At 61.5% G+C, this 57,453-nt stretch carries 50 protein-coding genes, 1 tRNA gene and 1 pseudogene (1 of these 52 only partly in view); 17 read left to right on the forward strand and 35 right to left on the reverse strand.

The window, feature by feature from the left end; translation table 11 throughout:
- The 4 genes and pseudogenes from ACIQ2A_RS08525 to ACIQ2A_RS08540 all read right to left on the reverse strand — a co-directional run.
- Positions 1-197 (reverse strand): annotated as a pseudogene (locus ACIQ2A_RS08525) (sugar ABC transporter permease); the annotation flags it as partial.
- 21 nt (positions 198-218) lie between these two features.
- Positions 219-632, reverse strand: coding sequence for a RidA family protein (locus tag ACIQ2A_RS08530; protein WP_398477862.1), 414 nt, complete (start codon positions 630-632; stop codon positions 219-221).
- Between the two features lie 98 nt (positions 633-730).
- Positions 731-2,056 (reverse strand): ABC transporter substrate-binding protein, encoded by a 1,326-nt coding sequence (locus ACIQ2A_RS08535; RefSeq protein ID WP_398477864.1) that lies wholly within the window; start codon positions 2,054-2,056, stop codon positions 731-733.
- A 179-nt stretch (positions 2,057-2,235) separates the two neighbouring features.
- A complete protein-coding gene (locus ACIQ2A_RS08540; RefSeq protein WP_398477866.1) occupies positions 2,236-3,303 on the reverse strand; it encodes an ABC transporter ATP-binding protein in 1,068 nt (355 codons plus the stop codon).
- A gap of 231 nt (positions 3,304-3,534) precedes the next feature.
- Between ACIQ2A_RS08540 and ACIQ2A_RS08545 the strand changes: the two genes are divergently transcribed.
- The 3 genes from ACIQ2A_RS08545 to ACIQ2A_RS08555 all read left to right on the forward strand — a co-directional run bounded on the left by ACIQ2A_RS08545 (position 3,535) and on the right by ACIQ2A_RS08555 (position 7,176).
- Positions 3,535-5,361 (forward strand): IlvD/Edd family dehydratase, encoded by a 1,827-nt coding sequence (locus ACIQ2A_RS08545; protein WP_398477868.1) that lies wholly within the window; start codon positions 3,535-3,537, stop codon positions 5,359-5,361.
- Between the two features lie 136 nt (positions 5,362-5,497).
- Positions 5,498-6,232 carry an SDR family oxidoreductase gene (locus ACIQ2A_RS08550; protein WP_398477870.1) on the forward strand — a complete coding sequence of 245 codons (735 nt, stop codon included), beginning with the start codon at positions 5,498-5,500 and terminating at the stop codon, positions 6,230-6,232.
- Between the two features lie 197 nt (positions 6,233-6,429).
- Complete coding sequence (locus ACIQ2A_RS08555) at positions 6,430-7,176, forward strand: SDR family NAD(P)-dependent oxidoreductase (protein WP_398477872.1); 747 nt, start codon at positions 6,430-6,432, stop codon at positions 7,174-7,176.
- Between the two features lie 147 nt (positions 7,177-7,323).
- Here ACIQ2A_RS08555 and ACIQ2A_RS08560 read toward each other — a convergent pair whose 3' ends face one another.
- From ACIQ2A_RS08560 to exbB, 3 genes are read right to left on the reverse strand one after another with little or no spacing between them, the layout of a single operon-like run.
- Positions 7,324-8,109 carry an energy transducer TonB gene (locus ACIQ2A_RS08560; protein ID WP_398477874.1) on the reverse strand — a complete coding sequence of 262 codons (786 nt, stop codon included), beginning with the start codon at positions 8,107-8,109 and terminating at the stop codon, positions 7,324-7,326.
- 13 nt (positions 8,110-8,122) lie between these two features.
- Positions 8,123-8,605 carry a TonB system transport protein ExbD gene (gene exbD / locus ACIQ2A_RS08565; protein WP_398477876.1) on the reverse strand — a complete coding sequence of 161 codons (483 nt, stop codon included), beginning with the start codon at positions 8,603-8,605 and terminating at the stop codon, positions 8,123-8,125.
- A 2-nt stretch (positions 8,606-8,607) separates the two neighbouring features.
- Positions 8,608-9,486 (reverse strand): tonB-system energizer ExbB, encoded by an 879-nt coding sequence (gene exbB / locus ACIQ2A_RS08570; RefSeq protein ID WP_398477878.1) that lies wholly within the window; start codon positions 9,484-9,486, stop codon positions 8,608-8,610.
- An 844-nt stretch (positions 9,487-10,330) separates the two neighbouring features.
- Here exbB and ACIQ2A_RS08575 point away from each other — a divergent pair.
- Together ACIQ2A_RS08575 and ACIQ2A_RS08580 are read left to right on the forward strand one after the other, a co-directional pair.
- Positions 10,331-11,479 carry an efflux RND transporter periplasmic adaptor subunit gene (locus ACIQ2A_RS08575; RefSeq protein ID WP_398477880.1) on the forward strand — a complete coding sequence of 383 codons (1,149 nt, stop codon included), beginning with the start codon at positions 10,331-10,333 and terminating at the stop codon, positions 11,477-11,479.
- Positions 11,480-11,482: 3 nt separating this feature from the next.
- Entirely contained in the window at positions 11,483-14,626 is a 3,144-nt protein-coding gene (locus tag ACIQ2A_RS08580; RefSeq protein WP_398477882.1) for a multidrug efflux RND transporter permease subunit, read from the forward strand.
- Positions 14,627-14,674: 48 nt separating this feature from the next.
- On the opposite strand, the gene ACIQ2A_RS08585 is transcribed toward ACIQ2A_RS08580, so the two are convergent.
- From ACIQ2A_RS08585 to ACIQ2A_RS08605, 5 genes are all read right to left on the reverse strand, one after another.
- Entirely contained in the window at positions 14,675-15,001 is a 327-nt protein-coding gene (locus tag ACIQ2A_RS08585) for a PilZ domain-containing protein (protein WP_398477884.1), read from the reverse strand.
- 180 nt (positions 15,002-15,181) lie between these two features.
- Positions 15,182-16,876 (reverse strand): methyl-accepting chemotaxis protein, encoded by a 1,695-nt coding sequence (locus tag ACIQ2A_RS08590; RefSeq protein ID WP_398477886.1) that lies wholly within the window; start codon positions 16,874-16,876, stop codon positions 15,182-15,184.
- 311 nt (positions 16,877-17,187) lie between these two features.
- Positions 17,188-18,882, reverse strand: coding sequence for a methyl-accepting chemotaxis protein (locus ACIQ2A_RS08595; protein ID WP_398477888.1), 1,695 nt, complete (start codon positions 18,880-18,882; stop codon positions 17,188-17,190).
- 735 nt (positions 18,883-19,617) lie between these two features.
- The gene (locus ACIQ2A_RS08600) at positions 19,618-20,394 is read right to left on the reverse strand and encodes an HpcH/HpaI aldolase/citrate lyase family protein (RefSeq protein ID WP_398477890.1); all 777 of its coding nucleotides are present in this window, start codon (positions 20,392-20,394) and stop codon (positions 19,618-19,620) included.
- Between the two features lie 91 nt (positions 20,395-20,485).
- Positions 20,486-21,838, reverse strand: a complete 1,353-nt coding sequence (locus ACIQ2A_RS08605; protein WP_398477892.1) for an MFS transporter — start codon at positions 21,836-21,838, stop codon at positions 20,486-20,488.
- 261 nt (positions 21,839-22,099) lie between these two features.
- Here ACIQ2A_RS08605 and ACIQ2A_RS08610 point away from each other — a divergent pair, with 261 nt between their 5' ends.
- Complete coding sequence (locus tag ACIQ2A_RS08610) at positions 22,100-22,882, forward strand: IclR family transcriptional regulator (protein ID WP_398477894.1); 783 nt, start codon at positions 22,100-22,102, stop codon at positions 22,880-22,882.
- 28 nt (positions 22,883-22,910) lie between these two features.
- On the opposite strand, the gene ACIQ2A_RS08615 is transcribed toward ACIQ2A_RS08610, so the two are convergent.
- The 6 genes from ACIQ2A_RS08615 to ACIQ2A_RS08640 all read right to left on the reverse strand — a co-directional run bounded on the left by ACIQ2A_RS08615 (position 22,911) and on the right by ACIQ2A_RS08640 (position 29,720).
- Positions 22,911-24,038: an epoxide hydrolase family protein gene (locus ACIQ2A_RS08615; protein ID WP_398477896.1), complete on the reverse strand. Its 1,128-nt coding sequence runs from the start codon at positions 24,036-24,038 to the stop codon at positions 22,911-22,913.
- Between the two features lie 78 nt (positions 24,039-24,116).
- Complete coding sequence (locus ACIQ2A_RS08620; protein ID WP_398477898.1) at positions 24,117-24,875, reverse strand: 3-hydroxyacyl-CoA dehydrogenase; 759 nt, start codon at positions 24,873-24,875, stop codon at positions 24,117-24,119.
- Positions 24,876-24,899: 24 nt separating this feature from the next.
- Positions 24,900-25,781, reverse strand: a complete 882-nt coding sequence (locus ACIQ2A_RS08625; RefSeq protein ID WP_398477900.1) for an amidohydrolase family protein — start codon at positions 25,779-25,781, stop codon at positions 24,900-24,902.
- 57 nt (positions 25,782-25,838) lie between these two features.
- Positions 25,839-26,627, reverse strand: coding sequence for a crotonase/enoyl-CoA hydratase family protein (locus tag ACIQ2A_RS08630; RefSeq protein ID WP_398477902.1), 789 nt, complete (start codon positions 26,625-26,627; stop codon positions 25,839-25,841).
- A gap of 17 nt (positions 26,628-26,644) precedes the next feature.
- Positions 26,645-28,453 carry an AMP-binding protein gene (locus ACIQ2A_RS08635; protein WP_398477904.1) on the reverse strand — a complete coding sequence of 603 codons (1,809 nt, stop codon included), beginning with the start codon at positions 28,451-28,453 and terminating at the stop codon, positions 26,645-26,647.
- Between the two features lie 73 nt (positions 28,454-28,526).
- Complete coding sequence (locus ACIQ2A_RS08640; protein ID WP_398477970.1) at positions 28,527-29,720, reverse strand: ABC transporter substrate-binding protein; 1,194 nt, start codon at positions 29,718-29,720, stop codon at positions 28,527-28,529.
- Positions 29,721-29,830: 110 nt separating this feature from the next.
- Between ACIQ2A_RS08640 and ACIQ2A_RS08645 the strand changes: the two genes are divergently transcribed.
- Positions 29,831-30,364, forward strand: coding sequence for a MarR family winged helix-turn-helix transcriptional regulator (locus tag ACIQ2A_RS08645; RefSeq protein WP_398477906.1), 534 nt, complete (start codon positions 29,831-29,833; stop codon positions 30,362-30,364).
- 3 nt (positions 30,365-30,367) lie between these two features.
- On the opposite strand, the gene ACIQ2A_RS08650 is transcribed toward ACIQ2A_RS08645, so the two are convergent.
- From ACIQ2A_RS08650 to purU, 8 genes are all read right to left on the reverse strand, one after another.
- Positions 30,368-31,099 carry an ABC transporter ATP-binding protein gene (locus tag ACIQ2A_RS08650; protein WP_398477908.1) on the reverse strand — a complete coding sequence of 244 codons (732 nt, stop codon included), beginning with the start codon at positions 31,097-31,099 and terminating at the stop codon, positions 30,368-30,370.
- Positions 31,086-31,844, reverse strand: a complete 759-nt coding sequence (locus tag ACIQ2A_RS08655) for an ABC transporter ATP-binding protein (RefSeq protein WP_398477911.1) — start codon at positions 31,842-31,844, stop codon at positions 31,086-31,088. Before ACIQ2A_RS08655 ends, ACIQ2A_RS08650 begins: the two co-directional genes overlap by 14 nt.
- Entirely contained in the window at positions 31,837-32,811 is a 975-nt protein-coding gene (locus ACIQ2A_RS08660; RefSeq protein ID WP_398477913.1) for a branched-chain amino acid ABC transporter permease, read from the reverse strand. The genes ACIQ2A_RS08655 and ACIQ2A_RS08660 overlap by 8 nt, the downstream gene beginning before the upstream one ends.
- Positions 32,811-33,677 carry a branched-chain amino acid ABC transporter permease gene (locus ACIQ2A_RS08665; protein WP_398477915.1) on the reverse strand — a complete coding sequence of 289 codons (867 nt, stop codon included), beginning with the start codon at positions 33,675-33,677 and terminating at the stop codon, positions 32,811-32,813. Before ACIQ2A_RS08665 ends, ACIQ2A_RS08660 begins: the two co-directional genes overlap by 1 nt.
- Positions 33,678-33,707: 30 nt before the next feature.
- On the reverse strand, positions 33,708-34,886 hold the full coding sequence (locus ACIQ2A_RS08670; RefSeq protein ID WP_398477917.1) for an ABC transporter substrate-binding protein: 1,179 nt from the start codon (positions 34,884-34,886) through the stop codon (positions 33,708-33,710).
- Positions 34,887-35,012: 126 nt separating this feature from the next.
- A complete protein-coding gene (folD, locus tag ACIQ2A_RS08675) occupies positions 35,013-35,900 on the reverse strand; it encodes a bifunctional methylenetetrahydrofolate dehydrogenase/methenyltetrahydrofolate cyclohydrolase FolD (protein WP_398477919.1) in 888 nt (295 codons plus the stop codon).
- 9 nt (positions 35,901-35,909) lie between these two features.
- Positions 35,910-37,187 (reverse strand): aminomethyl transferase family protein, encoded by a 1,278-nt coding sequence (locus ACIQ2A_RS08680; protein ID WP_398477921.1) that lies wholly within the window; start codon positions 37,185-37,187, stop codon positions 35,910-35,912.
- An 18-nt stretch (positions 37,188-37,205) separates the two neighbouring features.
- Positions 37,206-38,078, reverse strand: coding sequence for a formyltetrahydrofolate deformylase (gene purU / locus ACIQ2A_RS08685; protein ID WP_398477923.1), 873 nt, complete (start codon positions 38,076-38,078; stop codon positions 37,206-37,208).
- Between the two features lie 228 nt (positions 38,079-38,306).
- Here purU and ACIQ2A_RS08690 point away from each other — a divergent pair, with 228 nt between their 5' ends.
- The gene (locus ACIQ2A_RS08690) at positions 38,307-39,275 is read left to right on the forward strand and encodes a LysR family transcriptional regulator (RefSeq protein ID WP_398477925.1); all 969 of its coding nucleotides are present in this window, start codon (positions 38,307-38,309) and stop codon (positions 39,273-39,275) included.
- A 346-nt stretch (positions 39,276-39,621) separates the two neighbouring features.
- On the opposite strand, the gene ACIQ2A_RS08695 is transcribed toward ACIQ2A_RS08690, so the two are convergent.
- Positions 39,622-39,695, reverse strand: a tRNA-Gln gene (locus ACIQ2A_RS08695).
- Between the two features lie 397 nt (positions 39,696-40,092).
- Here ACIQ2A_RS08695 and ACIQ2A_RS08700 point away from each other — a divergent pair.
- The 3 genes from ACIQ2A_RS08700 (at position 40,093) to ACIQ2A_RS08710 (ending at position 43,034) form a co-directional block, all read left to right on the forward strand.
- Positions 40,093-41,856 carry an ATP-binding protein gene (locus tag ACIQ2A_RS08700; protein WP_398477928.1) on the forward strand — a complete coding sequence of 588 codons (1,764 nt, stop codon included), beginning with the start codon at positions 40,093-40,095 and terminating at the stop codon, positions 41,854-41,856.
- A 70-nt stretch (positions 41,857-41,926) separates the two neighbouring features.
- The gene (locus tag ACIQ2A_RS08705; RefSeq protein ID WP_398477930.1) at positions 41,927-42,502 is read left to right on the forward strand and encodes a peroxidase-related enzyme; all 576 of its coding nucleotides are present in this window, start codon (positions 41,927-41,929) and stop codon (positions 42,500-42,502) included.
- Between the two features lie 22 nt (positions 42,503-42,524).
- Positions 42,525-43,034 carry an MgtC/SapB family protein gene (locus ACIQ2A_RS08710; RefSeq protein ID WP_398477932.1) on the forward strand — a complete coding sequence of 170 codons (510 nt, stop codon included), beginning with the start codon at positions 42,525-42,527 and terminating at the stop codon, positions 43,032-43,034.
- On the opposite strand, the gene ACIQ2A_RS08715 is transcribed toward ACIQ2A_RS08710, so the two are convergent.
- Complete coding sequence (locus ACIQ2A_RS08715; protein WP_398477934.1) at positions 42,995-43,621, reverse strand: ParB-like protein; 627 nt, start codon at positions 43,619-43,621, stop codon at positions 42,995-42,997. The two genes, ACIQ2A_RS08710 and ACIQ2A_RS08715, sit on opposite strands and share 40 nt — an antisense overlap.
- A gap of 172 nt (positions 43,622-43,793) precedes the next feature.
- On the opposite strand from ACIQ2A_RS08715, the gene ACIQ2A_RS08720 reads away from it, so the two are divergent.
- From ACIQ2A_RS08720 to ACIQ2A_RS08745, 6 genes are all read left to right on the forward strand, one after another.
- The gene (locus ACIQ2A_RS08720) at positions 43,794-44,132 is read left to right on the forward strand and encodes a hypothetical protein (protein ID WP_398477972.1); all 339 of its coding nucleotides are present in this window, start codon (positions 43,794-43,796) and stop codon (positions 44,130-44,132) included.
- Positions 44,133-44,320: 188 nt separating this feature from the next.
- The gene (locus ACIQ2A_RS08725; RefSeq protein WP_002711294.1) at positions 44,321-44,602 is read left to right on the forward strand and encodes an acyl carrier protein; all 282 of its coding nucleotides are present in this window, start codon (positions 44,321-44,323) and stop codon (positions 44,600-44,602) included.
- Between the two features lie 155 nt (positions 44,603-44,757).
- Positions 44,758-45,963: a beta-ketoacyl-ACP synthase gene (locus ACIQ2A_RS08730; protein WP_398477937.1), complete on the forward strand. Its 1,206-nt coding sequence runs from the start codon at positions 44,758-44,760 to the stop codon at positions 45,961-45,963.
- A gap of 24 nt (positions 45,964-45,987) precedes the next feature.
- On the forward strand, positions 45,988-47,268 hold the full coding sequence (locus ACIQ2A_RS08735; protein ID WP_398477939.1) for a beta-ketoacyl-ACP synthase: 1,281 nt from the start codon (positions 45,988-45,990) through the stop codon (positions 47,266-47,268).
- 85 nt (positions 47,269-47,353) lie between these two features.
- Positions 47,354-48,376, forward strand: coding sequence for a zinc-binding dehydrogenase (locus ACIQ2A_RS08740; protein ID WP_398477941.1), 1,023 nt, complete (start codon positions 47,354-47,356; stop codon positions 48,374-48,376).
- The gene (locus ACIQ2A_RS08745; RefSeq protein ID WP_398477943.1) at positions 48,376-49,320 is read left to right on the forward strand and encodes a lipid A biosynthesis lauroyl acyltransferase; all 945 of its coding nucleotides are present in this window, start codon (positions 48,376-48,378) and stop codon (positions 49,318-49,320) included. Before ACIQ2A_RS08740 ends, ACIQ2A_RS08745 begins: the two co-directional genes overlap by 1 nt.
- A gap of 128 nt (positions 49,321-49,448) precedes the next feature.
- On the opposite strand, the gene ACIQ2A_RS08750 is transcribed toward ACIQ2A_RS08745, so the two are convergent.
- From ACIQ2A_RS08750 to ACIQ2A_RS08780, 7 genes are all read right to left on the reverse strand, one after another.
- Positions 49,449-50,543 carry a polyamine ABC transporter substrate-binding protein gene (locus ACIQ2A_RS08750; protein WP_398477945.1) on the reverse strand — a complete coding sequence of 365 codons (1,095 nt, stop codon included), beginning with the start codon at positions 50,541-50,543 and terminating at the stop codon, positions 49,449-49,451.
- Positions 50,544-50,553: 10 nt separating this feature from the next.
- The gene (locus tag ACIQ2A_RS08755) at positions 50,554-51,708 is read right to left on the reverse strand and encodes an aminotransferase (protein WP_398477947.1); all 1,155 of its coding nucleotides are present in this window, start codon (positions 51,706-51,708) and stop codon (positions 50,554-50,556) included.
- Positions 51,709-51,715: 7 nt separating this feature from the next.
- Positions 51,716-52,036: a rhodanese-like domain-containing protein gene (locus ACIQ2A_RS08760; RefSeq protein WP_398477949.1), complete on the reverse strand. Its 321-nt coding sequence runs from the start codon at positions 52,034-52,036 to the stop codon at positions 51,716-51,718.
- 111 nt (positions 52,037-52,147) lie between these two features.
- On the reverse strand, positions 52,148-54,082 hold the full coding sequence (locus tag ACIQ2A_RS08765; RefSeq protein WP_398477951.1) for a potassium transporter Kup: 1,935 nt from the start codon (positions 54,080-54,082) through the stop codon (positions 52,148-52,150).
- Positions 54,083-54,208: 126 nt separating this feature from the next.
- Positions 54,209-56,113 (reverse strand): potassium transporter Kup, encoded by a 1,905-nt coding sequence (locus tag ACIQ2A_RS08770; RefSeq protein WP_398477953.1) that lies wholly within the window; start codon positions 56,111-56,113, stop codon positions 54,209-54,211.
- 153 nt (positions 56,114-56,266) lie between these two features.
- A complete protein-coding gene (locus ACIQ2A_RS08775; RefSeq protein WP_398477955.1) occupies positions 56,267-57,097 on the reverse strand; it encodes a flagellar motor protein MotB in 831 nt (276 codons plus the stop codon).
- 29 nt (positions 57,098-57,126) lie between these two features.
- Positions 57,127-57,453 carry the 3' portion of a motility protein A gene (locus ACIQ2A_RS08780; RefSeq protein WP_398477957.1) on the reverse strand. Its footprint extends 447 nt past the window's final position, so 327 of the gene's 774 nt are visible here — the last part of the coding sequence; its start codon lies off the right edge, out of view — the gene reads right to left on this strand; the stop codon is at positions 57,127-57,129.

Genomic DNA, 57,453 nt, shown 5'->3' on the forward strand with positions numbered 1-57,453 from the left:
CCGCGGCCGATGCGGTCGTCGGTGAAACTCATCCAGACGCCGAGAAACAGCGGATAGGCGAGAAACAGCAGCAGGAAGGCAGCGGCCGGCAGCATGAACCACAGCGCCAGCCAGTTGCGGTTCACCCGCAAGCGGTCCCAGGCCGAGGTTTTGGGGATCACCTTCCCCACCGGCATCGATGTCTGGATCGTCGTCATTCGAAGAGAACTCCAGTCCGGTTACGGCAGGATCGCCTCGCCCTCGATCTCCACCCGCGCCTGCGGATCGATCAAGGCCGAGACCTGCACCAGCGTCATCGCCGGGAAATGTTTGCCAAGCGTCGCGCCCCACGCTTCGCCAATGGCGGCGCCGGCGCTCTTGAATTCCGTGATGTCGGTGACATAGGCGCGCAGCATCACGATCTGCTTCGGCTCGCCGCCCGCCGCCTTCAGCACGGTGACAAGATTCTCCATGGCGTAGCGCCATTGCGCGCCGAAATCCGAAGAAGCGGAGACGTCGCCCTGCCCATCCTTCTTGCCGAGCTGCCCGGAGATGCGGACGCTGCGCGTGCCACCGGACACCACCGCATGCGCGAAACCGCGCGGCCGGCTCCAGCCTTCGGGCAGAATTGTTTTGGTGTCGATCTCTGGCATTCCCATTCCCATCAGTCAGGCGACTTGGTGCCGCTCTGGAAAGTGGCCGGCGCGGGTCGCTCCGCGCCGGCAAGTCTTCCGCTAAAGAACTGCCGTCCCTATGCGCGGAAGATACGCTTCGCCGCCCGCTCGGCGGACGCCATCGCGGTCTTCACGTCTTCACGGCCCGTACAGTAATTGGCGTACATGTCGACGACCACGAAGTCGGCGATTGCCGCCGCCGCGTTCTCGCTCATCTGCGCCTCGCCCGCAGGCGTCGATGCCGTCGAGGCCACGTCGCGATACGGCGTGTTCTTCGGATCGGCGGTCCAGATCGGGTTCTTCTCGAAAGCGAGCAGGAACGGCGACAGATAGCCCTGAGCCGACTCGACCCACGGATTGAACTGCTCCGGCTCCATCATGAAGGCCGCAAACGCCTTACAGGCGTTCGGGAACTTGGTGAAGGTGAATATCAGCACGGGGAAGCCGAGATGCAGCTCGCGACGCTTGCCGTCCATGCCCTTCGGCAGATGGGCGTGGTTCATGTCCTCGGCGATCGCCGGGGCTTCCTTCTTCGCCGTCACATAGACCGAGATGCCGTTGGTGGTCAGATGCAGCTGGCCGGCAAGGAACGCCTTGTTGTTCGACGAGTCGTTCCACGACGCCGTGCCGGGAATGAAGTTGTCATAGAGCGACTTCACATATTCCAGCGACTTCGCGGTTTCCGGCGAATTGATCGTGACCTTGTTGCTCTTGTCGATCAGCTTGCCGCCATGGGCCCAGAGCGCCCAGTGCACCCAGCCATTGGCATCGCCCGAGGCGTGGCCGAGGGCCATGCCGGCCGGGGTGCCGTTCTTGTTGAGCCCCTTCACCAGATCCTGGAAGCCTGCGAGATCTTCCGGGAAGGTCTTGTGGCCGGCCTTTTCCGCGGCGGCGACGCGGTAATTGACCAGACCGCCGGTGGCCGCGACCGGCAGACCAATCCACTTGCCGTTATACATGCCGTATTGCTTGCCGGACTCCGCCCAGCCGCCATTCTTGTTGCCGAGATAGGTGGCGACATCGGTGACGTCGAGGCACTTGGTCGGGAACAGGAAGGGCAGCGAATACAGGCCCCACACCATGTCGAGGCCCTGCCCGGTATTCGCTGCGACGGATGCCTTCGGCTGAATGTCGTCATAGGATTCGTTCGACACGGTGATGGTGACGCCGGTGGCCTTGGAAAAGGCATCGACGATCTTCATGAAGGCCGCGTCTTCGGCCTCGACGAAGCGCTTCCAGCGCAGCAGATTGATCTTGGCGCCGGCTTCCGGCTTCCACTGCGAGGCCTGCGCCCACGCCTTGGCATAGCCGAGCAGCTGATCGGCCGACATGGTCGCTGCCGCCGCGAGCGTCAGCGCGCCGCCTTTGAGCAGAGATCGGCGATCCGGGGTAAATCCAGTCATCTTGCATTCTCTCCCTGTTATATTGGTTCGTTGATCGACCAATGTTTTCACTTGTCGTCCCCGCGAAGGCGGGGACCCATAACCTCAGACATCTCAGCTTGCGCTCGGCCTCTCACAGCTGCGCGTCGCAACAACGACGGCGGCTATGGGTCCCCGCTTTCGCGGGGAAGACACCGACTTCAGTTCACCCGCTTGCCGGTCTCCTTGTCGAACAGATGCGCCGAATTCGCGCGCGGCTTCAGATGGATCTTGTCACCCGGCGCGACAGGACGACGATCGCGGAAGATCGCGATGATGTCCTGGGTGCCGATACGCGCGACAACCTGCGTCTCCGAGCCCATCGGCTCCACGACGATCACCTCGGCCTCGATGCCATCATCAGCGAATTCGAGATGCTCCGGCCGGATGCCATAAGTCACGGACTTGTCATTGCCGGCCGCAGGTGCCGCCGTGATCGGGAGCTTTGCGCCGTTCGCCGTCTCGACCCATGGCTGCCCGCCATTCACCTTCAGCGTCCCTTCGAGGAAATTCATCGCCGGTGATCCGATGAATCCGGCCACGAACTTGTTCTCGGGATGATCATACAGCTCGAGCGGCGCGCCCATCTGCTCGACGATTCCGTCCTGCATCACCACGATCTTGTCGGCCATGGTCATGGCCTCGATCTGGTCATGGGTTACATAGACGGTGGTGGTCTTGAGCCGCTGATGCAGCTCCTTGATCTCGGCGCGCATGGCGACGCGCAGCTTGGCATCGAGATTCGACAGCGGCTCGTCGAACAAAAACACCTGAGGATCGCGCACGATGGCGCGGCCCATGGCGACGCGCTGGCGCTGACCGCCCGACAATTGTCGGGGATAACGCTCGAGCAGCCGTCGCAGATCGAGAATATCGGCAGCGCGATTGACCTTCTCGTCGATCTCGCTCTGCTTGGCCCCGCGCAGCTTGAGCGAAAAGCCCATATTCTGGGCCACCGTCATATGCGGATAGAGCGCATAATTCTGGAACACCATGGCGATGTCGCGCTCTTTCGGCTGCACATCGTTGACGACGCGATCGCCGATGGAAATCGTCCCGGAGGTGATCTTTTCCAGACCTGCGAGCATGCGCAGCAATGTGGATTTACCGCAGCCGCTTGGTCCGACCAGCACCACGAATTCGCCGTCCTCGATGGGGACGGATACGCCGTGAAGAACTTCAAAGCCGCCAAAAGACTTACGCACGTCGTGAATCTGCACGGACGCCATACATTTCCCTCCCAAAAGTCCCGATTTTCGAGACAACGCCCTCCGCTTGTGCGGGGCCGCCTGTTCTTACTTGTCTGACATCCTACCATCTTTCTGGCGGGATGTCGTTGGATCATAGTCGTAGAAAATTCTCGCGGATGCAAACGTTGCGAAGCATTCAATGCCGTGCAAACATTCGCCACCAATCAAAAGAGACGACGCACCATCACAAAAGTGTGCGCTGCGGGAGAAATGATGACCAAGCCGAATAGCCCCTCGCCGACGCCAGGGTCCACCAAGCGTAAACTTCGTTCGAGCGAATGGTTCAACGATCCCCACAATCCCGGAATGACCGCTCTCTATCTTGAGCGCTATCTGAATTACGGCCTGACGCGCCACGAACTACAATCCGGCAAGCCGATCATCGGCATCGCGCAGACCGGCAACGACCTGTCGCCCTGCAATCGCCATCACATCGAGCTGGCAAAGCGCGTGCGTGAAGGCATCACCGCCGCCGGCGGCCTGGTGATGGAGTTTCCGGTGCATCCGATCCAGGAAACCGGCAAGCGACCGACCGCGGCCCTCGATCGCAACCTCGCTTATCTCGGCCTCGTCGAAGTCCTGTTCGGCTATCCCCTCGACGGCGTCGTGCTCACCACGGGCTGCGACAAGACCACGCCGGCCTGCCTGATGGCGGCGGCCACCGTCAACCTGCCCGCCATCGTCCTCTCCGGCGGGCCGATGCTGAATGGCTGGCACGACGGCCAGCGCACCGGCTCCGGCACCGTGGTGTGGAAGTCGCGCGAGCGCCTCGCCGCCGGCGAGATCGACTATGAGGAATTCATGACGCTGGTGGCGTCGTCGGCGCCGTCGGTCGGCCATTGCAACACCATGGGTACCGCATCCACCATGAATTCGCTGGCCGAAGCGCTGGGCATGTCGCTGCCCGGCTGCGCCGCGATTCCCGCGCCCTATCGCGAGCGCGGCCAGATCGCCTATGAAACCGGCATGCGCATCGTCGACATGGTGTGGGAAGATCTCAAGCCATCTGACATTCTCACGCGAAAGGCGTTCGAGAACTGCATCGTGGTCAATTCGGCCATCGGCGGCTCCACCAATGCGCCGATCCACATCAACGCATTGGCCCGCCATATCGGCGTCGAACTCTCCATCGACGATTGGCAGACTGTCGGCCATGACGTGCCGCTGCTGGTGAACATGCAGCCGGCCGGCTTCTATCTCGGCGAGGAATATCACCGCGCCGGCGGCGTGCCGTCGGTGGTGCGCGAGCTGATGCAGCACAAGCGCATCCATGAGGATGTGGTGACCGTCAACGGCAAGACCATGGGCGAGAACTGCGCCGCGGCACCCGCGCCTGACAAGGACGTGATCTGGTCCTATGACAAGCCGCTGGTGGCGGATGCCGGCTTCCTCGTGCTGCGCGGAAATCTGTTTGATTCCGCGATCATGAAGACCTCGGTGATCTCCAAGGAGTTTCGCGATCGCTATCTGATCAATCCGAAGGACCTCAACGCCTTCGAGGGCCGCGCCATCGTGTTCGAGGGGCCGGAGGATTATCACGACCGCATCGACGACGCCTCGCTGAACATCGACGAGCACTGTATCCTGTTCGTGCGCGGCACCGGCCCGATCGGCTATCCCGGCGGCGCCGAAGTGGTGAACATGCAGCCACCGGCCGCCCTGATCAAACGCGGTATTCTTTCGCTCCCCTGTATCGGCGACGGCCGCCAGTCGGGCACGTCCGGCTCGCCATCGATCCTGAATGCCTCGCCGGAAGCGGCAGCCAATGGCGGTCTCGCCATCCTGCAGACCGGCGACGTGGTGCGCATCGACCTCAACAAGGGTAGCGCGAATATTTTGATCTCCGACGAGGAGCTGAAGCGCCGTCGTGCGGAGCTGATGGCAAAGGGTGGGTTTGCCTATCCGAAGCATCAGACGCCGTGGCAGGAGCTTTACCGCAACACCGTCGGCCAACAGGCGACAGGCGCGTGCCTCGAATTGGCGACGCGCTATCGGGACATCGCCGGGACGGTAGGCACGGCACGGCATAATCACTGATCTCACAGCCGTCATTGCGAGGAGCGCAGCGACGAAGCAATCCAGAGTCACACGAAGAAAGAACTGGATTGCTTCGCTGCGCTCGCAATGACGACGGTAGACACCAAAACAATAAATATCTTCAGGGAGACTCCCCATGTCCAACCGCCTCAAAGGCAAACGCGCCTTCGTGACCGCCGGCGCCGTCGGCATCGGCCGCGCCTGCGCGCTGGCCTTCGCCCGCGAAGGCGCGACCGTCATCGCCACCGACCTTGACGAAAAAGGCGTCGCCCTTCTCACCAAGGACGGCGTCGCTGAAACGGCAAAGCTTGACGTGCGTGACACCGCCGCCGTCGAAGCCATGGCGAAGAAGGTCGGTGACATCGACATCCTGCTCAACGCCGCCGGCTTCGTGCATCACGGCGATGCGCTGAACTGCTCCGATGCCGACTGGGATTTCTCCTTCGACCTCAACGTCAAGTCGATGCACCGGACCATCCGGTCTTTCCTGCCCGGCATGCTCGCGCGCGGCCACGGCTCGATCGTCAACATCTCGTCCGCCGCGGGCGTCTTCAAGGCCGCGCCGAACCGCTATGTCTATGGCGCCACCAAAGCGGCCGTCGCCGCCCTCACCCGCGCCGTCGCGGTGGACTACATCACCAAGGGCATCCGCTGTAACGCCATCTGCCCCGGCACCATCGAGACGCCCTCGATGCTCGACCGCGCCGCCGCCGCCGGCCCGAACGGCCGCGAGATGTTCGTGAGCCGCCAGCCCATGGGCCGCCTCGGCACGGCCGATGAGATCGCCAATCTTGCGCTCTATCTGGCCAGCGACGAAAGCGCCTTCACGACGGGCGTCGCCCACATCATCGACGGCGGCTGGACGCTCTGACCTTAACCTCTCCCCGCATCTTGCGCGGGGAGAGGTCGCCGCGTCTTCGCGGCGGGTGAGGGGCGAGGCACGCGGCTCATTGCAAACATTGAGCTTGCGGATCGAAGAGCCCCTCACCCCGCCCTCTCCCCGCGAAGACGCGGGGCGAGGGAGCGAGAGGCCGTCGCTTCATCACCTTCAAACAAGGACATCGCATCATGAACAAGATCGACCTCTCAGGCCGGATCGCCGTGGTCACTGGCGGCGCCCAGGGCTTTGGCCGCGCCATCACCGAACGCTTCGTCGCCTCCGGCGCCAAGGTCGCGATCTGGGATCAGGACATCGATCTCGCCGTCAAGACCGCGCGCGAGATCGGCGACGACGTCATTGCCCTTAAAGTGGACGTCACCGACGCCGCCTCGATTGACGCCGGCCGCGATGCGACGTTGCAGGAATTCGGCAAGATCGACATCCTCGTCAACAACGCAGGCATCACCGGCTTCAACAAGCCAGTATGGGAAATCGACTATGACGACTGGCGCCGTGTGATGCGCATCAATCTCGATGGCCCGTTCCTGTGCTGCAAGGCCGTGGTGCCCGTGATGCAAAAGAACGGCTACGGTCGCATCGTCAACATCGCCTCCATCGCCGGCAAGGAAGGCAACCCGAACGCCTCGCACTACTCAGCGTCAAAAGCCGCCCTGATCGCACTGACAAAATCGCTCGGCAAGGAGCTGGCCAATACCGAGATCAATGTGAACGCCGTCACGCCGGCCGCCGCGAAGACCGCGATCTTCGATCAGATGACCGAGCAGCACATCAACTTCATGCTGTCGAAGATTCCGAAAGGCCGTTTCGTGCTGGTGCAGGAACTCGCCGCCATGGCCGCCTGGCTTGCGTCGGAGGATTGCGCGTTCTCGACAGGAGCCGTGTTCGATATTTCGGGCGGTCGGGCGACGTACTGAATTGCATACGACTGCCATCCCCGCGAAAGCGGGGATCCAGTAAACGCAAGCGTTGCGGCACGATCACTGATCTCGACATCCTGGATCGCCCGGTCAGGCCGGGCGATGACAATGGGATAAACGGCAACGGGACACGCCGTCCCGAAGCTACCCCTTCTTCACCCGGAAGATCACCGGCACCGTAAAGCTCAACCCGTCATCGGCAATGAGAGCCGGCGGCGGCGGTAGCGGGTCCGAGCGGCGGACCATGGCGATGGCAGCCTCGTCGAAGGCGGCGTCGCCGGAGCCCTTCACGACGCGCACGGCCAGCACCTTGCCGACGCGGTCGATCTCGAAATTCACCATCACCTCGGCCGCCTTCTGCTGGCGTTCGGTGGGATAGCGCTTGTTCTTTTCCAGATAGGCCGAGAGCTGCTTGGCCCAGACGGTGGACAGGCGCTTCTTGTCGGTGCCCATGCCGGTGTTCACGGCTTGCGCCTTCTCGCCGGTCTTGGACTCATCGAGCTTCTGCTGCGCGGCAGCTTCCGAGGCGACGGATTCCTGCGAGGCCTGCTGCTGCTTCTGGGCTTTCTCCGGCGTCTCTTCCTCGGGCTTGTTCGCCTTGTTCTCGGTGACGGCCATGTCCGGCTCTTCACTCTCGTGCGGCGTCTCCTTGGGAAGATCGCTTTCCTTCTCGACCGCCTTCTGCTCCTGCACGGCCGGCGACGCGGCCGAGGCTTCGGAGTCCGGGCCCTGCGGCAGGTCGGTCTGCTCGACGTCGGGCGACACCATCTCCATGCCGACTTCGATGGCATTGGCACCGAGGCCGTCGGCGTCCTCTTCCTGCTGCATCTCATAGACGGCCGCAGCGATGCCGCCGACATGCAGCGTCACGGCGCAAACCGCCGCGATCAGCCACATGCGCCAGGACGTGTTTCGATCGAGCTCAGACATATCCGTTCCGACGTCAGGGCTGCTGCGGCGCGGCCGGTGGCGTAGCCCCCGGCACAGGTGCTGCGCCCGCTGCGGCCACGCCTTCGAGTGCCACAAGCTTGGTCTTGGTGTAGCCACCCGCGCGCAGGCGCTCCATCACGTCGAAGAACTCGCCGTAAGGCACGGCGCGATCGACGCGCAAGAAGATCGGGCGATCCTTGTTGCCGTTCTCCATGGAATCCAGACGGCTGATCAGATCGACGCGCTTCACCATGTCCTCGCCGATGGCCACCGCAAGATCCGGCTTGATGCTGACATAAGTCGGCTTGTCCGGCTTCTTCTGCGGCGCCACGGTCGAGGTCGGCAGGTTGATCGGCAGATCGACGGTCGATAGCGGTGCCGCCACCATGAAGATGATCAGCAGCACCAGAATGACATCGATGAAGGGGGTGACGTTGATTTCGTGGTTTTCCTCGAAATCGTCATCGCCCGAACCTTCGGAAAGCGACATACCCATGATTATTCAGCCGCTGCGCGCATGTGGGCACTGGAATGGGTGCGATCGAGATCGCGCGACAGCAGACGGCCCGACGCGCCCTGCGCACGGCCGACGATCTCCATGTAGTTCTTCGTCACGCGGGCGAAGTGATTGTAGATGATCACCGCAGGAATAGCCGCAACGAGGCCGATGGCCGTTGCGAGCAGCGCTTCGGCGATGCCTGGTGCGACGACGGCCAGATTCGTCGTCTGCGACTTCGAGATGCCGATAAAGCTATTCATGATGCCCCAGACCGTGCCGAACAGGCCGACGAAAGGCGAGATCGCGCCGATGGTCGCGAGCGCGCCCATGCCGGTACGAACCTTGCGGCCTTCGGCGCGAACGATTTCGCCAAAGCTCGATGCCGCGCGCTCCTTGATGCCCTCATCGCTGGAAATGCCGGCGGACATCTTGCCCTCGCGCATCGCCGCGGCAAGCAGGCGCGACAGCACCGTCTTCTTGTCGCCGAGCGCGATCTGCGCTTCGGCGAGCGAACGTGCTTCGCCGATCTTGCGGAGCGCGCTCTTCAGGCGGTTGGTCGAATAGGTCAGCTCCATGAACTTGAAGATGCCCACGGTCCAGGTCAGCACCGATGCGAGTGCGAGACCGACCATGACGGCTTTGACGATGATATCCGCGCCCATGAACATCGCCCATGGCGACAGGTCATGCTCGCCGGTGGCGACAGGCGCCTTGGCGGCGGCTTCGACTGCCGGACTGACGAACGCCGGTGCAGCCGGAGAATTTTGCGTGACTGCAGGCACTGCGGGTGCAGCAGCTGCTGGAGCCGCAGGCGGTGTCGCCTGCTGCGCGATGAGTGGCGATGCGAACCAGACCGTCGCCAGCGCAGCCAGCAACATAAGAACGTTTCTAAACAAGATTGTACCTCGGCCCAGTAGCAGACAGGATTTCGATCAAACCGGCCAATGCGGCCGTTTCAGCTTCGCCGTTTCGGCAGCGCTCGACACGAAAGTGTGGCGCGCTATCGAAATCGAACAGTGAGCGTTGCGCGCGCGCATGCCGTATCATGCCGCACCGCTTTGCAAAAGTCGCGCCGCGCATGGCTGCTGTCATGCGTTTTGCGATCTGCAATTTAGAACCAGAATAAACTGGACCAGCGCAACACCCCTCTCCTTCACCCGCAGCTCTCCCGTCACAAGGCGATGAAGCTGAATATGTGACGGCGATGGGTTTCATCGTGCGACTGCGTAATCGAGTAACGGTGCGTGATGCGCTCAAGGCGATATCGCGACTGCGAACGCACCATGTCCTTAACTGTATTGCGGGTGGTTTGCCCACCTCAATGGACTCAATTCCGCTTGAATAGCTCCAGATCAAAATCATTCTAAACTGGAGGGCGTCATTTTTTGCTGCCGCAAGACGGCCGCTGGAGCGCCACAAGGATGCCGCACCGTTTTTGAGCTGCCGCGCGCAAAACTGCGGGGTTCTGATCAACTATGGATTGCTTCGTCCAAGACCGGCGAAAGCCTCCATTTCATACTGGCACGGCCAATCAAGAGCGTTCGGCGCCTCGCGGAAACATGCAGAAACACTTGAAGAGATGAAGTTTTTGCAATGATGGACGTTCTCAAGCGCTCGTGTGTTTACAGAATTGAACCGGGTTTTTAACTGGCCGCAAAGCTGCAACTGGGCCGGGTAAAATGATCCGTGCCGCAAGATTGCCGCAAGCCGAAAGAGCACGCCATGACCACGCGCCCCCATTTTCGCTGGATCAGCTTGATTTTGCTGGCCGTTTTGGCCGGCGGCGGATATGCGGCCTTGCGGCAATACAGCGGCAACAAGGAACAGGCGCAGGCGGACAAGCCACGCGGTCCAGCGCCCGTTCCGGTGAAAATCGCATCCGTCGAGAAGTCCGACTTCCCCGTCTATCTCACCGGCCTCGGCACCGTGCAGGGCTTCAATACCGTCGTTGTGCGCACGCGCGTCGATGGCCAGATCGATCGCATCGCTTTTACCGAAGGACAGATCGTCAAGGCAGGCGACCTGCTCGCGCAGATCGATCCCCGCCCCTTCCAGGCCGCGCTCGATCAGGCGAAGGCGAAGAAGCAACAGGACGAAGCCAATCTTGCCAATGCCAATCTCGATCTGCAGCGCTACACCAAGCTCGGTGACTTCGCGACGCGGCAGCAGACCGACACGCAGCGTTCAACGGTGCAGCAAGTGACTGCACTGATCGCCGCCGATGACGCCGCGATTTCCAATGCGCAGACGCAGCTCGACTACACCACCGTCAAAGCGCCGATTGCCGGCGTGGTCGGCTTCCGTCAGGTTGATCAGGGCAACATCGTCAATGCCTCGACGCAAACAGGTATCGTGACCATCGCGCAGATCGAACCGATCTCGGTGATCTTCACGGCACCCGAACAGCATCTCGTCGATATCAATGCGCAGCTCGCCAAGAATCCCCTGGAAGTTGATGCCTATACGAGCGACGGCAAGCGGCTGCTGTCGAAGGGCACGCTCTCGGTCGTCAATAACACCGTCGATACGACCAGCGGCACGATCCGGCTGAAGGCCGTGTTCGACAACAAGGATCACGTGCTGTGGCCGGGCCTGTCGATCTCGACACGGCTGCTCGTGACCACATTGCAGAACGCCATCGTCGTACCCGATGATGCTGTGCAGCACGGTGTTGATGGGCTCTACGCTTTTGCAGTCGGCGCCGATAGCAAAGCCGAGGTGCGCAAGATCAAGGTCGGTCGCTCCATCGACGGACGCACAGTGATCGAAGATGGGCTCACGCCCGGGGACCGCGTGATCGTCGCGGGGCAATACAAAGTACAGCCGGGCTCGGTGGTGGTATCCGCCGTCGCGTCAGCGCAGGGAAACTGAGCCATGAACGGGGGCATCTCATCACCGTTCATCCGCTATCCCATTGCAACATCGCTATTGATGGCCGGCATCCTGTTTGTTGGCATCGTCGCCTATCCCCTGCTCCCGGTGGCACCGCTGCCGCAGGTGGATTTCCCGACCATCCAGGTGTCCGCAACGCTGCCTGGCGCGAGCCCGGAAACCATGGCGACCTCGGTGGCGCAGCCGCTTGAGCGGCAGTTTGCGCAGATCCCCGGCGTCGCGCAGATGACGTCGTCGAGCTCGCTCGGCACGGCAGCGGTGACGATCCAGTTCGATCTCAACCGCGCCATCGACGGCGCCGCCAATGACGTGCAGGCAGCGATCAACGCCGCCAGCGGGCAATTGCCGAAAACACTCCCCTCGCCGCCAACCTATCGCAAGGTGAACCCGGCGGACTCGCCGATCATGCTGCTATCGGCCACGTCGGACACGCTGCCGATCACCACCGTCAGCGACAGTGTCGATGCGCAACTGGCGCAGCAGATCAGCCAGATCACTGGCGTCGCGCAGGTGACCATCGGCGGCCAGCAGAAGCCGGCGATCCGGGTGCAGATCGATCCCGCTAAACTCGTCGCCAAGGGCCTCGGGCTCGAAGATATCCGCACCCAGCTCGCAGTGACGACGGTGGACAGCCCGAAAGGCAATATCGACGGCGCGACGCGCAGCTATACGATCTACGCCAATGACCAGCTTCCGGAATCGAAGGACTGGAACGACGTCATCATCGCCTATCGCAACGGCGGCCCTCTGCGCGTGCGCGATATCGGCCATGCAGTGACCGGACCTGAGGACGCCAAGCAGGCGGCATGGGCCAATGGCAAGCGCGGCGTATTTCTCGTTATTTTCAAGCAGCCCGGCGCCAATGTCATCGACACCGTGGACAAGATCAAGGCCGAGCTGCCGCGGCTCGTCGCGGCGATCCCGCCGACCGTCGAGATCAAGGTGCTGAGCGACCGCACCCAGACCATCCGCGCCGCCGTGCAGGACGTGCAGTTCACACTGTTGCTCACCATCGCGCTGGTGGTGATGGTCATCTTCGTCTTCCTGCGCAATGTCTGGGCCACCATCATTCCCAGCATTACGGTGCCGCTGGCGCTGCTCGGCGCTTGCGCGCTGATGTGGGTGTTCGGCTATACGCTCGACAATCTGTCGCTGATGGCGCTGACCATCTCGGTCGGCTTCGTGGTCGACGACGCCATCGTGATGCTGGAAAACATCACACGCTACATCGAGGAAGGCGAGACGCCGATGGCTGCCGCCATGAAGGGCGCCGGCGAAATAGGCTTCACCATTGTCTCGATCTCGATCTCGCTGGTAGCGGTGCTGATCCCGCTGCTCATGATGGGCGGCATCATCGGCCGCCTGTTCCGCGAATTCGCGGTGACGCTGACCATGGCGATCTTCGTCTCGCTGGTGGTGTCGCTGACGCTGACGCCGATGATGGCCTCACGCTTCCTGCGCGACGAGAAACACGCCAAGCACGGCCGGTTCTACCAGATCAGCGAGAACATGTTCGATGCCCTGCTGCGCGCCTATGCGCGCGGCCTCGATCTCGTGCTGCGCTGGCGCCTGACCACGCTGATGGTGTTCTTCGCCACGGTGGCGCTGTCGGTCTATCTGTTCGTCATCATCCCCAAGGGATTCTTCCCGCAACAGGACACAGGCCTGATCACGGGCACGTCGGAAGCGGCGCAGGACATTTCCTTTGCCGATATGCGCAAACATCAGGAGACGCTCGGCAAGATCGTACAGGCCGATCCCGACGTCGCCACCGTCGCCATGTCGATCGGTGGCAATAGCGGCGCGCTCAATGCCGGCCGCATGTTCATCACGCTGAAGCCGCGCGACGAGCGCACGGCCAGCGCGCAGCAGATCATCGCGCGGCTGCGGCCGCAGCTGGAAAAGGTCGAGGGCGCGCGTCTGTTCATGCAGGCGGCCCAGGATGTGCGGCTGGGTGGCCGCGCCACCCGCACGCAGTTCGAATACACCCTGCAGGACGCCAATCTTGCCGAGCTGAACGAATGGGCGCCGAAGATCCTCAGCAAGATGCAGACGCTTCCGGAATTGCGCGACGTCGCCACCGACCAGCAGACCAAGGGCACGACGCTGACGCTCGCTATCGATCGTGATGCCGCATCGCGCTTCGGCATCCAGCCGCAGCTGATCGACGACACGCTGTATGACGCCTTCGGCCAGCGGCAGGTGGCGCAGTTCTTCACGCAGCTGAACAGCTATCACGTTATCCTGGAAATCCTGCCGGAGCTGCAGGGCAAGCTCGATACGCTGGACAAGATCTATCTGAAGTCACCGACCACCGGCGATCAGGTTCCCCTCTCCGCCTTTGCGAAGTGGACCACAGTGCCGGTGCGGCCCCTGTCGATCAGCCATCAGGGCCAGTTCCCGGCGATCACCATCAGCTTCAACCTCGCGCAAGGCGTAGCACTCGGCCAGGCGACGGATGCCGTGCAGAACGCGATGCAGGCGATCGGCGCACCCGCGACCTTGCGCGGCAGTTTCCAGGGCACGGCGCAAGCGTTCCAGCAATCGCTTTCCACGGTGCCGCTGTTGATCCTCGCGGCGCTGGTGGTGGTCTATCTGATCCTCGGCATTCTCTATGAGAGCTATATCCATCCGCTGACCATCCTTTCCACTTTGCCCTCGGCGGGCGTCGGCGCGCTGGCGATCCTGATGATGTTCGGCTTCGACTTCAGCCTGATCGCGCTGATCGGCATCATCCTGCTGATCGGCATCGTGAAGAAGAACGGCATCATGCTGGTGGATTTTGCCATTGCCGCGGAGCGCGACGAGCATCTCGAGCCCGAAGCCGCGATCCGCAAGGCGGCGCTGCTGCGGTTCCGCCCGATCATGATGACGACGATGGCGGCATTGCTCGGCGGCGTCCCACTGATGCTGGGCACCGGCACCGGCTCGGAAATCCGCCAGCCACTGGGCTATGCGATGGTCGGCGGGCTCATCGTCAGCCAGATGCTGACGCTGTTCACCACGCCCGTCGTGTATGTGTATCTGGATCGGCTGTCGAACCTGATGTCGGGCTGGGGCCGGGCCAAAAGCTCCGCGACCGCAACGCAGGCCGGGCATGAGCTGGCCAAGCAGGCCGCGGAATAAGCGCATGATCGTGGGACGGGTTGAGCGAAGCGATACCCATCCTACGCTTCACGCGCTCGCCATTTCGCTATCGTTTCGCGACGATGACTTCTTCTTGGTATTGGCCTTGGCGCTGATGAAGCGGATATCGATCTGGGCGCCATTGACCTTGACGAGTTCGCAGCGGCGATAGGCCAGCCCTGTCGAAGACAGCAGCAGGAAGAATTCCTTCAGATTGAGGCCTTCGATCGAGGTCTCCAGTGTCAGCTCCGCATCATTGGCCGACACCGCCGTGAGCACGCAGTTGCGCCGCCACGTCCCGTCGATGCCCATGATCCAGACATTGTAGCCGCGCCCAAAGGTGACCCGCCCGGTGCCTGCGATATCTTCCGCCATGAATACTCGACAATCGGATGTCCGCATAAACCAGCGGCAACAAAGAAATGAGAATGGTCGTCACTAAAAACGGCTGCACATTGCAGTTGTACAGCCTACGCTGTCAGCAAATTGCTAAGAGTCTCTGAAAAATAGAAGCCGGCGCTGATGCGCCGGCTTCGGTGTTCCACTCGTCGGATCTCAGGCCGCGCGCACTGCGGTGAGGAAGCTGCTCACTTCGACCTTCAGGCGGGTCGAGTCCGACGACAGCGACTGCGCTGCCGAAAGCACCTGGGTCGACGCCGAGCCGGTCTCGCTGGCGCCACGCTGCACGTCGGTGATATTCGACGAGACCTGCATGGTGCCTTGTGCCGCCTGCTGGACGTTGCGCGAGATTTCCTGCGTGGCTGCGCCCTGCTCTTCCACCGCCGAAGCGATGGTGGACGCGATCTCCGACATGCGGCCGATGGTGTCGCCGATCTCCTTGATCGCGCTAACCGATTCCTGCGTGGCGGCCTGAATGCCGGCAATCTGTGTCGAGATTTCGCCGGTCGCCTTCGCAGTCTGTTCAGCCAGCGCCTTCACTTCGGACGCGACCACCGCAAAGCCCTTGCCGGCATCACCAGCACGTGCAGCTTCGATAGTGGCGTTGAGCGCGAGAAGATTGGTCTGGCCGGCGATGTTGTTGATCAGCTCGACGACGTCGCCGATACGGGCGGCCGCGCTGGCAAGTTGGCCGACACGATCATTGGTGTGGCGCGCCTGATTGACGGCCTGGCCGGCGATCGCAGCGGAATCCTGCACCTGACGGCTGATCTCGTTGACCGAGGATGCCATCTCCTCGGTGGCCGAGGCAACCGACTGTACATTCGTCGAGGCTTCTTCCGACGCGGCGGCAACGGTCGTCGTCAGTTCCTGGGCGCGCTCGGCGGTGGCGGTCAGCGTGCCAGCCGATGCTTCGAGTTCGGTCGAGGCCGAGGCCACGGTCTCGACGATCTCGCCGATCATGGTCTCGAAATTGCGCGTGATCTCATCGACACGGCGACCACGCTCGATCTTCGCTTCGGCATCGGCAGCTGCAGCCTGATCCGCTGCACGCTTATCGATCAGCGCCTGCTTGAACACCTGAAGCGCGTCACCCATGGTGCCGATCTCGGTCTTCATGCCCTGATGCGGAACGATCGCAGTGAGATCGCCGGTACCGAGCGCCTGCATCGGCTTCACGATCGAAGCGATGCCGGCGGAGACGTCGCGCACCAGATAGATGCCGATGCCGATGCCGAGAATGGCCGAAATGCCGAGGATGGCCGCGATGGTCGCGAAAGCCGTGTTGTAATCGTCCGCGGCATCCGTGCCCGCCTTGTCGGCGCCGGCATTGTTCAGATTGACGAGGCGCGTCAGCAGCGCATCGGCCTTCTGTCCCTGCGGGATGGCCTTGCCGTCATTCAGGTTGTTCGACTCGCGCGGGAAGACACCGGCGGCCGTGGCGCGCGACTGCGCAAGCACCTCTTTCGCCACAGTCATATAGGCGCCCCACTCCTGCGCCCACTGATTATAGATCGCGCGCTCTTCGCCGGAGGTGATGAGCTTCTCATAGATCTGCCGGGTCTTCGTGGTGATATCATCCTGCGCCTGCAAGCGCTGTTCGGCAGAAGCCTTTGCTTCTGCCGTTTCAGACAAGATATGACCACGCAGAACGCTGCGATAATTCACTGAGCCCGTACGCATTTCACCGAGCGCGCGCACGCTCGGCAGCCAGCTGCGCTGAATCTCGACGGTCTTCGAATTGATGTCGCCCATCTTGTAAATAGCGAGGATGCCCATGCCGGTCATGCCGAACAGCAGCAGCGAAATGACAATTGCGATCTTGTTGCGAATGGAGAGATTGGAAAACATGAGTCATCATTCCTTCGATCGGTGATCGTTGGCGGTCAGATTGAAGAGATTTTGTTTTTTGAAATGAGACGCATCATGCGTCGTCGGCGACGTGGCCGACTGGGCCTCGGCCTCGTCGAATCGGAGACCTTTCACCCATGCGTTCTGCCTAGAGCTACGAAGTTAAGAAGCGGTGCAATAAATGCCGCATAACGGTATCCAGAGACCTCTAACGCAGAAAAGTTCGCACTGCGAACGTGAGACAGTTGGTCGCGCCAACGAAAAAAGCCGGCGCACTGCGCGCCGGCTTCAAGAGCTGGGAGAATCGTGGATCAGGCCGCCCGCACCGCGGTCAGGAAGTTGCTAACTTCGACCTTCAGGCGGGTCGAGTCCGACGACAGCGATTGCGCAGCCGAGAGCACCTGCGATGATGCCGAACCGGTCTCGCTGGCGCCACGCTGCACGTCGGTGATGTTCGACGAGACCTGCATGGTGCCTTGTGCCGCCTGCTGGACGTTGCGCGAGATCTCCTGCGTGGCTGCGCCCTGCTCTTCCACTGCCGAGGCGATGGTCGAGGCGATCTCGGACATGCGGCCAATGGTGTCGCCGATTTCCTTGATGGCGCCGACCGACTCCTGGGTCGCTGCCTGGATGCCGGAGATCTGGGTCGAGATTTCACCGGTGGCCTTGGCGGTCTGCTCGGCCAGCGCCTTCACTTCCGACGCCACCACCGCGAAGCCGCGACCGGCTTCACCGGCACGCGCTGCCTCGATGGTCGCATTGAGCGCCAGAAGATTGGTCTGGCCGGCGATGTTGTTGATCAGTTCGACAACATCACCGATGCGGGCGGCTGCGCTGGCAAGCTGGCTGACACGCTCATTGGTGTGGCGGGCCTGCTGCACCGCCTGGCTGGCGATATTCGCGGATTCCTGCACCTGACGGCTGATCTCGTTGACCGATGAGGCCATTTCTTCGGTCGCCGAGGCCACCGACTGCACATTGGTGGATGCTTCCTCCGATGCGGCGGCCACTGTGGTCGTCAGTTCCTGCGCGCGCTCGGCAGTGGCGGTGAGCGTGCCGGCGGATGCTTCGAGTTCGGTCGAGGCCGAGGACACCGTCTCGACGATCTCGCCGATCATGTTCTCGAAATCGCGGGTAATCTGATCGACGCGACGACCGCGCTCGATCTTGGCATCGGCATCGCGTGCCGCGGCTTCATCGGCTGTTCGCTTGTCGATCAGCGCCTGCTTGAACACCTGCAGCGCGTCGCCCATGGTACCCATCTCGGTCTTCATGCCCTGATGCGGCACATGGGCAGAGAGATCGCCGGCGCCCAGCGCCTGCATCGGCTTCACAATCGAGGCAATGCCGGCAGAGACGTCGCGCACCAGATAAATGCTGACGCCGACGCCGACGACGGTCGAGACGACGAGAATAGCGACGACCAGTATGAAGGCCATGTCGTAATTAGCACCGGCCTCGGCGCCAGCCGTATCCGCGCCGCGATCGTTCAACTCGACGTTCTTGGCAATCAGCGCATCCGCCTTCTGTCCCTGCGGAATACCCTGGGTCTCATTCAGCTTGACCGCTTCTTGCGGGAAACCGCCCGCTGTCTGCGCCCGCGACAGCGCCAGCACTTGCTGCGCAGTCTTCATATAGGCGTCCCATTCACGCGCCCATTCGTTATAGGTGGCGCGCTCCTCCGGCGACGAAATCAGCTTCTCGTAGGTCTGCCGCGTCTTGTCGTTGCGCTCGACCTGAGCCTGCATGCGCTTCTCGACTTCGAGCTTGCCCGCGGCGCCCTCCGTCAGCATGTGCCCGCGCAGGATGCTGCGATAGTTGCTGGCACCGGCGCGCAATTCGCCGAGAGCACGCACGCTTGGCAGCCAATTGGTCTGGATATCGACGGCGCTGGCATTGATGGAGCGCATCTTGGCGATGGCAAGCAGCCCCAGTCCGGTCATGGCGAGAAGAAGAAATGTGACAACAATGGAAATCTTGGCGCGAATGGACAGACTAGCAAGCATGGCAAAAGAATCCCTCGGTCTTCGACCGTTGGCCCGCGAGGCGCGGTGTGTTGAGCAATAATGAGGTCAGCAGAATGCGTGAGCAGAGCGGACGCGAGGCTCGCAACGTTTCTCGCCGTCAAGCTCGCTCATGTAGTTTCGCGGTATTATGTAAACCGCCGGTAAATACTGCGACAATCTGACTGAAATCGTGGAACAAGTTGCAATAAACGCGCGGATGTCGCCTGCATGGGAGGCCGGCCCCCACTCGCGCGGTCGCACCGGGCCCCAAAAGATCACCGGAGCGTCGCGGCCCCGGCGATCCGACATGTCGCGTCATGCGCGACGGTGCGTCCGATCAGAAATCGAACGCAGCCGACAGGATGTAGGAGTGCGGCAAGCCGACCGTGACGAAGGTGCCGCAACCCAGGCCGGCCGTGGTAAGCCAGTAATTCGCGCCCGTTACGTTTTCGATAGTAGCGCGGAAGGTTACTGGCTTTCCGGTGAGCGCCGTCGTGGTGTAGCGCGCGCCAAGATCGAGGTGCGTCCACGGATTTGCAACGTATCATCGAAACCTGTCCGCGTTACAGCCGACAATCACCCTGCTTGAAGATCGCCTTTTCGGGACGGTTGTGTAGCGCGTTTGTGTAGATATTCCGAAGGTCATCTGAACCTACGCGCCCTTGCTCATGGAGTTAGAAGAGAGCACGGGCCATTCGCGAGTGATTGCACTATCCCATCAACCACCGAACGCGTTCACAAGAGATCACCGCTCTCCCGTCGCGTCTCCGCGATCGACATTGTTGCGAATTGGGCCATCAGGGCGCTGTCATGCGGCAACGTTGCGAGCTTGAATCCCATCTTGATGTTGCGCGCCGCCCCGGCAGAACCGCTGCAGTGGATCCCTGGATAAATCTTCTGCCTGTCGCACTCCTTCAAGAGCTTGTCGTAAATCTTCAGCATTTCCGGCTCGTCGCGGTCGAGAACCGGCGGCAGTCCGTAGGAGAAGCCGAGATCGGACGGGCCGACATAGACGCCTGCGATCCCCTCCACGTCGAGGATCTCCTCCATATTGGTGACAGCGGTGCGGGTTTCGATCATCGGGATGCAAAGCACTTCGGCATTCGCGATCTGCTGGTAGGCGCCGGCTTCGCCATAGAGCCCTGCGCGGATCGGCCCATTGCTGCGCGTGCCGCGTGGCGGATATTTGCAGGCCGCCACAAAAGCCTCAGCTTCGGCCTTGGTATTGATCATCGGGCAGATGACGCCATAGGCGCCGGCATCGAGCACCTTGCCGATGATGCCAGGCTCGTTCCACGGCACGCGCACCATCGGCGTGACCGGATGTGCACTGATGGCCTGGAAACACTGCACCATCGACAGATAGTCCTGCACTCCGTGCTGCAGATCGACCGTAACGCTGTCAAAGCCACATTGCGCCATGACTTCGGCGGAGTAGCCGGACGGAATCGCAAGCCAGGCATTGATCGCCGCTTTGCCGGATCCCCAGAGTTCCTTGACCTTGTTTGTCATCGTCGATCTTTCATCATTCCCATGCGTGCCCGGATTGGGCAAAGGACGCTCGCCGTGTGACGACGGGCGTCTTTCATATGTGCGTGTGCCTTCAGTCGAGATCGCGGCCGGTCTTGTCTTCGGTCAAAGCCATGGCAATCAGCGACACCGCAGCGCAGGCAACGATCAATGCCGCGATCGAATAATAGCTGCCGGAGCTATAGACGAGCAGCGACGAGGCGATCAGCGGGAGCGGACCACCGACCAGTGCAGCGCCAACCTGATAGCCAAGCGAAACGCCGGTGTAGCGGACATCCGCCGGGAAGCTTTCAGCGAAGAAGGTGCCGAGCACGGTGCCGTAGGATGCCCAGATGACGCTGAAGCCGAGCACCAGCGCGAACAGCGCGACCGGCACGGAGCCCGTGCTCAACATCCAGAAATACGGAACGATGTAGAGCGCCATGACGACCGTTCCGATCATGAACTGGCGCTTGCGCCCGATCTTGTCGGAGAGACTGCCGAAAAACAGCATCGAGGGCACGGCGATGACAGCCGCCACCAGCACCATATTGAGCGCATTGACGCGGGTATAACCGAGCTGCACCAGATAGGAGATCGTGAAGGTCGCGAAGAAGAAGAACGTCGAGGTTTCGATGAACTTCGCACCGATGACGATCAGCACTGCGCGCCGGTGGTTGGTCAAGGTCTCGAACAGCGGAACCTTCTTCTTGCTACCGCGCGCCATCACCGCCTTGAAGGACGGTGTCTCGTCGATGCTGTTGCGGATCCACAGGCCGACCAACAACAACACGATGGAAGCCACGAACGGAATGCGCCAGCCGTAAGACAGGAAATCCTGTTCCGAGAACGACGTACTCAAGCCGGCGGTGATGACGTTGCCGAGCGCGAGGCCGATCATCGCCCCCACCTGCGGCACGGCACCGTAGAAGCCGCGCTTGTTGCGCGGCGAATATTCGACGGCGAGAAGCAATCCGCCGCCCCATTCGCCGCCGAGTGCGAGACCCTGGAATAGCCGCAGCAGCGTCAGCAGGATCGGAGCCCATACACCGATCTGGGCGTAGGTCGGCAGCAGGCCCATGGCGACCGTCGAGAGGCCCATCATGGCCAGGGTCACGAACAGCGTCTTCTTCCGGCCGATACGGTCACCGATATGGCTGAACAGGATGCCGCCGATCGGCCGGATCAGGAACGCTGCGGCAAAGGATGCGAGAGCAAGAAGCTGGCTCGTCACCGGATCCGCGGTCGGGAAGAACAATTTGCCGAACACGATGGCCGACATCGTCCCGTACAGGAAGTAGTCATACCACTCGATGGTGCTGCCGATGGCGCTGCCCCATAGGGCGCGGCGGCGATCCTTTTCAGTCACGAGATCGGATTTTGCCGCTGGCGCTGTCGCGTTACCCGCGACACCCAATTCCAAGACGGCGTTGTTGACCTTCTGCATGTGCTTCCCTTCCCCGGAGCCGGGCGATCATGCGCCCAGGCCAAAACATTGGTGTTGCGGCAGATGCGCCGCTCTCGTCGCGCGCTGCCATCACGCGGCAAATATGTCGGGAAAATTACACTTGTCAAATAACGAAAGAGTCTTTCAATATATGAAAGATTAAGACCATGGTCTGACGCGCCCGGCACGTCGCTGCATCCGGCTTCGAAACCATGCAGTATCGTCAACGAGCCTTTCCCGATTCATGATTGCGAGCTCCGCGTGAAGTCGAACGAACCGCAGAAACAGACGAATGCGAGCCAGACGCTGGTCAGGGGGTTGGAGATCATCGACACCATCCTTGATGGCGCACGCACCATTCCGGACATCGCAGCCCGCTGCGAGCTCACCTACAGCACGGCGCACCGGTTGGTATCGGTGCTGCTGCAGCGCGGCTATCTGCGTCATGCGGCAGATAACGAGCTCGGCCCTGGACCCAAGCTGGTGCAGATCGGGTTCGCAGCGCAAAGATCGTTCGACGTGGTGTCGATCGCGCGGCCGCATCTGCGTAAGCTGGCGCGCGAGACCGCCGACACGATCCATCTGGCAACACGTCGGGGCGCAAACGTGCTCTATCTCGATAAAATCGAAAGCCAGCGTCCCGTCGAGATCCGGTCCTGGATCGGCGGTCAGCGGCCGGCAATTGCAACCGGCGTCGGCATGGCGAGCTTGATCGATATGCCCACCGATGAATTACGCGAACTCTTTAAACGCGAAAACGGCCGAAAACTGACCGGCATGGATGTCGATGCCTGGCTGAAACAGATGGCTGAGTACAGCAAGCAGCAGATCGCCTTCGATCTTGGCGAGAGCGAACCGGCGATCCGGTGTGTGGCAGCGCCGATCCGCGACGTCACCTCGGCGATCGTTGCCGCGATCAGCGTGACCAGCACAGTGGATTACATGCCCGCTGAGCGGATGCGAAAACTGATGCCGATCGTCCTTGCCTTGGCCACGGCGATCGGCCGTGATCTCGGCTATGACGGGACAAAGCGGCCGGGATAGACAGCTCCGCGTTGCGATGCAGCGCGGGTCAGACCAGTTTAGAGAAGAACTGGCGCATATCGGCCAGTAGCAAATCCGGCTGCTCCAGGGCCGCGAAATGGCCGCCGGCAGTCATGTCGGTCCAATGCTCGATCCGATATGTCTTGGCCGTTTGCGAGCGTGGCGGCGGCGGAAAGACGGGATCGGGAAATGCCGCGACACCGGTCGGCACAGAGACACGCGCGCCGGCAGGGAATTGCGCCGATCCTTCGAGCACCCGACCGCGATAGATCCAGGTCGAGGTCACGAAGGACCGCTCAACGAGATAAAGCATGATGTTGGTCAGCAGCAGATCCTCGTCGAACTTGCTCCAGAGATCGGGACGCCCTTGCGCATCGCGCGGCACATCGATCCAGGCGCCGAACTTCTCAAGAATCCAGGCTGCTACGCCAACGGGGCTGTCGGACAGGCCTATTCCCAGCGTTTGCGGACGCGTGCCCTGCTCCAGGGAATAGCCGGATTCCTCCTTGGCGAGGTCGGCGCGGCGTTTGGCCCAGGCCAGTTCGTCCTGCTGTTCCGGCGCGGCATCCTCGGCTTGGACCAGCACCATGTTGATATGAAGACCAGCCACGGCCTCGGGATGGTCGAAGGCCATCCATGCACCAATGGACGCGCCCCAATCGCCTCCCTGAACGAGATAGCGGCTGGCACCGCAGGTGTCGGCCATCAGGCGATGCATCAATTCGGCGATCTTCCGCGGCCCCATTGGCGCAGCGGGGCGACCAGAGAAACCGAAGCCCGGCAATGACGGGACCACCACATCATGCCCGTCAGCCACCAGCGCCCCGATCAGTTGCTCGAACTCGATGAACGATCCCGGCCAGCCATGAAGAAGGAGCAACGGCGGTCGAGAGCCGTCGCCACGCTTGCGGATGAAGTGAATCCGCTGCCCCGAAATATCGGTTCTGAACTGCGGCAGCTCGTTCAGACGAGCCTCATGCACGCGCCAATCATATTGCGTAAGCCAGTAATCAGTCAGCCGCCGCAGATCGCTCAGGCCAACGCCGGATTGCCAGCCGCCGGCATCAGGCATGGCGGTCCAGTCGAATGCCTCGACCCGCGTGCGGATCTCCGCGAGACGGGCGTCGGACACGGCAATCTTGAAAGAGTCGATCATGGGGTCGTCCTGGTCACCACGGGGTGGAGATATCAGATCGAACTCCGCCCCTGACGTCAAACGCGGCGCGATGACAGATTATCGCTGCGCCATGCGGATGCCGCCATCGAGGCGGATCGTTTCACCATTGAGCATAGGGTTCTCGATGATATGAAGCGCCAGTTGCGCATATTCGTCCGGCTGGCCGAGCCGCGACGGATGCGGAACCTGCGCGCCGATGCTCGCGCGCGCTTCGTCGCTCAGTCCTTTGAGCAATGGCGTCAGGAACAGGCCCGGCGCGATCGTGCAGACCCGAATGCGGGACTGCGCCAGATCACGCGCGATCGGCAGTGTCATGCCTACGATGCCGCCCTTTGATGCCGAATAGGCTGCCTGCCCGATCTGGCCGTCATAGGCGGCAACGCTGGCTGTATTGACGATGACACCGCGCTCCTCGCCAATCGGCTCGGCAAGCGACAGGCGCTCCGCCATCAAGCGTGTCGCATTGAAGGTGCCGATCAGATTCACCTCGATGACGCGCTTGTATTTGTCGAGCGGGTGAGCGCCATTCTTGCCGACGGTCTTGATGGCTTCACCAATGCCGGCGCAATTGATCAGCACGCGCGCAATGCCATGTGCGGCCTCGCCTAGATCGAGAGCGGCAGACAGATGGGTCTCGTTCGCGACGTCGCCAGACGTCGCGATGCCTCCGATCTCCTGAGCCACGCTCTCCGCATTTTCACGGTTAAGATCGAAGACCGTGACTTTGGCGCCTTTGGACGCCAAAGCGCGCGCGGTGGCCGCCCCCAGTCCCGAGCCACCGCCGGTCACGAGGGCAGTCAGATTGTTCAGATCCATGATGGTTTCCTCGTGATGTGATTTTCACAAACCCAGCAGCTTGGCTGCGTTGTCCTTGAGCACCTTCGGGCGCACCTCGTCGCGAATGTCGAGCTTTGCGAAGTCCGCCATCCAGCGGTCCGGCATGATCACCGGCCAATCGGAGCCGAACAGCATCTTGTCCTGCAGGATCGAGTTGATGTAGCGCACCAGGATCGGCGGGAAATATTTCGGCGACCAGCCGGATAGATCGATATAGACATTCGTTTTGTGCGTCGCGACCGACAGCGCCTCTTCCTGCCAGGGGAAAGAGGGGTGCGCGAGGATGATCCTCATGTCCGGAAAATCCACCGCGACATCGTCCATATACATCGGGTTGGAATATTTCAGCCGCATCCCCATGCCGCCGGGCATGCCTGAGCCGACGCCTGTTTGGCCGGTGTGAAACAGCGCAATGGCGCCGCCCTCCTCGATCACCTCATAGAGCGGATAGGCCATGCGGTCATTGGCGTAGAAGCCTTGCATGGTCGGGTGGAATTTGAAGCCCTTGACGCCGTATTCGGAAATCAGCTTTCGGGCCTCGCGGACGCCGAGCTTGCCCTTGTGCGGATCGATGGAGGCGAACGGGATCAGGACATCGGCGTTTTCCTTCGCGATCTCGAGCATCTCGTAATTGTTGTAGCGCCGAAAGCCGGTCTCGCGTTCGGCATCGACAGGGAAGATGACGGCCGCAATCTTCTTGGCGCGATAATAGGCTGCAGTCTCCTCGACGGTCGGCGGATGCTTGTGGGGCGATTTGAAGTAGTCCGCCATTCGCGCCTGGAAATCGTCGTAACCATCATCGGCATGGCAGCCGCACGGCTCCTCCGCATGGGTATGGATGTCTATGGCGACCAGTTCGTCGAGAGGGAGAAGTCTTTTTGTCATTCGGGACACTCGCGCATGGAACACGGTTGGATCGGAAGAACTGACGGCATCGGCGCGTTAGGCACCTGTCGCCGACTGCAGCGCAATCCGCTTGGCTTTCTTCTCGACGAAGTCGTTCAGCCGCTGCGACGCCTCCGGACTGGACTGGGTGAAGGCCGCCACAAGACTTTCCACGAACAGACCGTCGTCCTGTGCCATGTCCTGGATCCGCGGCAGCGCATTGGTGATGGCGAAATTCGACAACGGCGCATTGGTCGCGATCTTCGCGGCCAGGTCGCGCGCGGTCTGCAATGCCGCCCCCGCCGGCACGACGTAATTGACCAGGTTGAAGCGCTCGGCTTCCGCGACCGTGAGCACCCTGCCCGTCAGCATGAGATCGGTCATGCGCGCGGCACTCATCAAGCGTGCGATCCGGACCGATCCGCCGCCACCGACAAAGATGCCGCGCTGTCCTTCGGGCAGCGCGAAGAAGGCACTCTCGTCCGCCACCCTGATATGGGTCGATGCTGCGAGTTCCAGACCGCCACCAATCACCGCACCATGCAGCGCGGAGACGAATGGAATCGTGCCGCGCTGGATCTGGTCGAACACCGCATGCCAGCGCCGCGATCCGTTCACGCTCTGCATCGGCGTTTTCCCGGCGTGCTCGGCGAGATCGAGCCCGGCGCAAAAATGATCACCATGGCCGTGAATGATCGCCACTTGGGCCTCGGACTGGGCACGCCGAACCACGCCTTCGAGAGCTTCCAGCGCGGCATCGTTGATGGCATTGCGCTTGTGCGCGCGATCGATTCCGATCAGCGCAATGCGCTCCGCGACCTGATAGGTGAACAGTTGATCCTGCATTCCGGATGGTCTCACTTTCAATCGATCACAATGACGTCGGAATCGGCGCCGCTGTAGAGCTTCGCGATGACGTCCCTGCGCCTGTCGCGGATCAGCCGCATGTTGAGCGACCCCTTCTCGGTGATCTCCCCCGCATCGAATGTGGGACGATCTTGTAGAATGATGGCGCGTGCGATGCGCTGGGAGGCCCCCGTCGCACCGTCATTGACACGCCGAAGCGCTGATCGAGTCGCGGCGAGCAGTTCGGCCGATGCGGGATCGACGCCGAGCCGTGCGATCACGAGAAGTCCGATCTCGTTCTGATCGGCGCCGGTCACGACGACATCGGCAGCGATGCCGGCCAGTGCGATATTGGCCCGTAATTTGACCGCAGCCGTATCGACCCAGGTGCCGGTCAGCAGCTTGAAATCCTCCGTGGTGCGTCCATCGAACACCAGCCCCAGGCTCGGATCCTTCGGATCGGAAAAGACAACGGCATCCCCGGTCCTGAAAAAGCCCTCGTCGTCGAAGGCGGCAGCCGTCGCTTCCGGCATTTTCCAGTAAGCGGTCATCACCGTCGGTCCGCGAACGCGCGCTTCCATCTTGCCCTGATACGGGACGAGCTTGATCTCCAGGCCCGGCATGGGGATGCCGATATCCCCCGGCGTCAGCGCCGGGTTATTGACGAGCGTGATCGACGGCGCCGTCTCCGTAAGCCCCCAACTCGTGGTCATGGGAATGACTCGGCCGCACGCGCGCTCACCGAGATCGACCAGTTCCTTCCATAGCGGCGCCGGCAGGCTGGCGCCGGCATAGAGCATCAAGGTCAGGTCGCCGAAGAAATTATCCGCAGCGTCACTGTCTTTATGCAGATGCGCGAGCAGCAGCTCGAATCCTTTCGGCACATTCCAATAAAGCGTGGGGCGCACCTCTTGCAGATTGCGCACGGTGCGGCCGATTTCGGACGGCACCGGCTTGCCATCATCGATGTAAAGCGTGCCCCCATATCGCAGCACCGTGTTGACGCTGTAGGAGCCGCCGAAGACATGGCTCCAGGGCAGCCAGTCGAGCAGCGTCGGCGTCTGGTGCAGCAGGAACGGCCACAGCGCCTCGAACTGGCAGAGCGAGGTCGACATCATCCGATGCGTCGTCGGAACGCCTTTTGGCGACCCGGTCGATCCCGAGGTGAACAGAATCTTCGCGACAGTGTCAGGCCCGGCTGCTGGTTGTATTCTCGCCTCCAGCTCGCCAGCTGTCTCGGCAAGCTGATCGAGCGTCAGAGCATTCGGAATGCCGGCTGTGTCGCGTCCAACAACGATGTCGCGCCCGGCCATCTCTGGAATCGAGAGCGCGCGGCTGAATGGCGTGCCGCCGGCCGCGAATACGAGACCCGGCTGCAGGGTTCTGAGTACATCCCGCAGTTTCGCGAAATCCCCGCTCATGGTCGAATAAGCAACCGACAGCGGCGTGTAGGGAACTGCGGCGATCATTGCAGCCAAGGCCATGATCTGATGATCGATCCCATTGCCCGAAAGGATCAGGATCGGCCGATGCTCGTCGAGATCACGGCTCGCCAATGCGGCCGCGAGACGGGCGGCTTGCTGGAAGGCAGCGGCATAGGTGATCGTCCGCCATCCGGCAACGCCTTCGACCCGCTCGGCAAGAAAGACCTTGTCTGGCCGGATCGATGCCCACTGCTTCAGATGCTCATGAATGAGCACGACATCCGGTTCGAACGAAAGCTCCGTACGCAGCCTTATGCTGCCGTCCGGATGCGTCACGGACGATACAGGCGCGGGTTTGAACGTAACTGCGTCGTGCGGCGACGCCACCTGCTGTTGCAGCATGGGATGATATCCTGTCGGTGTGAGATCGCGGATCAACGTCACTTCATGCGTCGGACGACGGCGTCATACGTCGTCAATCCACCAGGCGGCAGCCGCCATCCTTTTCAGGCCGGAATGCTTCCTCGCCGGCGATCGTGGAGACCACCTTCAACAGATCCCACTTGGACGTCGATTCATCGGGCTTCTTCACTTCGAGCAGATAGAGCGGATGAATCTTGCGGCCGTCCCGGCGGATGTAGCCCTTGCCGAACAGAGGATCATCCGTCGGCATCGCCTTCATGGCGGCGACGACCGCTTTGCCGTCGGACGCAGAGCCGACCTTGTCCACGGCCTTGAGGTAATGCGTCACGGCGGAATAGACGCCCGCCTGCTGGTCGTTCGGATAGTTCTTTTGCGGATGCTTGTCGGCGAAGCGCTTGGCGAATGCGCGCGTCTGTTCGTTCAAGTCCCAATAGAACGGGTTCATGATCTGCGCACCTTGTGCGGCCTGCAGCGTCAAAGACGGCAGCCCGTTCAAAGCGAGAATCAGACCGACGAGCCGTTGCTTCTTTGTCAGTCCGAATTCGGCCGCCTGCTTCATTAGGGTGATGGTGTCATCGCCTGCATTGGCGATGCCCACAATGTCGGCACCGGAAGCCTGGGCCTGCAGAAGAAATGACGCATAATCGGCAGCGCCCAGCGGATGACGTACGGTGCCGACGATCTCGCCGCCTGCGGCTTTGACGGCCTCGACAGCCTGTTTTTCCAGATCGTGGCCAAAGGCATAATCGGCGGTGATAAAGAACCACTTCTTCCCGCCCTTGGCGACCACCGCTTTGCCAAGGCCGCGGCCATAGGCATAGGTATCGTAAGTCCAATGAACGGTGTTCGGCGTGCATCGCTCGCCGGTCAGCATGGCCGTGCCGGCGCCGGATCCGATCATCACCTTGTTCTTCTGCTCCGATATGCCGGCGACAGCGAGCGCGATCGCAGAATTGGGCAGATCCATGATCGCATCGACATTTTCGTTCTCGTACCAGCGCCGTGCGATGCCAACGCCGATGTCAGGCTTGTTCTGATGATCGGCGGCGACCACTTCCACGGTCTTGCCGGCAGCCTTGGCGCCATAGTCTTCGACGGCTAACTGCGCTGCGATTACTGAGCCGATGCCCTGATAGACAGAAAAGACGCCGGTCTGATCGTTGAGAACGCCAATCTTGACCTTGTCCTGAGCATGCAAGGCCGTGTTCGGCAACAGCGCTGCGGTCAACGCAAATGTTGCCGTCAGTAGACGCGTATAGTAGCTGCTCACGAGAGCCTCCCCCTGGTTCACACCCTACTGCAGTCTTTGCCGCTGCAGATATTGCTTATAAATTATAAGCATTATTCGGAGAGTCAATGTCGAAAGATGAGACAGTCGCCAACAATGCGACATCACGCCGCGAAAAGACGCGCAAGCCTGCAGGTACAAAAGCTACGAGCGGCAGAACGGAGACATCGCTGGACTTGTCTGCACTGCAGCAAACGCCCGGCTTCATGATCCGTATTCTTCAGATCGGTATCTTCGAGAGCTTCTTCGAATACTTCGCACCAGTCGGCTTTTCGCCCGCGGAACACTCGTCGATGATCACGATCAGGGACAACCCGTCGATCACGCAAAGCGAGCTGGCTGCCGTGTTGCGGATCCAGCTCCCCAATCTCGTGAAGGTGCTGGGAAAGCTGGAAACCGAAGGTCTGCTGACAAGGACGCGGTCCGAGCGCGACAAGCGCTCCGTGGAGTTGAAACTGACCACGGCAGGCGCCGCGGCGACGAAACAGTCTGCGAAGCTGGCAGCCACTTTCAACGATGAATGCCTTGCGCCCCTGTCCGCACGCGAAAAGATTCAGTTCATGGCCATGCTGCAACGGTTGAACATGGCGCAGATCGGATAGTGGTCAGGACGCAGATTGCGCTTCCGTGCGATGCAGGCCGATGGCGCTGTTGAGAATGTCGGGCTGCGCGCGTAACTGCGCAACGCTGCCCCAGAACACCGAGCGCCCGCGCTCGAGGACAAGAATGTGGTCGCAGAAGTCGAGTACGGTATCGACATGCTGCTCGATCAGGACGCATCCCAGCCCGCGATCCTGCGTCAGGCGCTTGATCGCCTCCATGAGCTCGTCGGCAATGATGGGCGCCAGGCCTTCCAGCGGCTCGTCGAGCAGCAGGATGCTGACGTCGTTCATCAAGGCGCGCGCCATGGACAGCATCTGCTGCTCGCCGCCCGAGAGATCGCGCCCGCTGTTGCGACGCCGTTCGGCGAGGCGCGGAAACAGCTCGAAGGCTTCCGCCAGGTGTTGCTTCGAACGACCATTGAGGCCGGCTTCGAGATTCTCCTCCACCGACAGGGTCGGGAAAATGTCGCGGGTCTGCGGCACATAGCCGATGCCGAGGCGCGCACGGCGATATGGCCTCATGCCGGCCATGTCGCTGCCATCGGCCTTGACGGTACCGCCGCGCAGTTCTGCAAACCCCATCACGGAGGCCAGCGTCGTTGTTTTGCCGGCGCCATTGCGGCCGACAATGCCGACCCGCTCGCCGCGCTTCACGCTGAGCGAGACGCCTTCGAGCACCGTGGCTCCCGCATAGCCCGCGGAGACGTTGTCGAGCACGAGTTCACGCAATGGCATTGTGGCGCTTTCCGAAATAGATTTCCTTGACCCGCTCGTCGGCCGAGACCTCTGCCGGCGTACCGACCATCATGATCTCGCCGGCCACCAGCACCACGATCTCGCTCGCGAAGCGGAAGACGAGGTCCATGTCGTGTTCGATGAACAGGATAGCGAGATCCGCGGGGAGACGCGCGATCGCGCGCATGATGATCGAGCTCTCGCTTTTCGGCACACCTGCGGCGGGCTCGTCGAGCAGCAGGACCTTGGGCTTGCCCGCCAAAGCGAGCGCCAGCTCGACCAGGCGACGCTCGCCATAGGCAAGCTCCTCGATGCGCCGATCGGCCAATGGCTCCAGTTCGAGCATGGCCAGCGCTTCGCCAACCTGCTGGTTGATATCGGGATCACGTGCGACATCGAGGAAGAAGCGCATCGCGAAGCCACGCTGCTGGATCACCGCCAGACGGATATTGTCCGCAACCGTGAGCGGCCTGAACACGCGCGTGACCTGGAACGTGCGCAGCAGGCCGTCGCGCGCGCGTTGCGCCTGCGGCACCTTGGTAATGTCTTTCCCGAAATAGGCGATGCTGCCGCTGCTGGGATCAAGCGCACCTGTGATCATATTGATCAAGGTGGTCTTCCCTGCCCCGTTCGGACCAATCAGCGCGGTGCGCGCACCGACCTTCAACGTCAATGATATGTTGGACGAGACGGCGAGCGCCCCAAAGTTCTTGCAGAGCCCTGTGATCGCCAATGCATCAGACATGGCCGACCTCCTTCGCGCGCAGCCGCTGGCGAAGCGCAATGACGCTGTTGACCACCCCGCCCGGCGCAACGAGCACCACGGCAATCAGAATGCCGCCGATGGTCAGCATCCAGCGGAACGGATCGAGTTCGGCGGCAATGTGATGGATCGTCATGAAAAGGAGAGCGCCGATCAGCGCCCCCCACAGCCGGCCGGTGCCGCCGAGGATCAGCATCACCAGTGCTTCAGCCGAGGTGGTAAAGCTCAGACTGTGCAGGCCGACGACCTGAACGGTCTGCGCCGACAGCGCACCGGCGATGCCGGCAAACAGGCCGCCGAGCCCATAGGCCGCGAGCAGATGGCGCTTGATGTTGCAGCCCATGGCCGACATGCGCAGTCGATCCTCACGGATGCCGACACAAGTGAGACCGAATGCGGAGCGCATGATCCGACGCAGCACAAACATGCTCAATGTCAGCACGACCACGCTGTAGACGAGCCCGGTGCGCCCCGTGAAATCGAATTCGAACATGCCGAAGATCGGCGCCATCTCGATGCCGGAGAGCCCGTCATCACCGCCAGTCAGGACGCGCGCCTTATTGGCGATTTCGAGAACGATCTGCGCGACGGCGATCGTCATCATGATCAGCGAGAGGCCGCGCGCACGCAACACGATCGCCCCGGTCAGCAAGGCGACCGTGGCACCGATCGCGCCGCCGACCACAAGACCGCTCAGCGGCTCCGCCACGATGCGTGTGGCATAAATACCGGCGGCATAGGCGCCGAGGCCGAAAAAGGCTGCATGGCCCAGCGTGACGATACCGGCATAGCCGGTGACGACGTCAAGCGCGAGGATGAACAGCGCCGTGGTGGCGATCTGCGTCAGCAGACCGAGCTGATTGGGAAACAGGAAGGCGAGCACCCATGCGGTCAGCGGAATGATCAGGAGCTCGACGGGCCAGATGCTCCGATTGCTGGACTGGAGCATCACGGTTCTTCCTTACCGAACAGACCGAGAGGCCGGATACTGAGCACGCCGAGCATCGCCGCATAGGTCAGCATCGAGCCGTAGGCAGGCAGCAGATATTTGCACGTGGTATCGACGGTACCGAGCAGCAGCGCCGCACCGAGCGATCCCCAGATATTGCCGAGGCCGCCGACAGCAACCACTGCAAGGAAGATCACGAGATATTTGAGCGGATAGAAAGGCTCGATCTGCATGATCTCGGCGCCCAGGATGCCGCCGAAGGCAGCGAGCGCCGCACCGAGGCTGAAGGCTGCCGCATAGAGCATGCGGCTGTTGATGCCGAGCGCCTCCGCGGCTGCGGTGTTGTCCACCGCCGCACGCAGACGCACGCCGAAGCGCGTATGCTGGAACACGAGCCAGATCAGCAGGACCACGCAGACCCCGCTAATGATGACCAGAAGGCGCTGGGTGGGAATCAGACGAAAGCCGAGATCGGTAGCCCCGGCCAGCGATGGCGGCAGTTGCAGCGACTTCAATCCGTCGCCGAACAGCACGCCGCTCGCCGCGATGCCAACGAAGATCACTCCGATGGAGAGCAGGACCTGATCAAGCGGTCCGCGCGCATAGATGAAGCGATACAGAACCCGCTCAAGCAGCAGCCCAACCACACCCACCGCGAGGACAGCAAAACTGATTGCCGCGAAATAGGTCAGGTTCAGTTGCTGCGCGGCCCACCAGGCGAAGTAACCGCCCAGCACCGCAAACAGACCATGGGCGAGATTGACGACACGCATCAATCCCAGAGTGACCGACAGCCCCACCGCGATCATGAACAAGGTCATGCCGTAAGCGGTGCTGTCGATCAGTATGCTCGCAACAAGTTCCACGTCGTCCCTCCAGCCCGCCGAAAGCGGCAGTTATTTCGCCGCAGCGGCTGCCCCATAGTCCGGCTGATTTGCGTAGGTCTTGACCTCCTCATTGACCAGTTTGCCGGACGCATCACGCTTGACGTTGCGGATGTAGACATTCTGGACGATGTCCCGTGTCTGCGGATCGATCGAGATCGGGCCGCGCGGGCTCTCCCATTTCGCGCCCTTGATCGCCGCCATTGCAGCCGCCGGATCTGGCTTGCCGGATATGGCCTTGATCATCGTGTAAAGCGCATGCGTGCCGTCGAAAGCCGCAACGGTCGCCGGATTGGCGATAGCACCGGGAAAAAGTTTTTCCAGCCGCTCTACGAATACCTTGTTCTCAGGCGACGGATGGACGCCCGAATAGAAGTAGCCGGTCTCCAGCCCCACCGCCGGCTCCCCCAGCGCCTGCAGGTCGGTTTCCTGGGTTTCCGCGGTACCGAGGAACTGGATGCCGCTCTGACGCAGGCCGTTCTCATTATAAGCCTTCACGAAACCAAAGGTCGGCGGACCAAATGGCAGGAAGGTAAACAGCGCATCCGGCTTGGCGAGCCGGATCTTCTGCAGGAACGGTCCGAAATCCGTTGTCGATAGCGGCATGCGGATCGACTCCACAATCTCGCCCTTGCCTTCCTCGAATGTGCGTTTGAATGCGCCTTCGGCATCGATACCGGGACCATAATCGCTGACAATGGTGATGACCCGCTTGATGCCCTTTTCGAGCGCCCGCTTCGCCACCGGCACCGTGACCTGCGGCAGCGTGTTGGATGTCCTTACAAAATAGTTGGATTTCGACACGACGATCGAGGTCGAGGCATTGAAGATCACCGTGGGGATCTTGGCGCTCTCGATAATTGGCGCGACGGCCAGCGCGTTCGGTGTGAACACGAATCCTGCGAGATACTGCACCTTTTCGCCGGTGATCAGTTCCTGCGCCAGCGAACGTGCGCGCGCGGGATCGCCGAGGCCGAGGTCACGATAGACAAATTCGATCTTGGTGTTCGGCGCGGGATCGCCGTTGAGCGAGACATAGGTCTCGATCCCCTGGCGGAACGGTGTTCCGAACGCCGAGGCGAACGGCCCCGAAAACGGACCGATCACGCCGACCTTGACCGTATCGGCACACGCCGCCGATGCGGAAACCATCATCGCGAAAACGCAGGCAAGACTCTTCAGCTTGGACATTTCAATTCCCTCCCAACCAGATGTGTGTGGCCCTCATTGATCGATGAGGGCTCGTTTCGTTTGCTTATAATCATCACCGCCTCGCGGCGGCTCGTCTTCCAGAACGTCAGGATACCACGCCCGCCACTACGCTGGCGCACAGGCCTCTTCTTTTGCAGCTTGCGCTGCACTTAACGTGTTTGCCAGCAAGCATGCGATCGTCATGGGGCCGACACCGCCGGGCACCGGCGTGATCGCACCTGCCACATGGATTGCCTCATCGAAAGCAACATCGCCCACCAGGCGCTCCGTGCCGGACGACGAGGTGATACGGGTGATGCCGACATCGATCACCGTTGCGCCGGGCTTGATCCAGTCACCCCGGATCAGGCCGGGCACGCCGGTCGCCACCACCAGAATATCGGCGTCGCGGCAACGCCGTTCGAGATCGGTGGTCAGCACATGGGCGACCGACACCGTGCATTGCTCCTGCAGCAGCAAACGCGCCATCGGCCGGCCGACCACATTGGACGCTCCCACCACGAGCGCCCCGAGACCGGCAATATCTGCATGGACGGAATGGATCAGCCGCATCACGCCGAGCGGCGTGCAGGGAGTTAGCGCACCCTTCATGCCGGTGGCGGTGCGGCCGACATTGAGCGGATTGAAACCATCGACGTCCTTTGCAGCGCTGATGGTGCTGACGACTTTCACGGTGTCGATTTCCGGCGGCAGCGGAAACTGGACCAGGATGCCGTGCACATGAGGATCGGCATTCAGCCGCTCCACCAGATCCAAAAGCTGCCGCTCGGTCGTCTCAGCGCCGAGCATGTAGCGCCGGGACGTCATGCCGACAGCCTCGGTCTGTCGCACCTTATTGGCAACATAGACGTGGCTGGCTGGGTCATCGCCCACGAGAACGACTGCCAGGCCGGGCGGCGGTGAGCCGTCCGCGACGAAGGCGGCAACACCGGCTGCCACCTCCGCGCGGACCTCTGCCGCAATCGCTTTTCCGTCAATGATGCGTGCGGTCATCGCCTTGCCTTACGCCTTCGACAGATCGGCGCGCCGATTGTCCTTCTTGTAAGGGGCAGCGGCAACCTTGGCGCGGATCATCTTCTGGCGATGGCCGGGCTCGCCCCAGACGACCACGACATCGGTGCCGATTTCGGCATGGGCGACATCGATGGTGCAGAGCGACAACATCTCGCGGAAGTAATAGCTGTAGCCACGCGAGGTGGTCACGCCGACATCCTTGTCGCCGATGAGCACACGGTCGGCATACATGAAACCACGCTGGTCGCGCGGCATCTCCATATACTGATATGGCTCCTGGTCTTTCTGGAACAGCGAGGCATGGACATCGGCGACATCTTCGCCGTTCCAGACCAACGTGCGGATCACACGGCGCGGATTGGCCACTTCCTCTTCGAGCGCGGCACGCCCGATAAAGTCGTGGTCGAATTTCACGGTGCGTCCCCAGCCGAGTTCGACCGGGCTTCGATACCAATCGCGGACATCGTCGGACTGGAAGCTGCCTGCGATATTGAACGTGTTCGCGAAACCAGGCATCGCCTTGCGGAATTCGTCGCGGTAATCGCTCATGTCGTCGTCGAAGATCGCCGGCATGTAATCGGTGACGATCGTCGGGAAACACGCCTCGAGGTGGTTGATGAAGATGGCGCGGCCGCCGATCTTGCGCAGGCCGAATTCCTGGCCGGCAGCGACAATGGCATCATAGACCTGCGTAGCTTGGGCGATCGGCCCTTGCAGTTCAAAGCCGATTTCACCCGACATGCCCTGACGCAGAGCGAGCATCTTGCAGCCGGCAATCTCGATCTCGCCGGAATGCATGAACTTGATATCGCGCAGCGATGTCTTGGCGACCTTCTCGAGCAGAGCCAGCGCGGTGGGACCCGCGACCTGAAAGTTGAACCAGTCATCGACTTGCGACGTGACGTCATAGTTGCCGCGGCGGCGATTATACTCGACCCAGAATGTGCCGCGGCCGAACAGCATGAATTCGTCTTCCGACAGGCGGCTGAGAATGCCTTCGGCGATGACCTTGCCGGCCTTGTTGGTGTGGACCACATGCTTTGACTGCAGGATGTCGAACTTCTCAAAGCTGCTCACCGACGTGTCGGACAACAGTTTCAGCGCGTCCGGGCCCTTGAAGCGGCGCTCCCACAGGAACGACCAGTCACCGATCGAGCAGGTCTGTTTCCAGGACATGCTCTCGTCGATCCAGTCGGTATATTCGGGAAGGCCCCAGCGCGAAGTGAAATAGCCTTCGGGCGTCTTGCGCAGATTCTTCGTATCCATGTTCGTTTCTCCCAGTTTCTAGTCGGCGAAGACGATGGTGCGATCACCATTGATGATGAGACGATCTTGCAGGAACAGATGGACGGCACGGGACAGCACGCGGCGCTCGATGTCGCGGCCCTTGCGAACGAGGTCTTCAGGGGTATCGCGATGGCTGACGCGTTCGACGTCCTGCTCGATGATGGGACCTTCGTCGAGATCGCCGGTCACAAAATGCGCCGTTGCACCGATCAGCTTCACGCCGCGGGCATGCGCCTGATGATAGGGTTTGGCGCCCTTGAAGCCCGGCAGAAAGCTGTGATGGATGTTGATGCAGCGGCCCGACAGATAGCGGGCGAAGTCGTCGGACAGGATTTGCATGTAGCGCGCGAGAACGACGAGATCGGCAGCCGTCTGCTCCACGATGGCCTTGATCTGCGCTTCCTGTTCAGCCTTGGTTTCTTTGGTGACCGGCAGGTGATGAAACGGGATGTCACCGACAAGGCTGACGGTCAGTGACGAGCGCGGATGGTTGGAAATGATTCCAACAATATCCATGTCGAGTTCACCGAGCCGGTGGCGGTACAGGAGATCGCCGAGGCAGTGATCGAATTTGGAGACCAGCAGCAACACGCGCTTACGCGCGGTCTCGGCGCTGAAACGCCACTGCATCTCAAATTTTTGCGCGATCGCGCCGAACCGGCCCTTGACCGCCGCCGCGCCTGCATCATCGATGGCGACTCCGACCCGCATGAAGAAACGGCCATTGCCGGCGTCATCGACCTGCGCCGCCTCGACAATATTGCCGCCGCTTTCGAACAGACAACGCGAAACGTCGGCGACAATTCCAGGCACGTCCTTGCACGACAGCGTCAGAATATGGCGCTCGGCAACCTTCGGTTCGGTTAGCAAAAGTCGGTCTCCCTACCAGCACGCGCAACAGAAATCCGAACGCCTTGCGGCCGCGGGAAGCGCAATAAGATGTTGTAATCAGGGAATAAAACGCAGGGACATCAGCACCGTCGGCTTATTTCTGTCTCTGCATTCCTCCCCCGGTCCGCCCGTTTCCGAGCTGTTGACATAAGTCTAGCCAGATCTCCGTCATTGAAAATCCGTTATTGTTTGATATGAGATATCAGTATGATGGATATCAGACGCCTCGACTTGAACCTGCTGTTGCTGTTGGACGGGCTGTTCAGGGAAGCGAACCTGTCTGCCGTGGCGCGGCAACTGGGCATGAGCCAGCCCATGGCGAGTGCGGGCTTGCGGAAGCTCCGCGAGTTTTTTGGCGATCAGCTGTTCATCTCGACCGGTCGGGGGATGCGCCCGACACCATTTGCCGAATCCATCTCGCCCGCCGTGCGCACCGTGCTGGTGACGGTCGATGAGCACATCCTGCGCAAGCCGCGCTTCATTCCCGAAGAAAGCGAACGTATCTTCACCGTCACGACCACAGATATCGGCGTGCTTATCTTCATTCCGCCCATCCTGCAGCGCATCCGAGCGATCGCGCCGAGAGTGAGCTTGCGCTGCGTGGCATCGTCACATGATCAATTGGAAAGCGCGCTCGAACGCGGCGACATCGATCTGGCGATCGGCTATTTTCCGGACCTGATCGGCCCCAACGTCAGCACGGAAGACCTGTTCGATCATCCTTTCACCTGCATCGTGCGCAGGGATCACTCGACGATCGGTGATACGCTCTCGCTTGATGAATTCCTGGCCGCCGACCATGTCGTGGTCAACCAGCAAGGCCGCAGCCAGGAAATTTTCGAACGGCGGATCCGCGAACTCAAATTGCAGCGCCGCGTCGTGCTGCATTTGCCGCATTTCATGAGTGTCCCGCAATTGATCGCCCGAAGCGACCTGATCGCAACCGTGCCGTTCTCGCTTGGCGCCTGGTATGCCGATGCAGGGCTGAAGCTGTTACCGCCGCCGGTCTCGATCCCGCTCATCGAGCTCAAGCAGCATTGGCATCGACGCATGGAGAACGAACCGGCTATCCGTTGGCTACAGAGCATCGTCTCGGATGAGCTTCGTAACAGAGATCCCGTGCTGGCTTTGTCGGCCGGCTACGCGGATCCCCGCGCGAAAGTTACGAGAAGCTGATATGCACAGGACGCTTTGCGGGGCTTGAAGCTATCGAGCCAGGTGGAAACCAATATCCGGACCAAACCCAAAGCGGCTTAAGAGACGACAGTCAGAGAGCGAATATTGTGATGGAGCCGGGCTTGTCGCGGCGGGCAGCGTCCCAGGAGAGCAATATTTCAGAGCGCTGTACCAAAGGTTGCATATGGCACCCCCTGCGGCGAAAGGCAAAAATTCCGTTCCGATGGCGAATATTCTCTGAGGCCCGCACTTCCCCGGCAATCTACACCCCACGGTGAACCTCCGTAGTGGGCCAGAACAAGCTCCGCGCGAAAATCGCCTGGTTTTCGACTGGTTGTCTCGAACTTGGCTGGGGAACTAGGATTCGAACCTAGACAAACAGAGTCAGAGTCTGTTGTGCTACCGTTACACCATTCCCCAACGGATTCAGACGATCGAGGGGCTGGAAGCCACGGTCTGGAATCGGTTGGTCGAGATCGCATCTCGACGGAGCGCCTTCTAGCCCGTCCCGCTTATAAAGCGCAAGGGCCTCCGGCAGATATCAACGAGATGCCCGCTCGTCTCGTCAGCCGGCAACCGACGGACGTAACCACCGCCAACAGGTTCGTTTGGTTAAATCCGACCTAAAGCCGAGCAAATGCGGAGCGCGCTGCCGGTAATTCGCAACCGAATTTTGGCGCTCTCAGCGCATAACGTTCCGTCTGGCAGCATGAGCGCGATGGCACCCGCTCAAACCGCACGCCCTGCTTTAACAGTTTCTCCAGCCCCTTCGCCGCATAGTGACTGGCAAAATCGGGCTGAGAACGCGAATTCAAAAATGAACAACTTGACCATGGCAGCGTCGTTCGGGCGCATCATTTCGGTGCGCGGATCGCTCGCGCGCGTCGGCGTCCTCGCCGTCAACCCGATGACCCCGTCAGAGATGCGTGGCACCGTCGGCCGGTTCGTCAGCATCCGCTGCGTGAACTCCACCATCATCGCCATGATCACGGAGGTTTCCTCGGAAAACCTGCAAGCCTCCGATGTCCATGTCGCCAGTGCCTCGGTGGATTTGCTGGGCGAGATCACCGGCACACCCGAGCGCCCGAAATTCCAGCGCGGTGTCACCGACTATCCGACCATCGGCGACACCGTCGAACTGATCAGCAACACCGACCTGCGCACAGTCTATGCGCCGTCGGGCGCCGACCAGATCAATGTCGGCATGCTGCAGCAGGACCGCTCGGTCACCGCCTATGTCGATGTCGAGGAAATGCTGAGCAAGCATTTTGCCGTGCTCGGCTCCACCGGCGTCGGCAAGTCGTCGGGCGTATCGCTGTTGCTCAACGAAATCCTGCTGGTGCGCCCGAACCTGCGCGTGTTCCTGCTCGACGTGCATAACGAATATGGCCGCTGCTTCGGCGACAAGGCGCTGGTGCTCAACCCGCGCAACCTGAAATTGCCATTCTGGCTGTTCAATTTCGAGGAAATCGTCGACGTCTTGTTCGCCGGACGCCCCGGTGTGCCCGAAGAGCTGGAAATCCTCGCGGAAGTGATCCCGATCGCCAAGGGCCTCTACACCCAATATCAGAATTCCGATCGTATCGGCCTGAAGCGCATCGATCCGAAGACCATCGGCTACACCGTGGACACACCGGTCCCCTATCGGCTCGTCGACATGATCTCGCTGATCGACGAACGCATGGGCAAACTGGAAAACCGCTCGTCGCGCATCCAGTATCACAAGCTGCTGTCGCGCATCGACGCTGTGAAGAACGATCCGCGCTACGCCTTCATGTTCGACAATGCCAATGTCGGCGGCGACACCATGGCCGAAGTCATCAGCCATCTGTTCCGCCTGCCTGCCAATGGCAAGCCGATGACCATCATGCAGCTTGCCGGCTTCCCGGCGGAAGTCGTCGATAGCGTGGTCTCCGTGCTGTGCCGCATGGCGTTCGATTTCGGCCTGTGGAGCGACGGTGCCTCGCCGCTATTGTTCGTCTGTGAGGAAGCGCATCGCTATGCCGCCGCCGATCGCAATATCGGCTTCGGCCCGACCCGCAAGGCGGTATCGCGTATCGCCAAGGAAGGCCGCAAATACGGCGTCTATCTCGGCCTCGTGACGCAGCGTCCGGCGGAGCTCGACGCCACCATTATCTCTCAGTGCAACACGCTGTTCGCGATGCGCCTCGCCAATGATCGCGACCAGGCGCTGCTGCGCTCGGCGGTGTCGGATGCGGCTGCCAACCTGCTGTCTTTCGTGCCTTCGCTCGGCACCCGCGAAGTGCTCGCTTTCGGCGAAGGTGTCGCGCTGCCGACGCGCCTGCGCTTCAAGGAAGTACCACCGCATCAACTGCCGCGCTCGGAAGCTGCAATTTCGACGGTGCCATCGGTCGCTGCCGGTCACGACATGAACTTCGTCAGTGCGGTGCTGGAACGCTGGCGCGGCGCCACTTCGAGCCGCGATGTGCCGAACGATCCCGGCTTCGTCGAACGCCCGATCGCGCCGCCACAGCCACGCATGATGGACGCACCGATGCTCCAGCCATCGCTCGGCCTCGATCCCGATCGCTTCTCGCTGCTGAAGAAGCCGCTGCGATAAGCAGCGGCCTTGCGCTGGCAGCATCATCGCCTATGGTTCCTTGAAACAATCCGCTTCAAGGGATGATGCGATGACCAAGCCCGCGACACGTTTCCCCGCTCCCGCCATCGATACGCTGCCGGACGATATCCGCACGCGCATTCTGGCCGTGCAGGAGAAATCCGGCTTCGTGCCGAACGTGTTTCTCTCACTCGCATCGCGCCCTGACGAATTCCGCGCCTTCTTCGCCTATCACGACGCGCTGATGGAGAAGAACTCGGGCCTCACCAAGGCCGAGCGCGAGATGATCGTCGTCGCCACATCGGCTGCCAATCAATGCCATTACTGCGTCATCGCTCATGGCGCGATCTTGCGTATCCGCGCGAAGAACTCGACCATCGCCGATCAGATCGCGGTCAACTACCGCAAGGCGGACATCACGCCGCGCCAGCGCGCGATGCTGGACTTCGCCATGAAGGTCAGCCGTTCGGCTGAAACGATTTCGGAAGCCGATTTCGCCGAAGTCGCCAGCCACGGCTTCACCGATGACGACATCTGGGACATCACCGCGGTCTCGGCTTTCTTCGCGCTGTCCAACCGCATGGCGAATGTCACCAGCATGAAGCCGAATGACGAATTCTACATGATGGGACGGCTGCCGAAGTAACGGCCGCGAAGGGGAAACCATCGTGCTCGACTGGTCGGAGATCATTTTGCGTCTTGGCATCGCCGCCCTTGCCGGCGGCGCCGTCGGGCTCAATCGCGACCTGCATGGCAAGCCAGTGGGCGTGCGTACCCTCGCTCTGGTGAGCCTCGCGACCGCCATGCTGACCACGCTTGCCGATCCGTTGCACCAGGGCGGCTTCACCGACGCCGGCAGCCGTATCGTGCAAGGCATCGTCACCGGGATCGGCTTTCTCGGCGCCGGCGTGATTTTCCACGCCGAACGGCATTTTCGCATCCGCGGCCTCACCAGTGCAGCCTGCGTCTGGCTCACCGCCTGTATTGGCATCATGTGCGGCGCCGGGCACTGGCGGCTGGTCACCGTCTCGCTGGCCATCACCTTTGCGGTGCTACTGCTGGGCGGCAAGGTCGAACGTCTGCTGCATCGCGCGTTCGGCGGCAAGGACACTCCGGCCGCGCAGACCGACGCGATATCTCAGCCATCCGATGCCGGGCCGCACCAGCCCGGCAGATAGATCGCGTCCTTGCTCTTGGCGATTGCCAATGCCCTTTCGACGGCTGACGCAAAATCATTCTCGACATCCTTGCGGGCCAGCCGACGCCTGAACAGATCGGCCCACAGGAACTCGCTGAACGGCGTGATGTCCTTGGCATAGCCACCGGCGCGCCGGATTTCGCCGGCCAGACTGCGATAAGGATCGTCCTTCAATCCGGTGATGGATTTCGGAATGTCCTTGAACTGCCGCCGCTCGCCTTTGCCGTCATAGGGATAGGCCCAGCGGCGATGATCCAGCACGCTCCAGAACGCCTTCTGATCCACCATCGTGAGATCGGCGATCACGGTGACCAGCACATCCTTCACCCCTTCATCGTGCAGCGCACGCGCGAGATGGTGATGATCGACCACGTAATGTTTCTGGTCCGGTCCGAGCACCACGGGGATCATGTGTTTGCCGAGCAGTTCCGCCTGCTTGCGCTTCGACTTGTGCTCGCGCCAGCGCTTCCGCTTTTCCTTCACCTCGCGCATGCCCACCGTCATCTGCGTTGGGCGCAGCGACAGGATCGGCACCGGCTGCAGGATCGGTTCGCGGATATTCGACATATCAGGCTCCGTGGATGCATTTGCCGCAGCGACTATGACACGCCGTTCGCGCATACAGCGATCAGTTCCACGTCATCGCGTGACATCACGACATTGCGGTTATGCGACTTTCGCCGAGTCAGCGTGGAGTCGTCGTGTTAGCCTGAGGCACCCATTTCGCAGACGACCGATGATGAAAACCCAGCAGCCGATCATCCGGGACGACGACGAGCACCGCGTGCTCCGTTTCGTGCCACGCACATCGGCTACATTGCCCAATGACCATCCAACGGTCCCCGCTTCCGGAACGCCGCTCAAGCCGGCGGGTGATCTGTCGCGCTATCAGCAAAATGCCGAGCCCGACGACTTCCGCCATCGCATGATGGCGAATGCCGCCGCTTTCGCGTTCACGGCCCTGCTGGTCGGTGCCGGTATCTGGCTGGCCGTCACCATTGCCGACCTCCGCAAGACTCAGGATTGCGTCTTGATGGGCCGGCGCGACTGCGCCCGGATCGCCACCCCGCACTCCTGACCCCTTCCAGACCGTCATCACCGCCCACAGGGCGCTGGTGAGCGCCTGCTCAACTGCATTGAACTGGCGCGCCCGCTCCGTTATACGGGCAATCGACTCCCTGCGGCGGACCGGTCCCTTGCCGGTGCGAAGCCTGGCCTTTGCGCGCGCAGAATGAAAATTAAATTCGAGATATCAAAGGCTTAGTAATGTCCTCCACATTCGATCAGGTCGCTACCATCATTGCGGAAACCTGCGACATCCCGCGCGACACGATCACGCCGGAAAGCCACGCCATCGACGATCTGGGCATCGACAGCCTCGACTTCCTCGACATCGCTTTCGCGATCGACAAGGCATTCGGGATCAAGCTGCCGCTGGAAAAGTGGACCCAGGAAGTCAATGACGGCAAGGCGACCACCGAGCAGTATTTCGTGCTGAAGAACCTCAGCGCCCGCATCGACGAGCTGGTTGCCGCCAAGGGTGCGTAAGACCGGGTGCGTAACGCTCCTCACGTGTCGATGATTGCGTTCAAACCCGCACCGATCTTTCAAAAAGGTCGGTGCAGGCATATGGACACCATGGTGAAGCGCCCGCGCTTCCTGCCTTGGGGCTCTGTCCCAGGCCTCCTCTAAGGTACCGCCCCATGGCTGAAACCCGTCCCATCGCATCCGAGCCCGTCGAAGCCTGGATCACCGGCATCGGCATCGTGTCGTCGCTCGGCGAAGGCCCCGATGCCCATTGGGATGCGCTGAACCAGAAGCGCGTCAATGTCGATGAGACGGCATTTGCGCCCTATGTGGTGCACCCGCTTCTGCCCGTGAGCTACGACACCCAGATCCCCAAAAAGGGCGATCAGCGCCAGATGGAAGCCTGGCAGCGCATCGGCACCTATGCCGCCGGCCTCGCGCTGGATTCCGCGGGCGTCAAGGGCAACAAGGATATCCTGTCGAAGATGGACATGATCGTCGCAGCCGGTGGCGGCGAGCGCGATCTCACGGTCGATTCCAGCATCCTCAATTCGGAAGCGCACGGCGACGCGACGCCCGGCTATCTGAACGAGAAACTGCTCAACGATCTTCGCCCGACTCTCTTTCTCGCGCAGCTCTCCAACCTGCTCGCCGGCAATATCGCCATCGTGCATGGCGTGACCGGCTCGTCCCGCACCTTCATGGGCGAGGAAGCCGCCGGCGTGGACGCCGTGCGCATCGCGCTGGCGCGGATCGCCGATGGCCAGAGCGACATCGCCCTTGTCGGCGCCGGCCATAATGGCGAGCGCAAGGACATGCTGCTGCTGTACGAATTCGACAACTTCAACCTGCGCGAAAAATATTCGTCGGTGTGGGATCGCAAGGACAAGAGCGGCTTTGCACTCGGCTCCGGCGGCGCGTTTCTCGTCATCGAGTCGAAGGCCCATGCGGAAGCGCGCGGGGCAAAACCGTTTGCACGGCTGAAGACCGTGGTCGCCGATCGTGCGCGGCGCAAGGATGGCGGCGAAGTCACCGCGTCGCTCGACAAGCTCTGGAGCAATGTCGGCGCCGGCGAACAAAACACCGCGATCATCACCGGTGCGACCGGCGCAGAGCCCGCGACGTCGGAAGAATTGAGCTTTCTCAAGAAGCACGCGGATGTGCCGGTGCGCGCGACCGGATCCTCGTTCGGCCATGCGGTCGAGACGCAGTTTCCGCTCGGCATCGGCCTTGCTGCATTGTCGCTGTCGCGCGGCGCGCTCTATGCGCCCAACGATTCCACCGGCACCGAGATTGAAATGTCGAAGGCGCCCTCCCAGATTGTCGTGATCGGAACCGGCCATTGGCGCGGCGAAGGCATGGCGCTGGTCGAAGCCATCTAGGCCTGTTTGGGCGACGGAGAAGATATGTCAGCAACCCGCGATAAATTCGGCCGACCGATCGTCGTCGTCACCGGCATGGGCGTTGCGACGTCGCTCGGTGCTGGCAAAGAAGACAACTGGAAGAAGCTGACCGCTGGTGAATCCGGCATCCGCACCATCACGCGCTTCCCCATCGACGGCATGAAGACGACGATGGCCGGCACGGTCGATTTCCTGAATGTCGATCCGTTCTCCTCCACCGATCTTGGCGAGAAGCTCGGCGAGCTGGTGGCGGAAGAAGCCATTGCGCAAGCCGGCATCGGCACCAAAGGCAACTTCCCCGGCCCGCTGTTTCTGGCTGTCGCACCAGTCGAGGTGGAATGGCCGCAGCGCCAGGCGCTCGCCAAGGCCGCCGGCGCCAATACCGATATCAATTACGACACGCTGCTGCGTACCGCGGGCTCCGGTGGCTTCACCGAATATCATCGCCGCTTCCTGTTCGGCTCGGTGGCCGATAGCCTGGCCGATACATTCGGTACCAAGGGCTCTCCGATCTCGCTGTCGACCGCCTGCGCGTCTGGCGCGACCGCGATCCAGCTCGGCGTCGAGGCCATCCGCCGCGGCGAGGCCGATGCGGCGCTCTGCGTCGGCACCGACGGCTCGGTCAATCCGGAAGCGCTGATCCGCTTCTCGCTGCTCTCGGCGCTCTCGACAAACAACGAGACCCCCTCAAAGGCTTCCCGCCCCTTCGCCAAGAACCGCGAAGGCTTTGTCATGGCCGAAGGCGCCGGCGCGCTGGTGCTGGAAAGCTTGGAATCGGCCAAGGCGCGCGGTGCCAAGATTCTTGGCATCGTGGCCGGCTGCGGCGAACTCGCCGACAGTTTCCACCGCACCCGCTCCAGCCCGGATGGCAAGCCGATCATCGGCTGCGTCAATAATGGCCTGATCGATGCCGGCATGACAGTGGACCAGATCGATTATATCAACGCCCACGGCACCGGCACGCCGGAAAACGACAAGATGGAGTATCTCGGCATCTCCACCGTATTCGGTGAGCTCGCCAAGACCGTTCCGGTGTCGTCGAACAAGTCGATGGTGGGCCACACGCTGTCCGCCGCAGGTGCCGTCGAGGCCGTGTTCTCGCTGCTGACGCTGGAACATCAGCGCATCCCGCCGACCATCAATTACGATGTTCCGGATCCCGCGATTCCGTTCGACGTGGTTCCCAACACCGCCCGCGACGCCCGCGTCACCGCCGTGATGTCGAATTCCTTCGGATTCGGCGGCCAAAATGCCTCGCTGATCCTCACCGGCGAGCCGGTATAGCTGCGCTCGCCGGTTGACGCGCCAGCGTGAACCGGCGATACGCAATCCATCAGAAATCAACACCTTAGACCCGGAGACGCGGCATATGCGTGCGCTCAATCTTGCTGCTGAACGCGAGCTCATCACCGCCGACGTTCCCCCGCCCCCGCCGCCCGCAGCCGGCGAAGTGCAGATCCGCGTCAAGGCGGTCGGCCTCAACCACATCGACGTGTGGGGCTATCGCGGCATGGCCTTCGCCAAGCGCAAGCTGCCGATCACCATCGGTGCCGAAGCGTCGGGCGAGATCGCAGCCGTCGGCGAAGGCGTGACCAATTTCAAGCCGGGCCAGAAGGTCGCGATGTATGGCGCGCTGACCTGCGGCCACTGCAAGGCCTGCACCGAAGGCCGCGACAATTTCTGCGAAAATGTCGGCGGCCTCTACGGCTTCCATATCGACGGTTTCGCCCGCGAGCTGATGAACATGCCGGCCCGCCTCGTGATTCCCGCACCGGACAGCCTGAGCTTCCGCGACATCGCCTGCGCGCCGATCGCTTTCTCCACCGTGCAGCACATGCTGTTCGATAACGCAAAACTGCAGCCGGGCGAGACGATCCTCGTCCATGCCGGCGGCTCCGGCATCGGCACCGTCGCCATCATGATGGCAAAGAAGATCGGTTGCACCGTCATCACCACCGTGGGCGACGACAGCAAGTTCGAAGGCGTGAAGAAGCTCGGCGCCGACTACGTGATCAACTACCGCAAGGATCGCTTCGAGGGCGAAACGCGCAAGATCACGAAGAAGAAAGGCGTCGATGTCGTGTTCGAGCATGTCGGTGCCGATACGTTCAACGGCTCGCTGCTCGTCATGAAGCGCGGCGGCCGCCTGGTCACCTGCGGCTCGACCTCGGGGCCGTCAACGACCATCAATCTGATGCAGCTGTTCCAGCAGCAATATCGCATCTTCGGCTCGTTCGGCGCCTCGATGCGCAACATCGCCGAGAGCCTCGACAAGATGGCCGACGGCATGCTGCCCGTGATCGATACTGAAGTGCCGTTCGACGATGTCGCCACCGCGCTGAAGCGGATGGAGACGCGCCAGGTGTTCGGCAAGATCATCGTCCACTTCTGATGCTCCGCCTGCTGCTTCGCACCAAAGCGCGCATCCGCGACGCCCTGAAGCCCGCAGGCGAAGCTGCCGTCGGCGCGCTGACCATCGGACTGCTGCGCACCACGCGCTATTTCGATCCGGTCAAGACCGCCAACCTGTTCGGCAAGATCACCCGCCGTATCGGGCCGCTGCTGCGCGAGGACAAGATCGCACGCGCGAATCTTGCCGCTGCGTTTCCCGAGAAGTCACCGGAAGAGATCGACCGCATCGTCACCGGCGTGTGGGACAATATGGGGCGGATGGGCGCGGAATTCGCGCATCTCGATCGTATCTGGGATTACGACGTCACCAATCCCGGCAAGCCAAGCAATGTGGAATTCTCCAAGCGCACCGGCGAGATCTTCGATGCGCTCCGCGATGATGGCAAACCCGCGCTGATCTTCGCGAGCCATCTCGGCAATTGGGAGATCCCTGCCCTCGCCGCTGTGGCGCATGGGCTGGATACGGCAGTGTTGTATCGTCCGCCGAACATCGCTGCGGCCGACCGCGCCATCAAGAGCATCCGCGCGGTGAGCATGGGCAATCTGATCGCCGCCAGCCACGACGCGCCGGTGAAGCTGGCGCATGCGCTCGACGAGGGCAAGCATGTGGCGATGCTGGTGGACCAGTGGTTCACCAAGGGCGCAGAGGTGGATTTCTTCGGCCGCAAGACGCGCGCCAACCCGATGCTGCCGCGCCTGCTGCGGCAGGTCGATTGCCCGATCCACGGCGTGCGCGTGATCCGGCTGCCGAACCATCGTTTCCGGATCGAACTGTCCGAGGAAGTGAAGCCGGTGCGCACGGCGGATGGCAAGGTGGATATCGCCGGCACCATGCAGGCGGTGACGTCCGTGCTGGAAGGCTGGATCCGGGAATATCCGGATCAGTGGCTGTGGCTGCATCGCCGGTGGCGACCGCTGTCGTAGCCTGTCGTCCCCGCGCAGGCGGGGACCCATAGCCTCGCAGCTTGAGGCTGATGCTTGACCGTAGCGACAGCGTTTCAATTTCATTGATGGTGGTTATGGGTCCCCGCCTGCGCGGGGACGACAGGGAGTTACTTCCCCGTCTTCACCTTGGTCCACAAGCGGTTAATCACCCGCTGGGTCTGCGGATCGCGCGCTGTGATGATAAACAGCTTCGCCAGCATCGCGTCATCCGGATAGATCGTCTTGTCGCCGATGATCTTCGCGTCGATCAGTTTCTGGCTGGGCAGATTGCCGTTGGCATAACCGAGGAAATCGGAATTCTTCGCAGCCACGTCCGGCCGGTACAGATAGTTGATCAGCTCATAGGCCTCGGCGACGTTCTTCGCATCTGCTGGTATGGCGAAATTATCGAAAAACATCTGTGCGCCCTCTTTCGGGATCGCATAGCCGATCTCGACGCCGTTCTTCGCTTCCGCTGCACGCGCACGGGCCTGGATGATATCGCCGGACCAGCCGACAACGAGACAGATCTCGCCGGTGGCGAGACCATTCAGGTATTCGGATGAATGGAATTTGCGGATATTCGGCCTGATCTTGGCGAGTATGTCGGCTGCCTTCTCCAAATCGACAGCCTTCGTCGAGTTCGGATCGAGCCCGAGATAGTTGAGCGCGGCCGGCAGGATGTCGTCGGCAGAGTCCAGCATATGGACGCCGCAATCCTTGAACTTTGCGAGGATCTCCGGCTTGAAGACGATGTCCCAGCTATCGATCTTCGCATTGGGCCCGAGGATTTTCGCGACCTGCTTGACGTTATAGCCGATGCCCGTGGTGCCCCACATGTAGTTCGCGGCATGCAGATTGTCGGGATCATAGGTTGCGAGGCGCTTCGTCACTTCCGGCCAGGCATTGGTAAGGTTCGGCAGCTTGCTCTTGTCGAGCGGCTGGAACACCTTTGCCTTGATCTGACGCTGCAGGAAATAGGCTGTCGGCACGACGACATCGTAACCGGACTTGCCGGCAAGCAGACGCGTCTCCAGCGTCTCGTTGGCGTCGAACGTGTCGTAAACAACCTTGATGCCGGTCTCTTTCGTGAAGTCCTCGAGGACTCCCGGCGCCATGTAGTTCGACCAGTTGTAGAAGTTGACCACGCGCTGCTGCGCCTGCGCGGACGAGGCCAACACGAGCGCAGCCGCAGCCGCCAATGCCAGTCCCATTCCGCGCATGGTCCCTCTCCTAGCGTCGATGCACCGCGTCCGACAGCCGCTCCAGTGCGGCATCCAGCGTCGCGTCGTTCTTGGCGAAGCAGAACCGCACCACAGACGTCACCTTGTCCTGCTCGTAGAAGGCCGAGACCGGAATGCCCGCGACCTTGTATTCGGTGACGATACGGCGGCAGAATTCCTCGTCGGTTTCGTTGAGCCCGAGCGGCGCAAGATCGACTGTCAGGAAATATGTGCCCTGCGACTTGATGACCGGAAAGCCGATCCGCTCAAGTCCCGCCGCCAGACGATCGCGGCTGCGTGCGAGATCAGCGCGCATGGATTTGAAGTATTCATCCGACTTGCCGAGGCCATAAGCCACCGCCACCTGCAGGTTCGGTGCGGTGGTGAAGGTCAGGAACTGATGCACCTTGGCGCAGACGCGCAGCAGATGCGGCGCCGCACAGACGAAGCCAATCTTCCAGCCGGTGAGCGAGAAGATTTTTCCGGCCGAGCCCACCTTGATGGTGCGGTCGCGCATGCCGGGAATCGTGATCAGCGGGATGTGCTCGTGGCCGTCGAAGGTCACATGCTCCCACACTTCGTCGCAAATTGCGATCGTATCGAACTCCTGGCAGAACTTTGCCAGCAGCTCCAGATCCTCGCGTGGATAGACAACGGCGGCCGGATTGAGCGGCGAATTGAACAGAACCGCGCGGGTCTTGCTGTTGAAGACAGCGCGCAGGTCCTCTTCCGTCAGGCGCCAATGCGGCGGCTTCAGGCTGACCAGACGCGGAATACCACCACATTGGCGGATGATCGGCAGATAGGAGTCATAGGCCGGCTGAAACACCACCACTTCATCGCCGGGCTGCACCACCGACATGATCGATGACGTCAGCGCTTCCGTGCCGCCCGAGGTCACCATCACTTCGGTCATCGGATCGAGCGTGAGCTTGTGCCAGTGCTGATAGTGCGTGGCGATGGCCTGGCGCAGCTCCGGGATGCCCATCATCGACGGATACTGATTGTATCCGTTGATGACCGCGTCAGCCGCGGCCTGACGAATATCGTCAGGACCGGGATGATCGGGAAACCCCTGGCCGAGATTGATGGCGTTGTTGTCGCGCGAAAGCTGCGACATCGCCTCGAACACGGTGACGGGCAGCTCAGAGAAGATCTTGTTCATCGAGCGATCAGGCTTTCGTCGGCAGGCCCGCAGCCTTCCAGCCGAGCATGCCACCGGCCAGGTGCTTGTCGTAGGCAAGACCTGCAGCTTGCGCAGCGAGCGACGCCGTCACCGAGCGCTTGCCCGAGCGACACGCAAACACGACTTCCTTGCCGGCGGGATCGGGGATCTCGGCGGGATCGAAGGTCGATAGCGGCACCACCACGGAATCCGGATAGGCCTCGACTTCGACCTCGTTGGGCTCGCGCACATCGACGAGCAGATACTTGCCGTCCGTGATGCCCTGCGCGACCTCCTCCGGAGTCAAATCCTGAACTTCTGCCACCACAAACCTCCTGCGCCCCGGCGTCCGGAGCAAATCAGAAGGGGCCGGATCGGCCCCTGTTTTCGGGGGCCAAAGTCGCGCTTCACGCCGCGAAAATCAAGCGCTGTGAGGCTGTTAAATCGTCACCTGCGTGCCGACCTCGACCACCCTGCCGGTCGGGATCTGGAAGTAATCGGTGGCGTCGTTGGCGGTGCGGCTGAGGCCGATGAAAAGATGATCCTGCCAGCGCGGCATGCCGGAATGCGCGGCCGGCTTCAGTGCCCGCCGCGACAGGAAGAACGAGGTCGACATGATGTCGAACTGCCACCCCGTCTTGCGCGCAATCGCCAGCGCCTTCGGCACATTCGGCGATTCCATGAAGCCGAAGCGCAGCGTCACCTTGGCGAAGGTGGCGCTGATCTCTTCCATGCGCACGCGCTCGGAAATATCGACCTTCGGTGTCGGTGCCGTCTCGATGGTGAGAATGACATTCTTCTCGTGAAGCACTTTGTAGTGTTTCAGACTATGCATGAGCGCCGTCGGCGCACTCTGCGGATCACTGGTGAGAAACACGGCCGTCCCCGCCACGCGCTGCGGTGGCCGCTTCTCCAGCATGGCGACGAGATCCGCGAGCGGAAATTCCAGTTTGCGCGACTTCTCGAACAGCAGCCGGCTGCCGCGCCGCCACGTATACATCATAAGCACGATGACACCGCCGGCCACCAATGGGACCCAGCCGCCATCGAACACCTTCAGCAGGTTGGCAGTCAGGAAGGTGAGATCGATCAGCAGGAACGGAATGATCAGGGCGCCAGCGAGGATCGGCGACCACTTCCAGCCTTTCCAGATCAGCACGAAGGCCATCAAGGACGTGACCACCATCGTGCCGGTCACCGAGATGCCATAGGCGGAAGCCAGCGAGCTCGACGACTTGAACATCAGCACCAGCACGATCACGGCAATCAGCAGCAGCGTGTTGACGCGCGGGATGTAGATCTGGCCGGAATGGCTCTCCGAGGTGTGGCGGATTTCGAAACGCGGCAGGAGGCCGAGCTGGATCGCCTGCCGGGTCAGCGAATAGGCCCCGGTGATCACGGCCTGGCTGGCGATAACAGTCGCAGCCGCAGCGAGCGCCACCATCGGGATCAGCGCCCAGTCGGGAAACATCAGATAGAACGGATTTTCCAGTGCGGTGGGATCGCGCATCACCAGCGCTGCCTGGCCGAAATAGTTGATCGCGAGCGACGGCAGCACAAGGAACAGCCACGCAAGCTGGATCGGCCGTTTGCCGAAATGACCGAGGTCCGCATAGAGCGCTTCGGCGCCTGTCACGGCGAGGAACACCGCGCCCAGTGTCACGAAGGCGATGATCCCATGATGGAACATGAAATAGACGGCGTGGGTGGGATTGAAAGCAGCCAGCACACCGGGATGCTGGATGATCTGCGGCACGGCGGCGACCGCGATCACGAAGAACCACAGGCACATGATCGGGCCGAAGAAGTTCGCAACCTTGGTCGTGCCATGCGACTGCACGGCAAAGATCGCCACCAGAAGCAAGATCGTGATCGGTACCACATAAGGCTCGAAGGCCTTGGTGACGAGCTTGGTGCCTTCGATCGCGGATAGCACGGAAACCGCAGGCGTGATCACCGCATCGCCATAGAACAGCGCAGCACCGATAATGCCGAGCATGACGACCACATTGCCTCTCGAGCCAACGGCGCGCTGCGCCAGCGCCATCAAGGCCAGCGTGCCGCCCTCGCCGTTGTTGTCGGCACGCAGCAGGATGACGACATATTTGATCGTCACGACGATGATGAGCGCCCACACGATCAGTGACAGCACGCCGAGTATCTCCGCATGGCCGACGCCGGGCGCCTTGTGGCCGCCGGCTGCCACCAGCGCCTCGCGGAACGCGTAGAGCGGGCTGGTGCCGATATCGCCATAGACGACACCGATGCTGCCGACGATCAGCGAACCGAGCGTGGCCGTGGTGTGGCCAGAGCCTTTCTCCGCATGGGTCGTATCCGCCGGCGCCTCGGCGGGGGTGAGATTATCGCTTGTCATGGAATTGGCCTCAGGCGCATGCGCGGGACGGGTGTGAACAGCGGGGCAGCGAGGCCGTTCCCGGCTCCGATGGTCGCTGCCATCTTAGCGCAAATCGGGGAACCGGGAATGACAAAGGATTAGGCGTCAGATCGTCACCTGAGTACCGACTTCCACCACGCGGCCGGTGGGAATCTGGAAATAATCGGTGGCATCATTCGCCGAGCGGCTGAGCGCGATGAAAATGTGGTCCTGCCACAGCGGCATGCCCGATTGCGCGGATGGCTTCAACGAGCGCCGCGACACGAAGAACGACGTCGCCATGATGTCGAACTGCCAGCCGAGTTTTCGCGCGATGACGAGAGCTTTCGGCACGTTCGGCTGCTCCATGAAACCGAATCGCAGCCTCACCATCGAGAACTTGTCGCTGATATTTTCCATCCGCACGCGTTCGGATGGATCAACCTTCGGAGTCTGTGCGGTCTCGATGGTCAGGACGACATTGTGCTCGTGCAGCACCTTGTTGTGCTTGAGATTGTGCAGCAGCGCCGTGGGCACGAATTCGGGATCGCTGGTGAGGAATACCGCGGTCCCCTTGACGATATGCGGCGGGCGCTTTTCCAGGCTCTTGATGAGATCGCGCAGCGGCACTTCAGTGCGCCGCGTCTTCAAAACGAGGATCGCAGCGCCCCGGCGCCAGGTCCAGATCATGCCAGCCATCAGCAGACCGAACAGCAACGGCACCCAGCCGCCTTCGAACAGCTTGAGCAGATTGGCGCTGAGGAAGGTGAGATCGACAAAAACCAGCGGCGCGATGATCGCAAAAGCGGTCGCTGCCTTCCAGTTCCATAGCTTCCAGATCACCACAAAACCCATGATGCCATCGACCACCATGGTGGTGGACACGGCGATGCCATAGGCCGACGCCAGACCGCTGGACGACTTGAACAGCAGCACAAGCAACACGACGCCGATCAACAGCAGGCGATTGACGCGCGGCAGGTAGATCTGGCCCGCATGCGTCTCCGAGGTGAAGCGAACTTCGAAACGCGGCAGCAGGCCGAGCTGCACCGCCTGACGCACCAGCGAGTAAGCGCCGGTGATGACGGCCTGGCTGGCAATCACGGTGGCGGCGGTTGCCAGCACGATCAGCGGAACCAGCATCGATTCCGGCGCCATCAGATAGAACGGATTTTCAATGGAAGCGGGGTTTGAAAGGACCAAAGCCCCCTGCCCGAAATAATTGATCATCAGCGCCGGCAGGACGAAGAAGAACCATCCATACTGGATCGGCCTGCGGCCGAAATGGCCGAGATCCGCGTAGAGCGCTTCACCACCGGTCACGGCAAGGAACACCGCACCAAGCGTCACCAGACCAATGGTGCCGTGACTCAGCATGAACTGCACGGCGTAATATGGATTGATCGCATAGAGCACCGTCGGATCGTCGGAGATATGCGACGCCCCCATCAGCGCCAGCACCGTGAACCAGGTGATCATCACGGGACCAAAGGCCGATGCGACTTTGCCGGTACCGATGCGCTGCACCGAAAACAGCAAAACGAGAATGGCGATGGTGATTGGCACCACGTAATGCTCGAGCGCCGGCGCCTTCAACTTGAGGCCTTCGACCGCGGACAGCACCGAGATCGCCGGTGTGATCATGGAATCGCCGATGAACATCGAGGCGCCGAGAACGCCGAGTGCGAGCAGCACCCAGCTCTGGCGACCAAGCGCGCGCTGGCCGAGTGCCATCAGCGACAGCGTTCCGCCCTCGCCATTGTTGTCGGCGCGCAGCAGGAACAGCACGTATTTGAGTGTGACGACGATGAACAGCGCCCACAGGATCAGCGACAACACGCCGAGCACGATCACCGGCGTCGGCGGACCGCCATGGGTGGCGCCGTGGACGGCTTCGCGAAATGCATAGAGCGGCGAGGTTCCGATGTCGCCAAACACGACACCGATGCTGCCGACCATAAGGGACCAGAACCCGGCATGGGCCACCGGAGCTTCAGTCGTCCCCTCGCCTGTTGTTTCCGTGACAGCCATGCTGCTTCTTGACGCCTAAGGACAATGCGGGCGCCCGCTATGGCGCGCCGGCTCATGCCAGTCAACCGGCAGACTAGCCGATCCCACGTCCAGATGCCTCTCCCTCCCCCCGGTAAAATGGGCGTGGAGCAGTAAAAAAAGAAATTGACTACGTCACGGCTTGAGGTTTGGCGGCAATGGCGGGTCTTCTCGCATCAGCGTGATCGTCACGCGGCGATTGGCGGCCATGGTCGGATCGTCGGGGAACAACGGCTGGGCATCGGCCTTCCCCGAGACCGAGAAGATATGCGACGATGGCAGCCCCTCTCGTTCGAGGATCTGCCGGACGACATTCGCGCGATCACTCGACAGGTCGAAGGCATCATAGTCATTGCGCGACGGTACGAAGCCCGCGGCCGTGTGGCCGACGATCGCGACGCGGAGCGGCGTTGCTTTCAGGGGAGCAGCGAGCTTCTGCAGAAGCTGTCGGGTGCGCTCATAAGGCACCTTAGAGCCTTCCGCGAACATCGAGCGGCCATTCTGATCGATGATTTCGAGATTGAGACCCTGCTTGGTTTCCTCGAACATGATGTTCTTCGAGATCTCGGTGATCTCCGGCATGTCCTGCAGCGCCTGCCGCAAAGATGCGGACGCCAAGGCGAATTCGCGGTCCATCTTCAGCTTGGCGCCGGACGGCCGTGCGGTCGCCGACTTCTCGTCAGGGCTCGTCACATTGGACGCATCCTGCGGCGAGACGTGATCCTTGTTCTTGGTCATGCCGCGCGTCGGCAGGCCATCGGATTCGATGATGCCGGAATAGCGCGCATCGGTCTGCACGCCGAAGGCTTCGCGCACCGAGCCGGCGACGATCTTCAGCTTGGCACCGTCCGGGCTGGAGAATGCCACGAGCATCACGAAATAGCTGAGCAGCAGCGCCATGAGGTCGGCGAAGGTCACGAACCAGCCGTGACCGCCATGTGCCTCGCCGCGCTTTTTCTTTGCCATCTGCCGCTACTCCGCAGATCCCTGGGCTATCAGGCCGGGACCGGCTCACCTTCTTCGTGGCGATGTTTCTCGGGCAGATAGGCCAGCAGCATTTCGCGGACCAGCGCCGGGCTCTTCGAGTCACGGATCATCAGGATGCCGTCGATGATGAGCGTGCGGTTGGTTTCTTCGTCCAGCACCTTGACGTGCAGCTTGTCGGCGATCGGCAGACACACGAGGTTGCCAACGACAGCGCCATACAGAGTTGCCAGCAAGGCCACCGCCATGAACGGACCGAGCTTCGACGGGTCCGACATGTTCGAGAACATCTGCACCATGCCGAGCAGCGTGCCGATCATGCCGAAGGCCGGCGCGCA

Origin of the sequence: Tardiphaga sp., assembly GCF_044336785.1 — a bacterium.
Taxonomy (GTDB): domain Bacteria; phylum Pseudomonadota; class Alphaproteobacteria; order Rhizobiales; family Xanthobacteraceae; genus Tardiphaga.

Excerpts from the sequence above, each read along its gene's own strand:
- ACIQ2A_RS08680 (WP_398477921.1), bottom strand. The coding sequence starts at position 37,187 with ATGGATACGAAGAATCTGCGCAAGACGCCCGAAGGCTATTTCACTTCG.
- folD (WP_398477919.1), bottom strand. The coding sequence starts at position 35,900 with ATGACCGCACGCATCATTGACGGAAAAGCGATTGCGGCAGAGGTCCGC.
- ACIQ2A_RS08630 (WP_398477902.1), bottom strand. The coding sequence starts at position 26,627 with ATGCAGGATCAACTGTTCACCTATCAGGTCGCGGAGCGCATTGCGCTG.
- ACIQ2A_RS08660 (WP_398477913.1), bottom strand. The coding sequence starts at position 32,811 with ATGCTCCAGTCCAGCAATCGGAGCATCTGGCCCGTCGAGCTCCTGATC.
- ACIQ2A_RS08560 (WP_398477874.1), bottom strand. The coding sequence starts at position 8,109 with ATGTCTGAGCTCGATCGAAACACGTCCTGGCGCATGTGGCTGATCGCG.
- ACIQ2A_RS08590 (WP_398477886.1), bottom strand. The coding sequence starts at position 16,876 with ATGTTTTCCAATCTCTCCATTCGCAACAAGATCGCAATTGTCATTTCG.
- ACIQ2A_RS08755 (WP_398477947.1), bottom strand. The coding sequence starts at position 51,708 with ATGAACAAGATCTTCTCTGAGCTGCCCGTCACCGTGTTCGAGGCGATG.
- ACIQ2A_RS08655 (WP_398477911.1), bottom strand. The coding sequence starts at position 31,844 with ATGTCTGATGCATTGGCGATCACAGGGCTCTGCAAGAACTTTGGGGCG.
- ACIQ2A_RS08720 (WP_398477972.1), top strand. The coding sequence starts at position 43,794 with ATGAAAACCCAGCAGCCGATCATCCGGGACGACGACGAGCACCGCGTG.
- ACIQ2A_RS08550 (WP_398477870.1), top strand. The coding sequence starts at position 5,498 with ATGTCCAACCGCCTCAAAGGCAAACGCGCCTTCGTGACCGCCGGCGCC.
- ACIQ2A_RS08650 (WP_398477908.1), bottom strand. The coding sequence starts at position 31,099 with ATGCCATTGCGTGAACTCGTGCTCGACAACGTCTCCGCGGGCTATGCG.
- ACIQ2A_RS08575 (WP_398477880.1), top strand. The coding sequence starts at position 10,331 with ATGACCACGCGCCCCCATTTTCGCTGGATCAGCTTGATTTTGCTGGCC.
- ACIQ2A_RS08670 (WP_398477917.1), bottom strand. The coding sequence starts at position 34,886 with ATGTCCAAGCTGAAGAGTCTTGCCTGCGTTTTCGCGATGATGGTTTCC.
- ACIQ2A_RS08690 (WP_398477925.1), top strand. The coding sequence starts at position 38,307 with ATGATGGATATCAGACGCCTCGACTTGAACCTGCTGTTGCTGTTGGAC.
- ACIQ2A_RS08715 (WP_398477934.1), bottom strand. The coding sequence starts at position 43,621 with ATGTCGAATATCCGCGAACCGATCCTGCAGCCGGTGCCGATCCTGTCG.
- ACIQ2A_RS08740 (WP_398477941.1), top strand. The coding sequence starts at position 47,354 with ATGCGTGCGCTCAATCTTGCTGCTGAACGCGAGCTCATCACCGCCGAC.
- ACIQ2A_RS08585 (WP_398477884.1), bottom strand. The coding sequence starts at position 15,001 with ATGGCGGAAGATATCGCAGGCACCGGGCGGGTCACCTTTGGGCGCGGC.
- exbD (WP_398477876.1), bottom strand. The coding sequence starts at position 8,605 with ATGGGTATGTCGCTTTCCGAAGGTTCGGGCGATGACGATTTCGAGGAA.
- ACIQ2A_RS08730 (WP_398477937.1), top strand. The coding sequence starts at position 44,758 with ATGGCTGAAACCCGTCCCATCGCATCCGAGCCCGTCGAAGCCTGGATC.
- exbB (WP_398477878.1), bottom strand. The coding sequence starts at position 9,486 with ATGTTGCTGGCTGCGCTGGCGACGGTCTGGTTCGCATCGCCACTCATC.
- ACIQ2A_RS08595 (WP_398477888.1), bottom strand. The coding sequence starts at position 18,882 with ATGCTTGCTAGTCTGTCCATTCGCGCCAAGATTTCCATTGTTGTCACA.
- ACIQ2A_RS08775 (WP_398477955.1), bottom strand. The coding sequence starts at position 57,097 with ATGGCAAAGAAAAAGCGCGGCGAGGCACATGGCGGTCACGGCTGGTTC.
- ACIQ2A_RS08765 (WP_398477951.1), bottom strand. The coding sequence starts at position 54,082 with ATGACAAGCGATAATCTCACCCCCGCCGAGGCGCCGGCGGATACGACC.
- ACIQ2A_RS08750 (WP_398477945.1), bottom strand. The coding sequence starts at position 50,543 with ATGCGCGGAATGGGACTGGCATTGGCGGCTGCGGCTGCGCTCGTGTTG.
- ACIQ2A_RS08600 (WP_398477890.1), bottom strand. The coding sequence starts at position 20,394 with ATGACAAACAAGGTCAAGGAACTCTGGGGATCCGGCAAAGCGGCGATC.
- ACIQ2A_RS08700 (WP_398477928.1), top strand. The coding sequence starts at position 40,093 with ATGAACAACTTGACCATGGCAGCGTCGTTCGGGCGCATCATTTCGGTG.
- ACIQ2A_RS08620 (WP_398477898.1), bottom strand. The coding sequence starts at position 24,875 with ATGGATCTGAACAATCTGACTGCCCTCGTGACCGGCGGTGGCTCGGGA.
- ACIQ2A_RS08735 (WP_398477939.1), top strand. The coding sequence starts at position 45,988 with ATGTCAGCAACCCGCGATAAATTCGGCCGACCGATCGTCGTCGTCACC.
- ACIQ2A_RS08625 (WP_398477900.1), bottom strand. The coding sequence starts at position 25,781 with ATGACAAAAAGACTTCTCCCTCTCGACGAACTGGTCGCCATAGACATC.
- ACIQ2A_RS08705 (WP_398477930.1), top strand. The coding sequence starts at position 41,927 with ATGACCAAGCCCGCGACACGTTTCCCCGCTCCCGCCATCGATACGCTG.
- ACIQ2A_RS08615 (WP_398477896.1), bottom strand. The coding sequence starts at position 24,038 with ATGATCGACTCTTTCAAGATTGCCGTGTCCGACGCCCGTCTCGCGGAG.
- ACIQ2A_RS08725 (WP_002711294.1), top strand. The coding sequence starts at position 44,321 with ATGTCCTCCACATTCGATCAGGTCGCTACCATCATTGCGGAAACCTGC.
- ACIQ2A_RS08530 (WP_398477862.1), bottom strand. The coding sequence starts at position 632 with ATGCCAGAGATCGACACCAAAACAATTCTGCCCGAAGGCTGGAGCCGG.
- ACIQ2A_RS08580 (WP_398477882.1), top strand. The coding sequence starts at position 11,483 with ATGAACGGGGGCATCTCATCACCGTTCATCCGCTATCCCATTGCAACA.
- ACIQ2A_RS08745 (WP_398477943.1), top strand. The coding sequence starts at position 48,376 with ATGCTCCGCCTGCTGCTTCGCACCAAAGCGCGCATCCGCGACGCCCTG.
- ACIQ2A_RS08605 (WP_398477892.1), bottom strand. The coding sequence starts at position 21,838 with ATGCAGAAGGTCAACAACGCCGTCTTGGAATTGGGTGTCGCGGGTAAC.
- ACIQ2A_RS08545 (WP_398477868.1), top strand. The coding sequence starts at position 3,535 with ATGATGACCAAGCCGAATAGCCCCTCGCCGACGCCAGGGTCCACCAAG.
- ACIQ2A_RS08635 (WP_398477904.1), bottom strand. The coding sequence starts at position 28,453 with ATGCTGCAACAGCAGGTGGCGTCGCCGCACGACGCAGTTACGTTCAAA.
- ACIQ2A_RS08535 (WP_398477864.1), bottom strand. The coding sequence starts at position 2,056 with ATGACTGGATTTACCCCGGATCGCCGATCTCTGCTCAAAGGCGGCGCG.
- ACIQ2A_RS08770 (WP_398477953.1), bottom strand. The coding sequence starts at position 56,113 with ATGGCTGTCACGGAAACAACAGGCGAGGGGACGACTGAAGCTCCGGTG.
- ACIQ2A_RS08540 (WP_398477866.1), bottom strand. The coding sequence starts at position 3,303 with ATGGCGTCCGTGCAGATTCACGACGTGCGTAAGTCTTTTGGCGGCTTT.
- ACIQ2A_RS08555 (WP_398477872.1), top strand. The coding sequence starts at position 6,430 with ATGAACAAGATCGACCTCTCAGGCCGGATCGCCGTGGTCACTGGCGGC.
- ACIQ2A_RS08645 (WP_398477906.1), top strand. The coding sequence starts at position 29,831 with ATGTCGAAAGATGAGACAGTCGCCAACAATGCGACATCACGCCGCGAA.